52 protein-coding genes, 4 tRNA genes and 1 pseudogene (1 of these 57 only partly in view) are annotated in these 56196 nt (G+C 59.5%); 31 read left to right on the forward strand and 26 right to left on the reverse strand.

Annotated elements, in window-relative coordinates; translation table 11 throughout:
• Positions 1-108, forward strand: a pseudogene (locus UB23_RS30285) (IS110 family transposase); the annotation flags it as partial.
• Between the two features lie 79 nt (positions 109-187).
• Here the strand turns inward: UB23_RS30285 and sstT are convergent.
• Positions 188-1420: a serine/threonine transporter SstT gene (sstT, locus tag UB23_RS15320; protein WP_045060154.1), complete on the reverse strand. Its 1233-nt coding sequence runs from the start codon at positions 1418-1420 to the stop codon at positions 188-190.
• A 259-nt stretch (positions 1421-1679) separates the two neighbouring features.
• Here sstT and UB23_RS15325 point away from each other — a divergent pair, with 259 nt between their 5' ends.
• The gene (locus UB23_RS15325) at positions 1680-2834 is read left to right on the forward strand and encodes an MFS transporter (RefSeq protein WP_045060155.1); all 1155 of its coding nucleotides are present in this window, start codon (positions 1680-1682) and stop codon (positions 2832-2834) included.
• A 4-nt stretch (positions 2835-2838) separates the two neighbouring features.
• Here UB23_RS15325 and nhaR read toward each other — a convergent pair whose 3' ends face one another.
• Complete coding sequence (gene nhaR / locus UB23_RS15330; protein WP_045060156.1) at positions 2839-3738, reverse strand: transcriptional activator NhaR; 900 nt, start codon at positions 3736-3738, stop codon at positions 2839-2841.
• Positions 3739-3872: 134 nt separating this feature from the next.
• On the opposite strand from nhaR, the gene UB23_RS15335 reads away from it, so the two are divergent.
• Together UB23_RS15335 and UB23_RS15340 are read left to right on the forward strand one after the other, a co-directional pair.
• Entirely contained in the window at positions 3873-4115 is a 243-nt protein-coding gene (locus tag UB23_RS15335) for a hypothetical protein (protein ID WP_045060157.1), read from the forward strand.
• Between the two features lie 27 nt (positions 4116-4142).
• Positions 4143-4892 carry a TerC family protein gene (locus UB23_RS15340; RefSeq protein WP_045060158.1) on the forward strand — a complete coding sequence of 250 codons (750 nt, stop codon included), beginning with the start codon at positions 4143-4145 and terminating at the stop codon, positions 4890-4892.
• Positions 4893-4960: 68 nt separating this feature from the next.
• Here UB23_RS15340 and UB23_RS29925 read toward each other — a convergent pair whose 3' ends face one another.
• Positions 4961-5104 carry a hypothetical protein gene (locus UB23_RS29925; protein ID WP_177328564.1) on the reverse strand — a complete coding sequence of 48 codons (144 nt, stop codon included), beginning with the start codon at positions 5102-5104 and terminating at the stop codon, positions 4961-4963.
• A 235-nt stretch (positions 5105-5339) separates the two neighbouring features.
• Here UB23_RS29925 and UB23_RS15345 point away from each other — a divergent pair, with 235 nt between their 5' ends.
• From UB23_RS15345 to UB23_RS15355, 3 genes are all read left to right on the forward strand, one after another.
• Positions 5340-6011 (forward strand): peptidase C39 family protein, encoded by a 672-nt coding sequence (locus UB23_RS15345; protein ID WP_045060159.1) that lies wholly within the window; start codon positions 5340-5342, stop codon positions 6009-6011.
• An 89-nt stretch (positions 6012-6100) separates the two neighbouring features.
• The gene (locus UB23_RS15350; RefSeq protein ID WP_045060160.1) at positions 6101-6307 is read left to right on the forward strand and encodes a DUF6021 family protein; all 207 of its coding nucleotides are present in this window, start codon (positions 6101-6103) and stop codon (positions 6305-6307) included.
• A gap of 17 nt (positions 6308-6324) precedes the next feature.
• Entirely contained in the window at positions 6325-6531 is a 207-nt protein-coding gene (locus UB23_RS15355) for a hypothetical protein (RefSeq protein ID WP_045060161.1), read from the forward strand.
• A 51-nt stretch (positions 6532-6582) separates the two neighbouring features.
• Here UB23_RS15355 and pbpG read toward each other — a convergent pair whose 3' ends face one another.
• Both pbpG and folD read right to left on the reverse strand, forming a co-directional pair.
• The gene (gene pbpG, locus UB23_RS15360) at positions 6583-7521 is read right to left on the reverse strand and encodes a D-alanyl-D-alanine endopeptidase (protein WP_045060162.1); all 939 of its coding nucleotides are present in this window, start codon (positions 7519-7521) and stop codon (positions 6583-6585) included.
• Positions 7522-7759: 238 nt separating this feature from the next.
• Entirely contained in the window at positions 7760-8614 is an 855-nt protein-coding gene (folD, locus tag UB23_RS15365) for a bifunctional methylenetetrahydrofolate dehydrogenase/methenyltetrahydrofolate cyclohydrolase FolD (protein ID WP_045060163.1), read from the reverse strand.
• 275 nt (positions 8615-8889) lie between these two features.
• Here folD and UB23_RS15370 point away from each other — a divergent pair.
• The 11 genes from UB23_RS15370 (at position 8890) to UB23_RS15420 (ending at position 19362) form a co-directional block, all read left to right on the forward strand.
• Positions 8890-8966 (forward strand) — tRNA-Arg (locus UB23_RS15370).
• Positions 8967-8998: 32 nt separating this feature from the next.
• Positions 8999-9074 (forward strand) — tRNA-His (locus UB23_RS15375).
• Positions 9075-9131: 57 nt separating this feature from the next.
• Positions 9132-9216, forward strand: a tRNA-Leu gene (locus UB23_RS15380).
• A 75-nt stretch (positions 9217-9291) separates the two neighbouring features.
• A tRNA-His gene (locus UB23_RS15385) sits at positions 9292-9367 on the forward strand.
• Between the two features lie 393 nt (positions 9368-9760).
• Positions 9761-11071, forward strand: coding sequence for a trigger factor (tig, locus tag UB23_RS15390; protein WP_045060164.1), 1311 nt, complete (start codon positions 9761-9763; stop codon positions 11069-11071).
• A 93-nt stretch (positions 11072-11164) separates the two neighbouring features.
• Complete coding sequence (gene clpP, locus UB23_RS15395) at positions 11165-11800, forward strand: ATP-dependent Clp endopeptidase proteolytic subunit ClpP (RefSeq protein ID WP_045060165.1); 636 nt, start codon at positions 11165-11167, stop codon at positions 11798-11800.
• 112 nt (positions 11801-11912) lie between these two features.
• The gene (clpX, locus tag UB23_RS15400; RefSeq protein ID WP_007946893.1) at positions 11913-13196 is read left to right on the forward strand and encodes an ATP-dependent Clp protease ATP-binding subunit ClpX; all 1284 of its coding nucleotides are present in this window, start codon (positions 11913-11915) and stop codon (positions 13194-13196) included.
• A 161-nt stretch (positions 13197-13357) separates the two neighbouring features.
• A complete protein-coding gene (gene lon / locus UB23_RS15405; protein WP_045060166.1) occupies positions 13358-15754 on the forward strand; it encodes an endopeptidase La in 2397 nt (798 codons plus the stop codon).
• A 149-nt stretch (positions 15755-15903) separates the two neighbouring features.
• The gene (locus tag UB23_RS15410) at positions 15904-16176 is read left to right on the forward strand and encodes an HU family DNA-binding protein (RefSeq protein WP_002552737.1); all 273 of its coding nucleotides are present in this window, start codon (positions 15904-15906) and stop codon (positions 16174-16176) included.
• A gap of 234 nt (positions 16177-16410) precedes the next feature.
• On the forward strand, positions 16411-18282 hold the full coding sequence (locus UB23_RS15415; protein WP_045060167.1) for a SurA N-terminal domain-containing protein: 1872 nt from the start codon (positions 16411-16413) through the stop codon (positions 18280-18282).
• A 219-nt stretch (positions 18283-18501) separates the two neighbouring features.
• Positions 18502-19362 (forward strand): DUF2242 domain-containing protein, encoded by an 861-nt coding sequence (locus UB23_RS15420; RefSeq protein WP_045060168.1) that lies wholly within the window; start codon positions 18502-18504, stop codon positions 19360-19362.
• Between the two features lie 301 nt (positions 19363-19663).
• Here the strand turns inward: UB23_RS15420 and UB23_RS15425 are convergent, their stop codons facing one another.
• Together UB23_RS15425 and UB23_RS15430 are read right to left on the reverse strand one after the other, a co-directional pair.
• Positions 19664-20704: an AraC family transcriptional regulator gene (locus UB23_RS15425; protein WP_045060169.1), complete on the reverse strand. Its 1041-nt coding sequence runs from the start codon at positions 20702-20704 to the stop codon at positions 19664-19666.
• A 3-nt stretch (positions 20705-20707) separates the two neighbouring features.
• A complete protein-coding gene (locus UB23_RS15430; protein ID WP_045060235.1) occupies positions 20708-21838 on the reverse strand; it encodes a carbon-nitrogen hydrolase family protein in 1131 nt (376 codons plus the stop codon).
• Between the two features lie 208 nt (positions 21839-22046).
• On the opposite strand from UB23_RS15430, the gene UB23_RS15435 reads away from it, so the two are divergent.
• Both UB23_RS15435 and UB23_RS15440 read left to right on the forward strand, forming a co-directional pair.
• On the forward strand, positions 22047-24086 hold the full coding sequence (locus UB23_RS15435) for an NADPH-dependent 2,4-dienoyl-CoA reductase (RefSeq protein WP_045060170.1): 2040 nt from the start codon (positions 22047-22049) through the stop codon (positions 24084-24086).
• Between the two features lie 134 nt (positions 24087-24220).
• Complete coding sequence (locus UB23_RS15440; RefSeq protein WP_045060236.1) at positions 24221-25153, forward strand: 1-aminocyclopropane-1-carboxylate deaminase/D-cysteine desulfhydrase; 933 nt, start codon at positions 24221-24223, stop codon at positions 25151-25153.
• Between the two features lie 14 nt (positions 25154-25167).
• On the opposite strand, the gene UB23_RS15445 is transcribed toward UB23_RS15440, so the two are convergent.
• The 3 genes from UB23_RS15445 to UB23_RS15455 form a co-directional block, all read right to left on the reverse strand.
• Complete coding sequence (locus tag UB23_RS15445; protein ID WP_045060171.1) at positions 25168-25716, reverse strand: cytochrome b; 549 nt, start codon at positions 25714-25716, stop codon at positions 25168-25170.
• 186 nt (positions 25717-25902) lie between these two features.
• Entirely contained in the window at positions 25903-26730 is an 828-nt protein-coding gene (phnX, locus tag UB23_RS15450) for a phosphonoacetaldehyde hydrolase (RefSeq protein ID WP_045060172.1), read from the reverse strand.
• Positions 26731-26857: 127 nt separating this feature from the next.
• On the reverse strand, positions 26858-27967 hold the full coding sequence (locus tag UB23_RS15455) for a 2-aminoethylphosphonate--pyruvate transaminase (protein WP_045060173.1): 1110 nt from the start codon (positions 27965-27967) through the stop codon (positions 26858-26860).
• 109 nt (positions 27968-28076) lie between these two features.
• Between UB23_RS15455 and UB23_RS15460 the strand changes: the two genes are divergently transcribed.
• Positions 28077-28937: a LysR substrate-binding domain-containing protein gene (locus tag UB23_RS15460; protein WP_045060174.1), complete on the forward strand. Its 861-nt coding sequence runs from the start codon at positions 28077-28079 to the stop codon at positions 28935-28937.
• A gap of 205 nt (positions 28938-29142) precedes the next feature.
• Positions 29143-29850, forward strand: a complete 708-nt coding sequence (locus UB23_RS15465; protein WP_045060175.1) for a YebC/PmpR family DNA-binding transcriptional regulator — start codon at positions 29143-29145, stop codon at positions 29848-29850.
• A gap of 87 nt (positions 29851-29937) precedes the next feature.
• On the opposite strand, the gene UB23_RS15470 is transcribed toward UB23_RS15465, so the two are convergent.
• The 4 genes from UB23_RS15470 to UB23_RS15485 all read right to left on the reverse strand — a co-directional run bounded on the left by UB23_RS15470 (position 29938) and on the right by UB23_RS15485 (position 33874).
• Positions 29938-31251 carry a leucine-rich repeat-containing protein kinase family protein gene (locus UB23_RS15470; RefSeq protein ID WP_045060176.1) on the reverse strand — a complete coding sequence of 438 codons (1314 nt, stop codon included), beginning with the start codon at positions 31249-31251 and terminating at the stop codon, positions 29938-29940.
• A 154-nt stretch (positions 31252-31405) separates the two neighbouring features.
• Positions 31406-32527 carry a cell division protein ZapE gene (gene zapE, locus UB23_RS15475; protein WP_045060177.1) on the reverse strand — a complete coding sequence of 374 codons (1122 nt, stop codon included), beginning with the start codon at positions 32525-32527 and terminating at the stop codon, positions 31406-31408.
• 91 nt (positions 32528-32618) lie between these two features.
• On the reverse strand, positions 32619-33371 hold the full coding sequence (locus UB23_RS15480) for an anti-sigma factor family protein (protein ID WP_045060178.1): 753 nt from the start codon (positions 33369-33371) through the stop codon (positions 32619-32621).
• Positions 33368-33874: a sigma-70 family RNA polymerase sigma factor gene (locus tag UB23_RS15485; RefSeq protein ID WP_045060179.1), complete on the reverse strand. Its 507-nt coding sequence runs from the start codon at positions 33872-33874 to the stop codon at positions 33368-33370. The genes UB23_RS15480 and UB23_RS15485 overlap by 4 nt, the downstream gene beginning before the upstream one ends.
• A gap of 158 nt (positions 33875-34032) precedes the next feature.
• Here UB23_RS15485 and UB23_RS15490 point away from each other — a divergent pair, with 158 nt between their 5' ends.
• Both UB23_RS15490 and UB23_RS15495 read left to right on the forward strand, forming a co-directional pair.
• Complete coding sequence (locus UB23_RS15490) at positions 34033-35118, forward strand: catalase family peroxidase (protein ID WP_045060180.1); 1086 nt, start codon at positions 34033-34035, stop codon at positions 35116-35118.
• On the forward strand, positions 35115-35660 hold the full coding sequence (locus tag UB23_RS15495; protein ID WP_045060181.1) for a cytochrome b: 546 nt from the start codon (positions 35115-35117) through the stop codon (positions 35658-35660). Before UB23_RS15490 ends, UB23_RS15495 begins: the two co-directional genes overlap by 4 nt.
• A 37-nt stretch (positions 35661-35697) precedes the next feature.
• Here the strand turns inward: UB23_RS15495 and UB23_RS15500 are convergent, their stop codons facing one another.
• Positions 35698-36849, reverse strand: a complete 1152-nt coding sequence (locus UB23_RS15500) for a M14 family metallopeptidase (protein WP_045060182.1) — start codon at positions 36847-36849, stop codon at positions 35698-35700.
• Between the two features lie 94 nt (positions 36850-36943).
• Here UB23_RS15500 and UB23_RS28595 point away from each other — a divergent pair, with 94 nt between their 5' ends.
• Complete coding sequence (locus tag UB23_RS28595; RefSeq protein ID WP_082069190.1) at positions 36944-37162, forward strand: hypothetical protein; 219 nt, start codon at positions 36944-36946, stop codon at positions 37160-37162.
• Between the two features lie 155 nt (positions 37163-37317).
• Here UB23_RS28595 and UB23_RS15505 read toward each other — a convergent pair whose 3' ends face one another.
• Positions 37318-37659, reverse strand: a complete 342-nt coding sequence (locus tag UB23_RS15505; protein WP_045060183.1) for a DUF6124 family protein — start codon at positions 37657-37659, stop codon at positions 37318-37320.
• A gap of 130 nt (positions 37660-37789) precedes the next feature.
• Here UB23_RS15505 and UB23_RS15510 point away from each other — a divergent pair, with 130 nt between their 5' ends.
• A complete protein-coding gene (locus UB23_RS15510) occupies positions 37790-38437 on the forward strand; it encodes a LexA family transcriptional regulator (RefSeq protein WP_045060184.1) in 648 nt (215 codons plus the stop codon).
• A 39-nt stretch (positions 38438-38476) separates the two neighbouring features.
• Here the strand turns inward: UB23_RS15510 and UB23_RS15515 are convergent, their stop codons facing one another.
• The 7 genes from UB23_RS15515 to UB23_RS15545 all read right to left on the reverse strand — a co-directional run bounded on the left by UB23_RS15515 (position 38477) and on the right by UB23_RS15545 (position 47434).
• Positions 38477-40432 (reverse strand): acetyl/propionyl/methylcrotonyl-CoA carboxylase subunit alpha, encoded by a 1956-nt coding sequence (locus tag UB23_RS15515; RefSeq protein WP_045060185.1) that lies wholly within the window; start codon positions 40430-40432, stop codon positions 38477-38479.
• Positions 40432-41247 carry a gamma-carboxygeranoyl-CoA hydratase gene (locus UB23_RS15520; RefSeq protein WP_045060186.1) on the reverse strand — a complete coding sequence of 272 codons (816 nt, stop codon included), beginning with the start codon at positions 41245-41247 and terminating at the stop codon, positions 40432-40434. Before UB23_RS15520 ends, UB23_RS15515 begins: the two co-directional genes overlap by 1 nt.
• A gap of 112 nt (positions 41248-41359) precedes the next feature.
• Complete coding sequence (locus tag UB23_RS15525; RefSeq protein ID WP_045060187.1) at positions 41360-42967, reverse strand: carboxyl transferase domain-containing protein; 1608 nt, start codon at positions 42965-42967, stop codon at positions 41360-41362.
• 12 nt (positions 42968-42979) lie between these two features.
• Complete coding sequence (locus UB23_RS15530; protein WP_045060188.1) at positions 42980-44143, reverse strand: isovaleryl-CoA dehydrogenase; 1164 nt, start codon at positions 44141-44143, stop codon at positions 42980-42982.
• Between the two features lie 848 nt (positions 44144-44991).
• Positions 44992-45891 carry a hydroxymethylglutaryl-CoA lyase gene (locus UB23_RS15535; RefSeq protein WP_045060189.1) on the reverse strand — a complete coding sequence of 300 codons (900 nt, stop codon included), beginning with the start codon at positions 45889-45891 and terminating at the stop codon, positions 44992-44994.
• Between the two features lie 141 nt (positions 45892-46032).
• Complete coding sequence (locus UB23_RS15540) at positions 46033-46434, reverse strand: MerR family transcriptional regulator (protein ID WP_045060190.1); 402 nt, start codon at positions 46432-46434, stop codon at positions 46033-46035.
• A gap of 70 nt (positions 46435-46504) precedes the next feature.
• Positions 46505-47434: a LysR family transcriptional regulator gene (locus UB23_RS15545; protein WP_045060191.1), complete on the reverse strand. Its 930-nt coding sequence runs from the start codon at positions 47432-47434 to the stop codon at positions 46505-46507.
• A 175-nt stretch (positions 47435-47609) separates the two neighbouring features.
• Between UB23_RS15545 and UB23_RS15550 the strand changes: the two genes are divergently transcribed.
• Complete coding sequence (locus UB23_RS15550) at positions 47610-48839, forward strand: acyl-CoA dehydrogenase (RefSeq protein WP_045060192.1); 1230 nt, start codon at positions 47610-47612, stop codon at positions 48837-48839.
• Between the two features lie 142 nt (positions 48840-48981).
• Here the strand turns inward: UB23_RS15550 and UB23_RS15555 are convergent, their stop codons facing one another.
• Complete coding sequence (locus UB23_RS15555; RefSeq protein ID WP_045060193.1) at positions 48982-49794, reverse strand: TatD family hydrolase; 813 nt, start codon at positions 49792-49794, stop codon at positions 48982-48984.
• Between the two features lie 223 nt (positions 49795-50017).
• Between UB23_RS15555 and UB23_RS15560 the strand changes: the two genes are divergently transcribed.
• The 3 genes from UB23_RS15560 to UB23_RS15570 all read left to right on the forward strand — a co-directional run bounded on the left by UB23_RS15560 (position 50018) and on the right by UB23_RS15570 (position 52536).
• Complete coding sequence (locus UB23_RS15560) at positions 50018-51439, forward strand: transglycosylase SLT domain-containing protein (RefSeq protein ID WP_045060194.1); 1422 nt, start codon at positions 50018-50020, stop codon at positions 51437-51439.
• A 104-nt stretch (positions 51440-51543) separates the two neighbouring features.
• Positions 51544-51978: a DoxX family protein gene (locus UB23_RS15565; protein WP_045060195.1), complete on the forward strand. Its 435-nt coding sequence runs from the start codon at positions 51544-51546 to the stop codon at positions 51976-51978.
• A 249-nt stretch (positions 51979-52227) separates the two neighbouring features.
• On the forward strand, positions 52228-52536 hold the full coding sequence (locus UB23_RS15570; RefSeq protein WP_045060196.1) for a hypothetical protein: 309 nt from the start codon (positions 52228-52230) through the stop codon (positions 52534-52536).
• 70 nt (positions 52537-52606) lie between these two features.
• Here UB23_RS15570 and UB23_RS15575 read toward each other — a convergent pair whose 3' ends face one another.
• A complete protein-coding gene (locus UB23_RS15575; protein ID WP_152644278.1) occupies positions 52607-53170 on the reverse strand; it encodes a GNAT family N-acetyltransferase in 564 nt (187 codons plus the stop codon).
• Positions 53171-53552: 382 nt separating this feature from the next.
• Between UB23_RS15575 and greB the strand changes: the two genes are divergently transcribed.
• On the forward strand, positions 53553-54047 hold the full coding sequence (gene greB / locus UB23_RS15580; protein ID WP_045060197.1) for a transcription elongation factor GreB: 495 nt from the start codon (positions 53553-53555) through the stop codon (positions 54045-54047).
• 20 nt (positions 54048-54067) lie between these two features.
• Here greB and UB23_RS15585 read toward each other — a convergent pair whose 3' ends face one another.
• A protein-coding gene (locus UB23_RS15585; RefSeq protein ID WP_045060198.1) for an ABC transporter permease crosses the window boundary here: on the reverse strand, positions 54068-56196 show its 3' portion. 376 nt of this gene lie beyond the right edge of the window; 2129 of the gene's 2505 nt are visible here — the last part of the coding sequence; its start codon lies beyond the right edge, outside the window; it ends in the stop codon at positions 54068-54070.

The raw sequence follows: 56196 nt of genomic DNA on the forward strand, positions 1-56196 counted from the left end.
GCCCCCAAGCAGATCATCTGTGCCGCGATGCGCAAGCTGCTGCATTTCGTTTACGGCGTGCTCAAGTCGGGCCAACCATATGACCCGAAACTTGCGCTTGCTCAGTGAGGTTCAAGACGGTATCTACAGTGGATTGGTGTTCACCCGGTAGGCGCTGCCGCAGGCTGCGATGTTTTGCTGTTCAGCTTTACGCCAGTCTCTGAGCCTTCTCTTCTTCACCCAGACAAGCGGCCGCAGTAAACAAGACATCCGTCGACGAATTCAACGCAGTTTCCGCCGAATCCTGAATCACCCCGATGATAAAACCGACCGCCACCACCTGCATGGCGATCTCGCTCGGGATGCCGAACAGGCTGCAGGCCAGCGGAATCAGCAGCAGCGAACCACCGGCCACACCCGAGGCGCCGCAGGCGCAGATGGCCGCGACCACGCTGAGCAGAATGGCGGTGGGTATGTCCACGGCAATGCCCAGCGTATGCACGGCAGCCAGGCTCAGGACGGTAATGGTGATCGCCGCACCCGCCATATTGATCGTCGCGCCCAGCGGGATCGAGACCGAGTAGGTGTCTTCGTGCAGGCCCAGGCGCTTGCTCAACTCCAGGTTCACCGGAATATTAGCCGCCGAACTGCGGGTGAAGAATGCGGTGATGCCGCTTTCCCGCAGGCACATCAGCACCAGCGGGTAAGGGTTGCGACGCAGTTTCCAGTAGACGATGGCCGGGTTCATCACCAGCGCCACGAACAGCATGCAACCGAGCAGGACCGCCAGCAGGTGCAGGTAGCCGACCAGGGCACCAAAGCCCGAGGTGGCCAGGGTCGAGGCCACCAGGCCGAAAATCCCCAGCGGGGCAAAGCGGATCACCATGCGCACGATCAGGGTCACCCCGTTGGACAGGTCGCCCAGTACCTCGCGTGTGGTGTCGCCCGCATGGCGGATGGCCACGCCCATGCCGATCGCCCAGGCCAGGATGCCGATGAAGTTGGCGTTCATCAGCGCGTTCACCGGGTTGTCCACCACACTCAACAGCAGGCTCTGCAATACCTCACCGATTCCGCCAGGTGCCGTTACGGCCACGTCCTGGGTGGAGAGCACCAGGCTCGACGGGAACATCATGCTGGCAACGACCGCGACCACCGCCGCAGCGAATGTGCCCAGCAGGTACAGGAACAGGATCGGCCGGATGTGAGTCTCCTGGCCGTGCTTGTGATTGGCGATCGACGCCATGACCAGCACGAACACCAGGATCGGCGCGACTGCTTTCAGCGCCGAGACGAAGACCTTGCCGATGAATGCAGTGGACTTCGCCACGTCCGGCGCGAGCAGCGCCAGGGCAATGCCGGCGATCAGGCCGATGATGATTTGGGTAACCAGGCCGGTGCTTTTCAGGCGGTGCAGCAGGGAAGGGGATGAAGGGGTCATAAAGCGGGCATCTCTGATTTTTTTAGGTGCGGGCTAGCCGACGAACAGGGTGTGCATATCGCGGGGCGCGGACTTTATCACAGCGTAGGCTCGATCCTTCAGACCTGTGACGATTGGCCGCCCGGTTGTTCAACCGGTTTTGCAGGTTCGTGCATCCCGGTGCGCAAACACTTCTGGTAGGATGGCCCATCCTCATTTTCAAGTTCTGCCAGTGGGCCTTCGGGCTAGCGCTGGTGTCGTCGTTTTCCTGGAGTTCTGCATGCTGTTGCCCATCCTTCTGTTGTCGGCCGCCGGTTTCACCGTGCTGACCACGGAGTTCATCATCGTCGGCCTGTTGCCGGCAATCGCTCGAGACCTGGCTGTCACCATCCCGCAAGCGGGCCTTCTGGTGACCCTGTTCGCCTTCACGGTCGCTGCATTCGGCCCGTTCCTGACCGCGTACTTCGCCCGGTTCGAACGGCGAAAATTGTTTATTTCGGTATTGATCATGTTTGGCCTGGCCAACACGCTCGCCGCGTTTGCCCCCAACATCTGGGTGATGGCCGCTGCGCGCCTGATTCCGGCGCTGGGGCTGCCGGTGTTTTGGGCACTGGCCAGTGAAACGGCAGTGGACATCGTGGGCCCTGACTTCGCCGGGCGGGCAATCGCCAAGATCGGCTTTGGCATCGTCTGCGCCACGGTATTTGGCATCCCGGTGGGCACGCTGATTTCCGATGCGTTCGGCTGGCGCAGTGCCTTCGGCATTCTGGCGGTGATCGCGTTTGCCAAGGCATTGCTGCTGTTTATCTACCTGCCCAGGACCAGCCTGCATCAGCACCAGGTCAGTTTCCGTTCGCAATTCAAGATCCTGCGCAGCCCGTTGATGATCGGCCATGTGCTGTTGTCGATCCTGGTGTTCAGCGGCATGTTTACCGCCTACACCTATCTGGCGGATATCCTCGAGCGGCTTGCCGGTTTCAACGGCACCCTGGTCGGCTGGTGCCTGATGGGCTTCGGTGCGGTCGGTCTGATCGGTAACTCCCTGGGCGGCCGTGCCGTGGATCGCCATCCGCTGATTGCTTCGGTGATGTTTTGCGCATTCATGATTGCCGGCATGGTGACGCTGGTGCCGAACATTCATTCGACCCTGGGCCTGGCGGCGGCGATGGGGATCTGGGGCGTGACCCAGGCTGCGTTGTTCCTCGTCAGCCACGTTCGGCTCATGAAGGCCGCCCCCGAAGCGCCAGCGTTTGCCGCGTCGCTGAACATTGCCGGGGCCAACCTTGGCATCGGCCTGGGCGCCATGGTGGGTGGTCGCGTGATCGACAGCGTTGGCCTGCAAGGCCTGGGGTTCGCCGGGGCGGCGTTTATCCTTGCCTCGATCCTGCTGGCCATCGCCCTGATGACCTTCAAACCCAGGGAAGTTTGCGCCTGAAAGCTTAAACCCCGGGAAACAGCTCTCGTCGGGCGCCTTCGGTAATCGCAACGATACCGGGGTGCTTGACCTTGCGCTCCACCGAGATGGCGTAGAACGATTCGGTGACCGCATCCGTCTGGCCGATCAACTCCACGCCATATTGGCGTCTGACTTCATCGGCGATCACGCTGGGGCCGATGAAGATCCCGCTGCCGGATTGCCCGAAGGCCTGCATCAGCGCGCTGTCATCGAACTCGCCGACAATTCTTGGCTGTATCTGCTGCTCGGCGAACCAGCGCTGCAAGCGACTGCGCACCACGGTTTCCGGCCCGGGAATCAGTAGCGGGGCACCGTGAAGGCTGCGGGGAAAATCCTGGCCGTATTGCGCCGCCAATTGCGCAGTGGCGAAGAAGCTGATGCCGCACTCCCCGAGTTTCTGGCTGTAGCCCTTGATGTCGAGGTGCGAGGGCATGGGGCTGTCGGAGATCACCAGGTCCAGGCGCTGGATCGCCAGGTCGGCGAGCAGGCGTTCGAGTTTGTCCTCGCGACAGGTGATGCGCATCGGCTCGCTCAACTCCATGGTCGGCGCGATCAGGCGGTAGACGATGGATTTGGGTACAACGTCCGCCACCCCTACCCGAAACAGAATCTGTTGTTCGTTGGGCTGGGCGCGCAGCATCAGCTCCAGTTCGCCACCCAGCTGGAACATTTGCTCGACGAAGGGCAGGGTCTGGCGCCCGGCTTCGGTCAGCTCCAGCTGCCGGCCGACGCGCTGGAACAGTTCGATCCCATAGGTTTGTTCCAGCAGCGAGATCTGCCCGCTGATGGTCTGCGGCGTCAGGTTGAGCTGTTCGCAGGCGCGCACAATGCTGCCGGTTTTGGCCACGACCCAGAAATAGTGAAGCTGGCGATAATTGAGCATGTCGATCAACAGTTCGTTAAAACCGAAGTATAACAGCCAAAAATACGAATTTTACTGAACTGTTTCGGTCTCTAGAATGCAGCGCTATCAACGGGCCACTGTATTGGCTGCGTTTGTTCTAACGAGGAAATTTCATGAAGTTTAAAACCACGGCGTTGTTGGTCGCGTCTTTACTGTTACTGGCGGGCTGCGACCAGGCTGAAAAAAGCGCTCAGCAGTTGATGGGCAAGGCCGCTGAGACTGCCAAGCAGGCTATCGACGATACACATAAAGCTGCAGAGCAAGCGATTAGCGACGCCACCGGCGGTTTGATCAGCAAGAAAGAATCATCGGCCGAAGAAAAAGACGACACTGAATCTTCGTCCCAGGAAATCTAAACCGTCTCAACGAGTCAGGACTGACCCATGGAATATCTTTTAGAACTTGCTGTAAGCCCTACCGCCTGGGTTGCCCTGGCTACGCTGGTGGTGATGGAGATCGTGCTCGGCATCGATAACCTGATCTTCATTTCCATTTTGACGAACAAACTCCCCGAGCAGCATCGGCAAAAAGCACGACGCATCGGTATCGGCATGGCGCTGATCCTGCGCCTGGCACTGTTGAGCACCATTGCGTTCATCGTCCAGTTGACGGCACCCGTGATCGAAATCCTCGGCCACGCGTTCTCCTGGAAAGACATGATCCTGATCGCCGGTGGCCTGTTCCTGTTGTGGAAGGCGACCACTGAGATCCATCACAGCATGGACCCGGCGCCGGAAGATCCAAAGTCGGCGACTTCCACCGTGACGCTTGGCTTCGCGGCGGCCATCGGGCAGATCCTGATGCTGGACCTGGTGTTCTCCATCGACAGCATCATTACCGCTGTCGGCATGACCGAGCATTTGCCGATCATGATCATCGCGGTGGTGGTGTCGGTGCTGGTGATGTTGCTGGCGGCTGATCCCCTGGCCAAGTTCATCAACGACAACCCGACCGTGGTGATGCTGGCGCTGGGCTTCCTGATCATGATCGGCATGACGTTGATCGCCGAAGGCTTCGGCGCCCATGTTCCAAAAGGCTATGTGTATGCGGCCATGGCGTTCTCGGCCACGATCGAATGCCTGAACATGATGTCGCGACGGGCCAAGCAGAAGCGTGCGACTGCTGAAGCTTGACGCTCACTGAAAACGCAACGGCCGCCTGGTAATCAGGCGGCCGTTTTTGTTTGTTGAACCCTGGCCAGTCAGTGCGCAGAGACGGTTTTGCGGGGCTGCGCCAGGGGTGCAGGTTGCACCGGGTGGTGATGGCGGCGGGCAATACGCAGCACGCCCCACAGCATGGCGGCCGCGACCGCCAGCCATCCGGTTACCAGCATCAGTATGATCATTGCCAGGCTCATCAGTGCCTCCTCTTTGCCCTGCTGCGGGCAACCACTCTTGCTAAATGACAGTCTAGCCGTTGCCACGTTGCAGGCTATTGACCAAAGGTCGCCTGTCACCAACCAGTTCGCTCTATCGAAGTGCCGCTACTGGCACTTGAGGCTATACCCTGGCTGCCTGTCGCCCTATGATCGACGACCTGGCCGGTCGATCGATTGCCGGCATTTGCACAAGAGAGAGATGATGGTACGGGTATTTCCTCGAATTATGGCTGCAGCACTGTTCGCCTGGAGCCTTGCGAGCCTGACTGGCTGCGCCGGCAGCGTCTCGCCGCAAATCAAACGGCTGCCGGAACGGGTCGAGCTCAGTGGCACCTTCTATCGCGGGCAGACCCATCAAAGCGGTCCGCAGGTGCTGGCCAGCCTGCTGTCGCAACAGGGCATCGCGATCACGCCCGGTCTGCTCGACAAGCCGCTGCGTCTGCCGGGTGCCGAGGCTCAGCTGCAGCAGAACATGGTCAACCTTGCCCGGGAATATGGCCTGGTGGTCTACCCCCTGGACGACGATCTGCCAGCATTGCTCACCCAGGTGGCCGCCGGTTATCCGGTGATGGTGCGGTTCAACGAAGGCTCGGCGTTCTGGGCTGGGCCGCGCTACGCCATTCTGTCGGGTTACAACACCCAGAAGCAGACCGTTCTATTGCGCGCCGGGATGGATCGCCGGACGCTGATGAGCTTCAGTTCATTCGAGTCGGCGTTCAAGGACGGCGGCGGCTGGGCGGTACTGCTTCAGAAGCCGGAGCAGATCCCTGCCGATGTCGATCAGCAACGCTGGCTGAAGGCAGCTAACGATCTGGCCCAGGCCGGTCAGGAGCAAGCTGCCGCGCGGGCGAAGAGGGCGCTGGGCTCTCAGTAGTCCGTTCGTCATCTGCCGGGCACCGTCGCGCGTCGCACGCCTCTGAAGTACAAGGCCCGGGTTTTCCGGGCCAGACCAAGGAGGCGCCCATGGCACATTCAAATACTCCCGCCGGCCCGCATTCATCGGAGCATTCGTCCGGTGATGACCTGGGTTTTGATCCTGATTCGCCTGACGCTGCAGACCCGCAAGTCGATCCCGTCGGGCCCGCCATCGCGCCGCTGGACAAGGATCCGAACAAGGACGAGAAGGCACCGGCCAAGCCTTACGACCCGCTGAGTGACCTCAAACCCTGATTTTCTGTGAGGTGCGTATGTCTACCGATTCGAGTTTCAATGACAAGCGTCCGGACAGTGTCCCGACTACCCCTGAGGACGATATCGACCCCGTCTTGGATCCGGACAGTCCACAGCGCGATCCAATGGCGCGTCCGCTGGTGACGCCGGCCGAACACCACAGGGATCCAAGTGCGGGAGATGGCATTCCGGATGATGACCAGATGCCGCTGCCAAACGACTGATGGCAGGTAATAAAAAGCCCCGAACGATCGGGGCTTTTTTTGCGGCTGCGTTTATTTGGACGCCTCGACCACACCGCTCTGGCGGCTCTTCAGGTTCTTCTCCGACTTGTATTGCAGCGCCACCGACGGCACGTTCGCGCCCTTGCCGGTTTCTACCCAGCTGCGAATCCGGCTGGCATCGGCGAAATGAGTGTACTTGCCGAACGCATCGAGTATCACCAGGGCGACCTGGCGATTGCCCATGGTCGTCACCAGCACCAGGCAATGTCCGGCCTGATTGGTGAAACCGGTCTTGGTCAGGCGGATGTCCCAGTTCGGCTTGTTCACCAGGTGGTCGGTGTTGCGAAAGCCCAGGGTGTAGTTGGGTTTGCGGAACGACACGGTTTTTTCCTTGGTGGTGCTTAGCGTCGTCAGCAGCGGGTACTTGTGGGCGGCCACCAGCAGTTTGCTCAGGTCCCGCGCTGTCGAGACGTTGCGAGGGGAAAGGCCGGTGGGCTCGACAAAGTGAGTGCTGGACATGCCCAGGGCCTTGGCCTTGGCGTTCATGGCGGCGATGAACGCGACGTAACCGCCCGGGTAGTGATGGGCGAGGCTGGCCGCGGCGCGGTTTTCCGAAGACATCAGGGCAATGAGCAGCATTTCCCTGCGCGGCATTTCGCTGTTGAGCTTGACCCGGGAGAACACGCCTTTCATTTCCGGCGTGTCGCTGATGTTGATGGAAATGTATTCGTCCATGTTCTGGCGCGCTTCAACCACCACCAGCCCCGTCATCAGCTTACTGACAGAGGCGATGGGCACGACCACGTCCGGATTGCTCGCATAGATGACTTTGTTGGTCTGCATGTCCATCAGCAACGCGCTGCCGGAGGCGATCTTCAGGTGTGTGGCATCCCGAGGCGCCGAGGTGGTTTCGGCGGCGTTGACCGATGGCGTGATGAATGTCCCTGTAACTGCAAAAACCAGGGTCAGGATGGAAAGACGGATTTTCACGCTGGCAGACTCATAAGAGGTGGATAAGCCGTTTTGTAACGGGCTATTTCTTAAAACCGACGCATTTTAGGAGTATGGCTGAAGAACTGTCGATGGTTGATCAAATAACCGGTGAAAGTCCTTGAAAAGACGTACAAAACAGCGGGTTTCCGGCGAATGGTAGGTTGGGTTCGGCGAATACAAAAAACCCCGCCATTGGCGGGGGTTGTTGGCTCAGCTTGCACGGCACAAAACGCCATCAGCCATGCAGGGTTTCTGCTGCGTACAGGGTGTTTTCCAGCAGGCACGCACGCGTCATCGGACCTACGCCGCCAGGCACCGGGGTGATCCAGCCGGCGCGGGGCAGGGCGGTTTCGTAGATCACGTCACCGACCAGCTTGCCGTCGTCCTGACGGTTGATGCCGACGTCGATAACGATTGCGCCTTCCTTGATCCACTCGCCCCGGACCAGCCCCGGCTTGCCGGCGGCGACCACCACCAGGTCAGCGCGGCCGACGTGGCCGGCCAGGTCCTTGGTGAAGCGGTGGGTGACCGTCACGGTGCAGCCGGCCAGCAGAAGTTCCATGGCCATCGGGCGACCGACGATGTTCGATGCGCCTACGACCACCGCGTCCATGCCGTACAGGTCGACGCCGGTGCTTTCCAGCAAGGTCATGATGCCTTTGGGTGTGCACGGGCGCAGCAGCGGGATGCGCTGGGCGAGGCGGCCGACGTTGTAAGGGTGGAAACCGTCAACGTCCTTGTCCGGGCGAATGCGTTCCAGGAGCTTGGAAGCGTCCAGGTGTTCCGGCAGGGGCAGTTGAAGCAGGACGCCGTCGATTGCCGGGTCGTCGTTGAGGCGATCGATCAGCTGGGTGAGTGCTTCCTGGGTGGTTTCTGAAGGCAGGTCATAAGCTTGGGACAGGAAGCCGACCTCTTCACAGTCTTTACGCTTGTGCGAGACATAAACCTGAGAGGCAGGATCGCTGCCGACCAGGATCACCGCGAGACCGGGCGTGCGCAGGCCTTGCTGGCGACGCTCGGTGACGCGTTTGGCGATCTGCTGGCGCAGGCTGGCGGCGATCGATTTGCCGTCGATTAGTTGTGCAGTCATTGCGCGTGATTAACCATCGAGAGGGGAAAAAAAGAGAACGCATTCTCGCATGTCATGCGGTGAGGGCAAAGGCGCTTGGTCTGCAAATTCCTCTAACCCCTTTAATTAAATGAATTTTTTTTAAAAAGGATTTGACGCCCTTTGGGGCGGTCTATACTATTCGTCGCACTTGTCGGGCACAGCCTAGCACTGGTTAAGAAGGTTGAGCGGAGTTCCGATTCTGCGAGACTGGAAAGCACTTAGTTTGTAGTCGTCCAAGAGTACAGATTAACAAGGCGCCCGTAGCTCAGCTGGATAGAGCATCCGCCTTCTAAGCGGATGGTCGCAGGTTCGAGTCCTGCCGGGTGCGCCATTAGGCAGCTTTGGCACAAGTAGCGCGATATGGTGGGCGTAGCTCAGTTGGTAGAGCACGGGATTGTGACTCCCGTTGTCGAGGGTTCGATCCCCTTCGTCCACCCCATATTTCAAAAGGCGCCAGATTAACAGTCTGGCGCCTTTGCTTTAACAGCTTCAACCCGCGGATGTGGTGGAATTGGTAGACACACTGGATTTAGGTTCCAGCGCCGCAAGGTGTAAGAGTTCGAGTCTCTTCATCCGCACCAAATAAAGCTTCAGTCATGCCGCTTGGCTTGAGTGGGGTTCGACGAGAAACTCCGGTTCACTTGTCATGCTACATGGTGGGCGTAGCTCAGTTGGTAGAGCACGGGATTGTGACTCCCGTTGTCGAGGGTTCGATCCCCTTCGTCCACCCCATATTTCGAAAGGCGCCAGATTTAACAGTCTGGCGCCTTTTTTGTTTCAGTGGTTCACGGCCGCAGTTACTGGGTCGTAGTGGCGGGGCGTTTCGTCGTATTTATGTTTTTCGATGATGCCGCGCCCCCCGCCGGCCTTGTTCGCAAGGTCGGTTGTCCGGGGTCTGCTCGGCAACCCCTTCTATATATAGGAGGGTTGGTGCAGAGCCCTGGCGTGATTGACCGTATTTGCCATTGGGGCGGGCTGCATTGGTGTATCCGCCCCTATAAATTGCCTGCCACGTTTTTACCCGTTTTCAGTAGGGTGACTTCTTGAGTTTGACCTACTAGAATGTATGCCCTTGATTCTGGGGTCGGAAACGGCCGGCCAACGTCTGTGCAACGAGGAATATCCATGCAAGTTTCTGTTGAAAATACTTCTGCTCTTGAGCGCCGCATGAGCATCACCGTGCCGGCTGAGCGCATCGAGATTCAGGTCAACAAGCGTCTGCAGCAGACTGCCCAAAAGGCCAAGATTGCTGGATTCCGTCCAGGCAAAGTGCCAATGAGCGAAATCAAGCGCCGTTTTGGTGCTGATGCCCGCCAGGAAGCTGTTGGTGACGTGATCCAGTCTTCGTTCTACGAAGCCGTAGTTGAGCAAAAGCTGAACCCGGCTGGGGCTCCTTCGATCGAGCCAAAATCTCTGGAAGCTGGCAAAGATCTGGAATATGTAGCCATCTTCGAAGTGTTCCCTGAGTTCACCGTTGCCGGTTTCGAAGGTATCGCTGTCGAGCGCCTGAGCGCTGACGTAACTGATGCTGATCTGGACAAGATGCTGGACGTACTGCGCAAGCAGAACACCCGCTTCGAAGAAACTGATCGCGCTGCTCAGAACGATGACCAGCTGAACATCGATTTCGTTGGCAAGGTCGACGGCGAAGTGTTCGCTGGCGGTTCCGCCAAAGGTACTCAGCTGGTGCTGGGTTCCGGCCGCATGATCCCTGGTTTCGAAGACGGCCTGGTTGGCGCTAAAGCCGGCGAAGAGCGCGTTCTGAACCTGACCTTCCCTGAGGACTATCAGAACCTCGACCTGGCCGGCAAGACCGCTGAGTTCACCGTCACCGTGAACAGCGTTTCCGAGCCGAAACTGCCAGAACTGAACGAAGAATTCTTCGCTCAATTCGGCATCAAGGAAACCGGTTTGGAAGGCTTCCGCGCCGAAGTTCGCAAGAACATGGAGCGCGAGCTGCGCCAGGCCATCAAGTCCAAGGTCAAGAATCAGGTAATGGACGGTCTGCTGGCCACCAACCCGATCGAAGTGCCAAAAGCCTTGCTGTCCAACGAAGTTGACCGTCTGCGTGTGCAGGCTGTTCAGCAATTCGGCGGCAACATCAAGCCTGATCAACTGCCTGCCGAGCTGTTCGAAGAACAAGCCAAGCGTCGCGTTGTACTGGGTCTGATCGTGGCTGAAGTGGTCAAGCAGTTCGACCTCAAGCCTGACGAAGCCCGCGTTCGCGAAATGATTCAGGAAATGGCTTCGGCCTACCAGGAACCTGAGCAGGTCGTGTCCTGGTACTACAAGAATGACCAGCAACTGAACGAAGTTCGTTCGGTTGTGCTGGAAGAACAAGTTGTGGATACTGTTCTGCAGAAGGCTAACGTGACCGACAAATCGGTCTCTTACGAAGAAGCAGTCAAGCCGGTAGAAGCTGCACCAGCCGCCTGATCGTTTTTGCGCTAAGAAGTACACACCATAAGCCAGCCTTCGCGCTGGCTTATGCGTATTCAAGACATAACTATTTGGGAGCGACTGCAGAGCATGTTCCGTAATTCTTATATTCAGCAGAACTCTGATATCCAGGCCGCAGGCGGCCTGGTCCCGATGGTTGTCGAGCAATCCGCTCGTGGCGAGCGCGCCTATGACATCTACTCGCGTCTTCTCAAGGAGCGCGTGATTTTCCTGGTTGGCCCGGTAGAGGACTACATGGCCAACCTGATCTGTGCGCAGCTGCTATTCCTTGAAGCGGAAAATCCGGACAAGGACATCCATCTCTACATCAACTCCCCGGGCGGTTCGGTGACTGCAGGCATGTCGATCTACGACACCATGCAATTCATCAAGCCGAACGTGTCGACCACCTGCATTGGACAAGCCTGCAGCATGGGCGCATTCCTGCTGACGGCCGGTGCCCCGGGCAAGCGTTTCTGCCTGCCGAACTCGCGCGTGATGATTCACCAGCCACTGGGCGGTTTCCAGGGCCAGGCTTCGGACATCGAAATCCATGCCAAGGAAATCCTGTTCATTCGCGAGCGTCTCAATACGCTGATGGCCAAGCACAGCGGGCACACACTTGAAGAAATCGAGCGCGATACCAACCGCGATAATTTCATGAGTGCGGAAGCCGCGCGTGCGTACGGGCTGATCGATGAAGTGATCTCCCAGCGCCCAGCTTAAAATAAGCAGCTCAAAATAGGGCTGGTCGGCTTGTCTGATCACCTGCGGACTTGAAAAAGCCCGCAATAGCCTTCATCTTGTGTTGCAAGCCTATCGGATTTGGATCGATCGAATGACTGACACCCGCAACGGCGAGGACAACGGCAAACTGCTTTATTGCTCCTTCTGTGGCAAAAGCCAGCATGAAGTGCGCAAATTGATTGCCGGTCCCTCGGTCTTTATTTGCGACGAGTGCGTCGACCTGTGCAACGACATCATCCGTGAGGAGGTGCAGGAAGCCCAGGCCGAAAGCAGCGCGCATAAATTGCCATCGCCTAAAGAAATCAGCGGCATCCTTGATCAGTATGTGATTGGTCAAGAGCGTGCGAAGAAGGTTCTGGCCGTAGCGGTGTACAACCACTACAAACGTCTGAACCAGCGCGACAAAAAGAATGACGACGTCGAACTCGGCAAGAGCAACATCTTGCTGATCGGCCCGACAGGCTCGGGTAAAACCCTGCTTGCCGAAACACTTGCCCGCTTGCTGAACGTTCCGTTCACCATCGCCGACGCTACCACCCTCACGGAGGCGGGTTACGTAGGTGAAGATGTCGAGAACATCATTCAGAAGTTGTTGCAGAAGTGCGATTACGACGTGGAAAAGGCCCAGATGGGCATTGTCTACATCGATGAGATCGACAAGATCTCGCGCAAGTCCGACAACCCGTCGATCACCCGGGACGTTTCCGGTGAAGGCGTGCAGCAGGCGCTGCTCAAGTTGATCGAAGGCACGGTCGCTTCCGTTCCGCCTCAAGGTGGTCGCAAGCATCCGCAACAGGAATTCCTTCAGGTCGACACCCGTAACATCCTGTTCATCTGCGGCGGTGCGTTCTCCGGTCTGGAGAAAGTCATCCAGAACCGTTCCACCAAGGGTGGCATCGGTTTCAACGCCGAAGTGCGCAGCAAGGAAGAAGGCAAGAAAGTCGGTGAGTCCCTGCGTGAAGTCGAGCCTGACGATTTGGTCAAGTTCGGTCTGATCCCGGAATTTGTCGGTCGTCTGCCGGTACTTGCCACGCTGGACGAGCTTGATGAGGCTGCGCTGATGCAGATTCTCACCGAGCCGAAAAATGCTCTGACCAAACAGTATGCCAAGCTGTTCGAGATGGAAGGTGTTGACCTGGAATTCCGGGCTGACGCGCTGAAATCGGTTGCCAAACGTGCCCTGGAACGCAAGACCGGTGCCCGTGGACTGCGCTCGATTCTCGAAGGTGTACTGCTCGACACCATGTACGAAATCCCCTCGCAATCCGAGGTGAGCAAGGTGGTGATCGATGAAAGCGTGATAGAAGGCAAGTCCAAGCCACTGTATATCTACGAAAACAGTGAGCCGGCTGCCAAGGCCGCGCCAGACGCTTAAGCGTCACGCAGCTGGAATAAAGAAGGGGCCTTCGGGCCCCTTTGCTTTTTGCAGGTTTTAACACAGTCATTGCGCTTGTTTTTTTTCAAGGCAGCCCCCATCTTGGTTTCAAGCTTACTTCCATCTGTTTACGGCCTTATGGCCGCCGTAGAGGCGAAATCATGAAGACAACCATCGAATTGCCTCTCCTGCCATTGCGTGATGTTGTGGTTTATCCGCACATGGTTATCCCGCTGTTCGTGGGGCGCGAGAAATCTATCGAAGCCCTCGAGGCCGCGATGACGGGTGACAAGCAGATCCTTCTGCTGGCCCAGAGAAACCCTGCTGACGACGACCCCGGTGAAGATGCCCTTTACCGTGTAGGTACCATTGCGACTGTCCTGCAGCTGCTCAAACTGCCTGACGGCACGGTCAAGGTTCTGGTCGAAGGTGAGCAGCGGGGCGCCGTGGAGCGCTTCAGCGAAGTGGACGGCCATTGCCGTGCAGAAGTCTCCCTGATCGACGAAGTCGACGCACCGGAGCGCGAGTCGGAAGTTTTCGTTCGCAGCCTGCTGGCCCAGTTCGAACAATATGTGCAGTTGGGCAAGAAGGTCCCTGCTGAAGTCCTGTCGTCGCTCAACAGCATCGACGAGCCAGGCCGCCTGGTCGACACCATGGCCGCGCACATGGCCCTGAAGATCGAGCAGAAGCAGGAAATCCTCGAAATCATTGATCTGTCGGCCCGGGTCGAGCACGTGCTCGCGCTGCTGGATGCCGAAATCGACCTGCTGCAGGTCGAAAAACGCATTCGCGGTCGGGTCAAGAAACAAATGGAGCGCAGCCAGCGCGAGTACTACCTGAATGAGCAGATGAAGGCCATTCAGAAGGAGCTCGGCGACAGTGACGAAGGCCACAACGAAATCGAAGAGCTGAAAAAGCGCATCGATGCCGCTGGCTTGCCGAAGGATGCCCTGGCCAAGGCCCAAGGCGAATTGAACAAGCTCAAGCAGATGTCGCCGATGTCGGCGGAAGCGACCGTGGTGCGTTCCTACATCGACTGGCTGGTGCAGGTGCCGTGGAAGGCCCAGAGCAAGGTTCGCCTGGATCTGGCCCGCGCCGAAGACATCCTCGACGCCGACCACTATGGCCTGGAAGAAGTCAAAGAGCGGATCCTCGAATACCTCGCCGTGCAAAAACGCGTGAAGAAAATTCGCGGCCCGGTGTTGTGCCTGGTCGGTCCTCCAGGGGTCGGTAAAACGTCCCTGGCGGAGTCGATTGCCCACGCCACCAACCGTAAATTCGTGCGCATGGCCCTCGGTGGCGTGCGTGATGAAGCTGAAATCCGTGGTCATCGCCGTACTTACATCGGTTCGATGCCAGGAAGATTGATTCAAAAGATGACAAAGGTGGGTGTGCGTAACCCGCTGTTCCTGCTCGATGAAATCGACAAGATGGGCAGCGACATGCGCGGCGATCCGGCGTCGGCGTTGTTGGAAGTGCTCGACCCCGAGCAGAACCACAACTTCAACGATCACTATCTGGAAGTCGACTACGACCTGTCCGATGTGATGTTCCTGTGCACCTCCAACTCCATGAATATCCCGCCTGCGCTGCTCGACCGGATGGAAGTGATTCGTCTGCCGGGCTACACCGAAGACGAGAAGATCAACATCGCCGTCAAGTACCTCTCGCCCAAGCAGATCACTGCCAACGGCTTGAAGAAAGGTGAGCTGGAATTCGACGCCGAAGCCATCCGCGACATCATCCGCTACTACACCCGCGAAGCCGGTGTACGGGGGCTGGAGCGACAGATAGCCAAGGTTTGCCGCAAGGCGGTCAAAGAGCACGCAATGGAAAAACGCTTCTCGGTGAAGGTCACTGCCGACATGCTGGAGCACTTCCTGGGCGTGCGTAAATTCCGCTACGGCCTGGCTGAATCCCAGGACCAGATCGGTCAGGTAACCGGGCTGGCGTGGACCCAGGTGGGCGGCGAACTGCTGACTATCGAAGCCGCAGTCGTGCCAGGCAAGGGCCAGTTGATCAAGACCGGTTCCCTGGGTGATGTGATGGTCGAGTCGATCACCGCTGCTTTGACGGTGGTGCGCAGCCGGGCCAAAAGCCTGGGGATTCCCCTGGATTTCCACGAGAAGCGCGACACGCACATCCACATGCCGGAAGGGGCGACCCCGAAGGACGGCCCTAGCGCTGGTGTAGGCATGTGCACGGCCCTGGTATCGGCCCTGACTGGGATCCCGGTGCGCGCGGATGTCGCCATGACCGGTGAAATTACCTTGCGTGGCCAGGTGCTGGCGATTGGTGGTCTGAAGGAAAAACTGCTCGCGGCACACCGCGGTGGAATCAAGACCGTGATCATTCCTGAAGAGAACGTACGCGATCTGAAGGAAATTCCTGACAATATTAAGCAGGATCTGCAGATCAAACCGGTTAAATGGATTGACGAGGTCCTGCAAATTGCGCTGCAATACGCGCCGGAGCCCTTGCCTGATGTGGCTCCCGAGATAGTCGCAAAGGATGAAAAACGCGAGTCTGACTCTAAGGAAAGAATTAGCACGCATTAATACGCATTTGCCTGGGGGGCTTCCTTGACAGCTTTTTAGAGCCCTTGTTATAAAGCGGCTCTTATAGTGTCTGTAGGCCATTCAGCACTCGTTTTTGCTTTCACCAAAAAACTTAGAATCATACTCAAATAGATATAAGGGGACTTAGAGTGAACAAGTCGGAACTGATTGATGCTATCGCTGCATCCGCTGATATCCCGAAAGCTGCTGCTGGCCGTGCGCTGGACGCTGTAATCGAATCCGTCACTGGCGCTCTCAAGGCTGGCGACTCTGTTGTTCTGGTTGGCTTCGGTACTTTCTCCGTGACTGATCGTCCAGCTCGCATTGGTCGTAACCCACAGACCGGTAAGACGCTGGAAATCGCAGCCGCCAAGAAACCAGGTTTCAAAGCCGGTAAAGCACTGAAAGAAGCTGTCAACTAAGTTCGATTCAGGTTTTTGCCTATCCGGGTCGGGGTCATACCTGACCTGGCAGCGGAGCGGTAGTCCAGTCGGCGAGTCGCCGGTCCGAGACGCCGAGGGTCGCACGTTCGATCCCCTCGGTCCGCTCCGCCAGTTACGAGAAGGCGCATCCTCGGATGCGCCTTTCTTCTATCCGGATTCTACCCACGCTCCACGGTTGCCTAATTTTGAAGTTCAACCGTTTCTGGGGGACGCATGCTGCAAAATATCAGGGACAATTCACAAGGCTGGATTGCCAAAACCATTATCGGGATCATCGTTGTACTGATGGCTTTCACCGGTGTCGAAGCCATATTCCAGGCGACTAGCAACAGCCAGGACGCGGCCAAGGTCAATGGTGAAGAAATCAGTCAGAGCGAGCTCAGCCAGGCGGTTGATATGCAACGCCGTCAGCTGATGCAACAGCTGGGCAAGGATTTCGATGCCTCGCTGCTCGACGAGAAAATGCTGCGCGAATCTGCCCTCAAGGGCTTGATCGACCGCAAGCTGCTGCTGCAAGGTGCGCAGGACTCCAAGTTCGCATTTTCCGAGGCTGCTCTGGATCAAGTGATCCTGCAGACGCCTGAGTTCCAGGTAGACGGCAAGTTCAGCGCCGAGCGCTTTGATCAGGTTATTCGTCAACTGGGCTACAGCCGGATGCAATTCCGTCAGATGCTGGCTCAGGAAATGCTGATCGGCCAGTTGCGTGCAGGCCTTGCGGGCAGCGGTTTTGTCACCGACGCCCAAGTGCTTGCGTTTGCTCGCCTGGAAAAACAGACCCGTGATTTCGCCACCTTGAATGTCAAGGCCGATCCGGCGGCTGTGAAGCTGACTGACGATGAGGTCAAGGCTTACTACGACGAGCACGCCAAGGAGTTCATGACGCCGGACCAGGTGGTCATCGATTACATCGAAATGAAGAAGTCCTCCTTCTTCGATCAGGTCAGCGTCAAGGACGAGGACCTGCAGGCGGCTTATCAGAAAGAGATCGCGAACCTGTCCGAGCAGCGTCGGGCGGCGCACATCCTGATCGAAGTGAATGACAAGGTCACCGAGGCGCAAGCCAAGGCGAAGATCGAAGACATTCAGGCGCGCTTGGCCAAGGGCGAGAAGTTCGAGGCGCTGGCCAAGGAATTTTCCCAGGATCCGGGTTCGGCGAACAACGGTGGCGACCTCGGCTACGCAGGTCCGGGTGTGTATGACCCGGCCTTCGAAACGGCCTTGTACACCCTGGCCAAGGATCAGGTTTCCGCACCGGTTCGCACCGACTACGGTTTCCACCTGATCAAGCTGTTGGGCGTGGAAGCACCTGAGGTGCCGACGCTGGCCACCCTGAAAGACAAGCTGACCCGCGAACTGAAAGCCCAGCAGGTTGAACAGCGTTTCGTCGAGGCTACCAAGCAGCTCGAAGACTCCTCGTTCGAAGCTTCCGACCTGGCCCAGCCGGCCCAGGACTTGAACCTGACCGTGCACACCTCCAAGCCGTTCGGCCGCGAGGGTGGCGAAGGTGTTACGGCCAATCGTGCCGTGGTCACTGCAGCGTTCAGCCCGGAAGTACTGGATGAAGGTGCCAACAGCACCGCCATCGAGCTGGATCCTGAAACTGTGATCGTGTTGCGTGCAAAGGAACACCTCAAGCCTGCCCAACTGCCGCTGGAAAGCGTGAATGCCAGCATTCGTTCGCAGTTGGCCAAGGAGCACGCCAGTGCTGCCGCCAAGACCAAGGCCGACGAGTTGATCGCCAGCCTGCGCGAGGGCAAGGCCCCAGCGGACAAGGCGATTGACGGTCAAGGCTGGAAAGTCATCGAAGCCGCCACTCGTGCTCAGGAAGGGGTTGACCCGGCTGTGCTGCAGGCGTTGTTCCGCATGCCGAAGCCGGCTGCCAAGGACCAACCGACCTACAGCAGCGTGACCCTGGCAGATGGCAGCCTGGTAATCGTGCGACTGAATTCGGTCAACGAAGCCGCTGCACCGACCGACGAAGAGAAGGCTCAATACCGTCGCTTCCTCGCCTCGCGCATTGGCCAGCAGGACTTTGCCGCGTACCGTAAACAGCTGGAAAGTGCTGCAGACATCAAGCGTTTCTGATGCCTTGCCACGCTACACGCTAGACGAAAACCCCAGCCAGCCGGCTGGGGTTTTTTTTTGAGCTCGCATTCGGTTAAGTAACATTGCTGATTAGCCAGATGGAATGGGAGGCTGAAATGATGGTCAACCACCTGTAATTGTTACAAGACGCAATCGATGCGACGCTAAGCATCGATCTGTTGCACAATACGCCCCGGACCGTTTTCTTCAGGATGTTCAATGTTTAAATCATTTCCCATGCGTGTTGTCGGGCTGGCATTGGTGCTGGGCGCTGCTGCCGGCTGTTCGTCGAAGAAAGCCGCCATCTACGAGCATGAGAACTTCGATGACTCCGGTACGTTTTCACGCAATTACCCGGTGACCGACGCACAAACCTGTGAAGCCGCTCGTCGGGCTCTGTTGAGCCAGGGCTATATCATCACCAGCAGCGATCCAAAACTGGTGAGTGGCCACAAGAGCTTTCAGCAGACTGGCGAAACCCACATGGAAATCAGTTTCAGTGTGGTGTGCGCCGATGACGGCAGCGAAGGGCACCACGCGACCATGTTCGCCAACGCCTTGCAAGACCGCTATGCATTGAAAAAGACCAACAATTCCGCAAGCCTGGGTGTCGGTGTGTTGGGCTCGGTATCGATGCCGATCGGTTCGTCGGATGATTCGATGGTGAAGGTGGCCAGCGAAACGGTATCGTCCGCCAAATTCTACGAACGCTTTTTTGCCCTGGTCGAGCTGTTCCTGCCCCCGGAAGCAAAAAAAGCTGCACACATTCCGGAAAAGCCGAAAACCGATCTGGGCATGCCTGAAACCAAGGCGGCACCGGCTGCGCTGGTACCCGCACCAGCACCAGTACCGGCTGCTGAGCCGGCGCCAGCAGCACCGATAACGGAACCTGCCCCGGCGCCGATCGAAACGGCTCCTGCGGCTTCCGAGCCGGTTACGCCACCGGCTGAAGCGGCACCGATCACGCCAGCCGAAGTCAGCGAGCCTGCGTCATCGACTGAAACAGTCACGCCACCGCCCGAATCGAGCCTGCCGCCGCCCAGCGAACCGATCCCGGCCATGCCCGCTTCAGGTCAGTAATATTCGGTCATTGATCCATGTCACCCAGGCCGTAGCTCTACGGCCTGTCTAGAAAAACCCCCGCGATAAATTCCCTGACGCCTGCTACGTTTTAATCGGTAGCCGCCGAGCGGCGCACCTGCGTCATTTTTCTTTCATGCGGGCACTTTATGCTCAAGGCGCTGGTCATTTATTCAGGCGTTTTTTTTAACGAGCAGTGAGGGATGTAACAATGGACGATTATCAAGAAGAACTGCTCGAGTACCAGGCATTCGAACTCGATCCGCTGGAACCTGCCGAAGACGCTACCGAGCTCTAGGCCTCAGGCTGATTGGCGATGGCTTCGGCGAAATTCGCCGGGGGTTTGGCCGCTCCAGCGCTTGAAGGCCCTTTGAAAGGCTTCGGCTGAAGCGAAGCCCAGCAAATAGGCGATTTCTCCGAATGCCAGTTCGGTGTCACGGATGTAGGTCATGGCCAGGTCGCGACGGGTATCGTTGAGGATTGCACGAAACTGCGTGCCTTCTTCAGCAAGCTTGCGCCGCAAGGTCCAGGTGGGCAGCTTCAGGCGTGCCGCCACTTCTTCCAGGTCGGGTTCCCGGCCGCCATTCAATAACGGCCCCAGCAGCTGAGTGATGCGTTCACGCAGGCTGCGCGTGCGGGTCAATTGTTCCAGTTCCCGCTCACACAGCTGCAACAGGTGGCGCCAAGTGCTGGGGCAGTGCTCCGGGTTACGCTGGCCGAGGCTGGCAAGGCTCAAGCGCAGCTGGTTGTGCTCGCTGCCAAACTGAATCGGGCAGTCGCCCAGGCCTTCGTAAGCTTGCGCGTAGTCTGGGGTCTGGAACTCGACTTCGATGCGTTCGGCGCGCAACGGGGCAGGGCACAGGCTCGACAGTTGATGCAACCAGCCCGAGATGATCGAATCCACCACAAAGCGGTTGTAGCTGTTGTACGGGCTGATGGAATAGAACCGCAACCAGGCACCCTGGGCGTCTTCGTGAAAGCTCGATTGGCCGCGGTAATTGGACCCGTACAAGGCTTCAAAGCGAATCAGGCAGCGGGCTCCTTCGCGTACTGTCGGAGCCTGGGCGGCGGTGATGCCCGCCAGGCCGGCCTGACTCAGGCGACTGAGCTGGCCCATGCGCAGACCCAGTGCGGCATTACCGGTCAGTTGGATTGCGCTGTGGCCCAGGCGCATGTAGCGAGGGATCGATAACCGCGCACCGGCTTCGCTCAAGCGCGCGGCGTCGAGCCCGTATTGCTCGAGCAAGGGCTGCGGGTCCAGGTCGTGGCTGCGCACCGCATCGGCCAGGCTGTGGACGAAGCCCACCGACAGGTCTCCGAGGCGCATCGGCAGCGGTTTCATGGCCTACAACCAAAGGTTCAGCAGGCGTGCGCCACGGGCATCGCCGTCGGCAAAATGCTGGCCGTTGCTGCTGAGAAAACTATGCCCGGCGCTACCCTTGTCCCAGAACTGGCCACGCAGGAACACACTCATGCCGCCGATGGCCTGGCTGCTCGGTGGTTGCGCAGTCAGGGTCAGGCGTTGCCAGGCCTGGCCTTCACTGAGCTCACCGGCCTTGAGGCTGACCGAGCTCGGAGTGGCCAGCCCTTTGTAGCCGCGCCATGGTTGATCCCAGGCGCCGCGTCCCATGACATAGGCCGGTACTGCTACCAGTTGCGCACCCTGTTCGTTGAGTTTGCGGTAGTTGTCCGGGTACCAGCTGTCACTGCCGATCAGTACGCCCAGGCGTCCGGCCGGCGTGTCGACGACATTCATGGCGTGCTCGCCATTGGCAGCGATCACATCACTTTGATCGAACACCGGATGGATCTGCCGTTGAGGCTGGCCGATTGGCAATCCGTCACGACCAAACACCACGCTGCTGTTGAACAGCGCACCACGGCCGATCCTCAGCCTGCCATCGATGATGCTCGGTTCGGGTAGCACGATGGACCCTGCGACCAGGGTCACGTTGAATTCTTTCGCCAGGCCACCGAAGAGTGCCTGGTAGTCCTTGGCCATGCCCTTGGCCTTCATTCGCAAATGCGCGTCATCCAGGCGATTGTCGCCTTCGGCTCCGATCCAGGCCCGGGCGAACTTCAAGGGGTTGCTCGCGGCCAGCCAGTTCATGGCTTCCTTCAGCGTGGTGGCCTGGTACAACTCGTCTTTTTCGCCGCTCACCATCAGCCAGGTGCCGACGTGTTCCGGCAGCACGACGATGGTTTTTTCGTTGAGCAGGCCCTGTTGTTCGGCCTTTTGCAGGTAAGCCGCCAGTTTGCGATGCAGGCGCGCCGGGCTTTGATAATCGGTGGGGAACAACTCGGGTTGGATACCCAACAGGTTGCCATGAGTGCCCGGAACACCCTGGTCGACCGCGAGATCAATGCGCAGGTCGGAGAGGTAATGTCCCACGGGACGGTCTGCGGCCCACATCGCGTAGGTCGTCAGGGCGGCAATCAATGCCATGGATAAGGTCAGGTACAGAAGTTTGCGCATGGGAAAACAGTCAACGGCCGTGTGCAGGGTTCGCGAGTAGGGTAGGGCCCATGCCGGCGCTTGCCAAGGGGCGCTGCGCATTTGGATCAATAAGTTGTCAGTTTCGGTCATTGAGCGATGGCGGCGCGGCTCTTAGTCTGTCCAGCATGAATGACGGGGCCGTAGAGCTCCTGCACTTTTTCCGTGATCGCTCGTTGTGGAGTTACCGATGGCCGCCGCTTATTACCCGCACCTGTTGGCCCCGCTGGACCTGGGTTTTACCACGCTGCGCAACCGTACCCTGATGGGCTCGATGCACACCGGCCTTGAAGAGAAGCCGGGTGGATTCGAGCGCATGGCGGCGTATTTTGCCGAACGCGCTCGTGGCGGTGTCGGCCTGATGGTCACCGGGGGCATCGGCCCGAACGACGAGGGCGGGGTTTACTCCGGCGCGGCCAAGCTGACCACCGAGGAAGAGGCACTCAAACACCAGATCGTCACCCGCGCCGTGCACGAGGCCGGTGGCAAGATCTGCATGCAGATCCTGCACGCTGGCCGCTATGCCTATAGCCCCAAGCAGGTGGCGCCGAGTGCCATCCAGGCGCCGATCAACCCGTTCAAGCCTAAAGAGCTGGACGAGGAAGGCATCGAGAAGCAGATCAGCGATTTTGTCACCTGCTCGACCCTGGCACAGAAAGCCGAGTACGACGGCGTGGAAATCATGGGGTCCGAAGGTTACTTCATTAACCAGTTCCTCGCGGCTCACACCAACCATCGCACCGACCGCTGGGGTGGCAGCTACGAAAACCGCATGCGCCTGCCGGTGGAAATCGTCCGGCGAGTGCGCGAAGCGGTAGGCCCGAATTTCATCATCATCTTCCGCCTGTCGATGCTCGACCTGGTGGAAGGCGGCAGCTCATGGGAAGAAATCGTCACCCTGGCCAAGGCCATCGAACAGGCTGGCGCGACCATCATCAACACCGGTATCGGCTGGCACGAAGCGCGCATCCCGACCATCGCCACCAAGGTACCGCGAGCCGCGTTCAGCAAAGTCACGGCCAAGCTGCGCGGCTCGGTGAGCATTCCCCTGATCACCACCAACCGCATCAATACACCGGAAATCGCCGAACAGATTCTGGCCGAAGGCGACGCCGACATGGTGTCGATGGCGCGACCATTCCTCGCCGACGCCGACTTCGTCAATAAGGCCGCCGCTGGCCGCGCCGATGAAATCAATACCTGCATCGGCTGTAACCAGGCGTGCCTGGACCACACCTTTGGCGGCAAACTCACCAGCTGCCTGGTGAATCCGCGGGCCTGTCATGAAACCGAGCTCAACTACCTGCCGGTGCAGCAGATCAAGAAAATTGCCGTCGTCGGCGCCGGTCCTGCCGGTTTGTCGGCGGCCACCGTGGCCGCAGAGCGCGGTCATCAGGTGACGCTGTTCGATTCGGCGAGTGAGATCGGCGGCCAGTTCAACATCGCCAAGCGCGTGCCGGGCAAGGAAGAGTTCTTCGAAACCTTGCGCTATTTCGGGCGCAAGCTGCAGACCACCCACGTGGAACTGTGCCTGAACACCCGTGTAGACGTCGCGCAACTGGTGGAGGGCGGTTTCGACGAGATCATTCTCGCCACCGGTATCGCGCCGAGAACGCCAGCGATTCCGGGGGTGGAAAATGCCAAGGTGTTGAGTTACCTGGACGTGATCCTCGAGCGCAAACCGGTAGGCAAGCGCGTGGCGGTGATCGGTGCGGGGGGTATCGGTTTCGACGTCTCGGAATTCCTGGTGCACCAAGGCGTATCGACCAGCCTGGACCGGACAGCGTTCTGGAAAGAGTGGGGTATCGATACTGCTCTGCAGGCGCGCGGCGGCGTTTCCGGAATCAAGGCAGAGCCCCACGCTCCGGCCCGTGAAGTGTTCTTGCTGCAACGTAAGAAATCCAAGGTCGGTGACGGTCTGGGCAAGACCACCGGCTGGATCCACCGCACCGGCTTGAAAAACAAACAGGTGCAGATGCTCAACAGTGTCGAGTACCTGAAGATCGATGATGAGGGTTTGCATATCCGCATTGGCGAAACCGGCGAGCCGCAGGTGTTGGCGGTGGACAATATCGTGATCTGCGCCGGGCAGGACCCGTTGCGCGAGTTGCACGATGGCCTGGTCGCGGCGGGACAGAATGTGCACCTGATCGGCGGCGCGGATGTGGCGGCCGAACTGGACGCCAAGCGCGCCATCAACCAGGGTTCGCGACTGGCTGCGCAGTTGTAACAGCAGGTCCAGCGTGCCAATGGCTGTCGCGAGCAGGCGTGCTCCCACAGATTCAGTGTGGGAGCGAGCCTGCTCGCGATAGCGTCCTTCAAGCGACTAGAATGCTGGCTCTTTCCAAGTACAATCAGACGCGAATGCTTTTTCCTCCTTCCAGTTGGCTCCCCCACGCCCCCCTCGAACCCCTTCAGCTCGATTGGCTCTCACGATCCAGTATCGAAGTCGCCGTCCTGCGCCTCGACCAGATCGACCCACTGATCAGCGGCAACAAATGGTTCAAGCTCATTGAGCATCTCAAGGCCGCAGACCTCGTCGGTGCCAAGGGCATCATCAGCCTCGGCGGCGCGCACTCCAATCATCTCCACGCATTAGCGGCGGCAGGCAAGCGCTTCGGCTTCGGCACCGTCGGGCTGTTGCGCGGTCATCCCCAGGACACGCCCACCGTTCTAGACCTGCAGGCGTACGGCATGCAATTGCACTGGCTGGGTTATGGCGGTTATCGCGCGCGGCATGAGGCAGGGTTCTGGGAGCCTTGGCGCGCCCTGTATCCAGACTTGCTGGCGGTGCCGGAAGGGGGCGGCGGTTTGCTCGGGGCCAAAGGCTGCATGCAACTCAAGTCGATGGTCGCCCAGCAATTGCATGGCCTGGGCTGGAGTGGTTACGACGGCTGGTGGCTGGCCTGTGGCACCGGTACCACCCTGGCCGGCCTGGTGCTCGCGGAGGCGGGTGCGCATCCGGTCCACGGCGCGCTGGCGGTACCGGATGACCATGGCGTGGAGCAGCAGGGCGAAGCAATCATGCAGCAGGCCGGGTCGCCCCACAGCGCTTATCAATTGCTCGACGCCAGTCGCGGCGGGTTCGCAAAGGTCGATGCGCCGTTGCTTGAATTCATCGAGCAGACCGAGCAGGCCAGCGGTATTGCACTGGAACCGCTCTACACCGGCAAGGCATTGCTCGCGCTAAAGCAGCACATCGACGCCGGCAAACTCAAGCCAGGGTCGCGCCTGATCTTCATCCATACGGGCGGCTTGCAAGGCCGGCGAGGATTTCAGGCGGCGCCAAGTCCCTGAGCCCCGCGTTCGCCTCAGCCCCGTTTAGGCATCACCCGCAACAAGGTGTTATCACGCACCACGTAATGGTGATAAACCCCCGCCAGTGCATGCAGCCCAATCAGCCAGTAGCCGATCGTGCCACCCAGCTCATGCCAGCCCTCGATCTGTTTCCCCAGCGCCTTGTCTTCCGGGATCAGTAACGGCAGGTCAAAGCCGTAGAACATCACTTGGTGGCCCTTGGCGCTGGTGGTCAGCCAACCCAGTATCGGCATGGCAATCATGAACAGATATAACGCCCAATGCATCGCCTTGGCGAGTGCGTTTTGCCAGCGCGGTGAGGCCGGGAATATTCTGGGGGCGGGGCCGACACTGCGCGCCAACAGGCGCAGCCAGACCAGGACGAAGACCGTCAGGCCGAGCATGAAATGCGATTCGGTGATCAACGTCCGCCCGCCACTGCCTTTGGGGAACGCTCCACGAAACTCGATACAGGCATACACCAGCGCCAGCAGGACCAACATCAACCAATGCAAGGTGATGGATACGGTACTGTAACGTGATTCAGAACTCTTCCACGGCATACAGGTATTCCTCACGGGCGGTTTGCAGGTTCACCGCTCTTTCGACGGTGTGCCTTAACTGTAAGCCCGTTTCGTCCCGTGCGCCTGTCGCGATGCTTCTTTCAATGCCCTGGGTCAATCTTCAGCCAACAAAAAAGGCGCCAGGCCCGACGGGGGCTGGCGCCTTGGAGGATCACGACAGCGTGATCAACGCGTCTGAGGCATTTCGCCGTTGGCCAGGCGTTGGTTGATGTCGGCGATGACTTCGGGCAGGTCCGAAATCGTGTCGATCATATAGTGCGGGCGCGAGCCTTCGAACATGGCGTGAATGCGCTGGCGCTCGCTGTCCAGCTGGTCACTGCCGAGGGCGCGATAGCCCTCGTAGTCCAGGCCCAGTGCGTTACCCGAACAGATCAGGGCAACCGTCCACATTCCCGCGCGACGTCCTTCGAGAATGCCCGGCAGGGTGTCGTCGATCTTCACGCACGCGGCAACGTCGTCGATGCCCAGGGCTATCACGTTGGCCAGCGCCTGGGCCGGCCATGGGCGACCGTTCGGAACCTCATCGGTGGCGACCACGTGGTCGGCGACGTAACCGTTGGTGGCCGCCAACTCGACCACTTTGTCCATGACCTGCTTCGGGTAACCGGAGCAGGAACCGATTTTGATGCCTTGTTGGCGCAGGTTGGCGATGGTATCCAGTGCGCCGGGGATCAGCGCCGAATGCTCGGCGATTTTCTCGATCTGCAGGGGCATGAAGCGTTTGTAGATGGCGGTGACGTCATCGTCGTTGGGCGTGCGTCCGAACACCGCGCGATAACGCTCGGCAACCTGTGGCTGATCGCACAAGGTGCGGATGTGATCCCACTTGCCCATGCCCATCGGCCCGCGAGCTTCTTCGATGGACACCTGGACGTCGAACTCGGCGAAGGCTTCGACAAAGATCTGGGTCGGCGCGAAAGAGCCGAAGTCGACGACGGTACCGGCCCAGTCGAGGATGGCGGCCTGGAGTTTGGTTGGGCTGTTGTAGTTCATGGTGACGAATTCCTGTGTGGGCACAATGTTCAAATGATTGGCTTTATGTTGGGGTGAGCCTGCTCGGCAAAGCAGTCTTTCATTCCACGGTGTGTTGACTGATCGGGCGTCATCGCGAGCAGGAGCACTAGATTTCGAGCACTTCCATCTCCCGCAGCACTTCAGCCACCGCCGCCACAGCCGCGTGCATCTCGGCCTGGTTGACGTGGCCGATGCAGCCGACGCGGAAGGTTTCGACCTGGGTCAGTTTGCCGGGGTAGAGAATGAAACCCTTGGCCTTGACCCGTTCGTAGAACTCCTTGAACTGATAGCGCGGGTCCTTTGGCGCATGGAAAGTGACGATGATCGGCGCCTGGATCGCAGCGGGCAAAAAGCTGCGCACGCCCAGTTTGGCCATGTCGTCGAGCAATACCTGGCAGTTGTTGGCGTAGCGCTGGTGCCGGGCCGGCAAGCCGCCTTCTTCGTTGTATTGCAGCAGGGCTTCATGCAGCGCCGCGACCACGTGGGTCGGCGGGGTGAAGCGCCATTGGCCGGTCTTGGCCATGTAGGTGTGCTGGTCGAACAGGTCCATGGCCAGGGAATGGGAGTTGCCGGCGGCATTGGCCAGGGCTTCCTTGCGGGCGAAAACAAAACCCATGCCCGGTACGCCTTCGAGGCATTTGCCCGAGGCGGCGATCAGCGCATCGAACGGCACCTGCTGAGCGTCGATCGGCAAGGCCCCGAAGGAACTCATGGCGTCGATGATCAGGCGTTTACCCTGTTGCGCGATGACCTGGGCGATTTCCGGCAGCGGGTTGAGGATGCCGGTGCTGGTTTCGCAGTGAATCAACGCGACGTGGGTAATGCTGGCGTCCGCCCGTAACAGACGGTCGACATCGGCCGCCGTGGTGGGCTCGTCTTCGGCGGTCTCGAAAGTGCTGAAAGAGCGACCGAGGACTTCGCAGATTTTCGCCAGACGTTTGCCATAGGCGCCGTTGATCAGCACCAGCACCTTGCCGTTACGGGGTACCAAAGTGCCGATGGCCGCTTCTACCGCAAAGGTGCCGCTGCCTTGCAGTGGCACGCAGTGGTGGCTTTCGCCGCCGTTGATGATTGCCAGCAATTGCTCGCAGAGGCTGGCGGTAAGGTGGTTGAAGCGGTCATCCCATGAACCCCAGTCGACCATCATCGCCTGACGGGTGCGCGCCGAAGTGGTCAACGGGCCAGGGGTGAGCAGGATGGGCTCAGCAGTACTCATTCTCGTGTCCTCGCAATCGATGGCATGAAGCTACGGGACTTAAATTGCAATTTGCCGTGCTATCAATCAAATTGTTTGTTGTTATGCCAGTCATCAGTGAAGGTTATTCATGAACCTGTTCCAGCTACGCGCCTTCGATGCGGTGGCGCGCGAAGGCAGCTTCACAAGGGCCGCTGCGCGGCTGTTCATCAGCCAGCCGGCAGTCACCGGGCACATCAAGGCTTTGGAAGAGCATTACCAGATCACCTTGTTGCGCCGTACTGCGCGACGGGTGGAACTGACGGAGGAAGGCACCAAACTGGCGGCGATCACCCGGGCGATGTTTGGCCTGGCCGAGGAAGCGCAGGTGATGCTGGAGGCTAACCGGCAGTTGCTTACCGGGCGCCTGGAGGTGGCGGCGGACGGGCCGCACCTGGTCATGCCGATGCTTGCCAGTTTGCGCGCCCGGTACCCCGGAATCACGGTGAACCTGCGCCTGGGTAACGCCCAGGAGACCTTGGCTGCGTTGTTGTCCGAGCATGCGGACATTGCCGTACTCACTGAGGTCGAGCCACGCAAAGGCCTGCATTTGCAAGCGTTGAGCGAATCCCGGCTGTGCGCGTTGGTGCCGCACAATCATCCCTGGGCGCAACGTTTGAAGGTGTCTCTCAAGGAGCTGCACGAGGTGATCATGGTGTTGCGCGAGCCGGGTTCGATTACCCGTCGAACCTTTGATGATGCCTGCCTCCAGGCCAGTGTCAGTCCGCGGGTATTACTGGAGCTGGACAGCCGCGAGGCAGTGACCGAAGCCGTGGCGGCTGAGTTGGGCGTTGGCGTGGTGTCTTCGGTGGAAGTCAGCCATGACCCGCGGGTGACGGCGGTGCCGATCATGGGCGAGGGGTTGGTGAATCGGCACATGATGGGGTGCATGGCGCGGCGGCGGGATTTGCGCTTGATCCAGGCATTCTTTGAATTGGCGCCGGGCGGATAGACCGCAGTGCGGCCATCGCGGGCGAGCCTTGCTCCCACAGCCGGTTAGCGCATTTCCTTGTGGGAGCCACCATCATTGAAGAAGCCTGTCCATCATGGCGATCAGACCGGTGGAATTTTTGGTCGATTGCCGACTTTAGGCCGTATAAACTTGCACAAAGCGTCGGCCAATAGATGTTTCGGCGCCACAGACAAGAGAGTGAGTAATGGGCGCACAGTGGAAGGTTAAACACAAAGAAGCGGCATCCAATGCCAAGGGCAAGATTTTCGGCAAATTGGTGAAGGAAATCACGATTGCCGCGCGCAATGGTGCCGATGTCGCGACTAACGCGCATTTGCGCCTGGTGGTGGAGCAGGCGAAGAAGGCGTCCATGCCTCGCGAAACCCTGGAACGTGCGATCAAGAAAGGTTCGGGACAGCTCGGCGAAACCGTGCAATACCATCGTGTGACGTACGAAGGCTTTGCCCCGCATCAGGTGCCGCTGATCGTTGAGTGCGTGACCGACAACATCAACCGTACTGTTGCCGAGATTCGTGTTGCCTTTCGCAAGGGCCAGTTGGGCGCTTCGGGTTCGGTTTCCTGGGATTTCAACCATGTCGGCATGATCGAGGCGTCCCCGGACAGCCCGGATGCTGATCCGGAAATGGCCGCAATCGAAGCCGGTGCACAGGATTTTGAGCCGGGCGAAGAAGAGGGCACGACCCTGTTCCTGACCGAGCCTGCGGACCTCGATGCGGTTCAGAAAGCCTTGCCTGAGCAAGGTTTTACCGTACTGTCGGCGAAGCTGGGCTACCAGCCGAAGAACCCGGTGAGTGGCTTGAGCGACGAACAGATGGCTGAAGTCGAGGCTTTCCTCGAAGGCCTGGACAACCATGATGATGTGCAGGACATGTTTGTCGGCTTGGCGGGTTAATCGGTTTCTTTCGTAATACCGCTATCGCGGACTGGCTTGCTCCCACGGGTCGTGGGAGCGAGTTTGGTGCGACAGGGTCTGTGCCGGTCACAGATCCTGTAGAACCCGGACCACCTCGCCAAACCCGGGCCGCTCCATCACCTGCGCTTGACAGCAACGCTGTTGCAATTGGTCCAGTTGTTCACGGCCATGCGCGGTCAAGCCCGAATCGATCCGCTCCAGCAATTCCCCCAGCAGTACCCCAAAGGCGCGCACTTCAAGTCGCTGCAGGGCGCGGCTTTCGGCACTGTCTGATTTCGCGTGGAAAGACGCCGCGCCAAAGTCTCCCAGCAGGCAATCACCCCGCTCGTTAAAGAGAATATTGTGGCCGTAGAGGTCGCCGTGGGTGATCCCCTGGCGGTGCAGATGTTCGGCCACCGAAGCGATGGCGCGAGCGATGCGCAGGGCCACACTGGCGCTGAAGCGGGTGTGATCGGCGTAGACGTCGCGGCTGCAGGAATCCAGGCTCGGCAGACCCGCCAGGTTGCGGAAGCTCGGCTCTATCAGCTCCATGACCAGTCCGGTCTGAGCCTGTGGATGGTCGACGATTCGTCCCTCGACCCGGATGAGGTTGGGGTGCTCGCCTGCAGTGATGCACGCGTTCATTTCATGCAAGGGCGAACCGTCGCTGGTCATTTCACCTTTGTAGAGTTTGACCGCCACTGGCAGCTCCCCAGCGCCTGGTCGGGTCCAGGTCGCTCGATGGATCACCCCGGAAGCACCTTCGCCCAGTTGCTGCTCAAGGCGCAATGCCGGCCAGGGGATGACGGCAGTCGATTCAAGCAGCGCAGCATCGGCCTCGGTTTCCAGCGGGTTACCGGCGTACGCCAGCCAGGTCAGGCTTGGCAGGGTGAGCAGCCATTCGGGGAGTTCGGTTAGCTGGTTGGCGGCGACCCGGATCAGTTCCAGTCGATGACAGTGTTGCAGGCTGTCAGGCAAGCGCTGGAGCTGATTACCGGCGAGCATGAGTTTTTGCAGGTGCGGGCGCGCGCCCAGTTCGCTCGGCAGTTCGCTGATGCAGTTGTCAGTCAGGATCAGCCAGCGCAGCAATGGCGGGAGTGCGCTGCCCGGAACCTGCGTAATGCGGTTGGCCTTGAAACCGACCATGGTCAATGAACTGCACTGGCCCAGGCATGCGGGCAGTTCGGTGAACAGGTTGTCCGAGCAGAACAACACCCGCAGGCGGGTCAGTCGATGCAGGTCGTCTGGTAGTTGGCTGAGCGCGTTGCCACTGAGGTTGAGGATTTCAAGGGAGTCCGCCAGGTCGAATATTTCCCGGGGGAAGTCACTCAGGCCGCAGGCGAGATCAAGGCGGGTGCTGCCCGCCAGTTGGCCGGCGCGCAGTTGGTCAAGGGTGTCCATGAAATCGATTCGCTATTCATTTGGAGAGGGGCGCCCGCATGATAGCGAGACATGTGGTGACTGTACCAATCGCGAGCAGGCTCGCTCCCACAATGATTTCCGAGCACCTGTGGGAGCGAGCCTGCTCGCGATTGGCATTCAAGGCGAAGAATGATCAATTCAACTCATTGATTTCCATCAACTGCCCCAGCCGACTGCGAGTTCGCGCCAGGTCGATTGCATCACCACCCAGGCTCGCACTCAGCGAATGCTGGCTGACCAACGTCAGGTGTTTGTCCTGATCGTAAAGCACGTCGACCAGGTTGATAAACCGCTGCTGCGCGGCGATGGTGGTGTCGGCGAGCAGGGGCAGGTCGACGATGATCCAGTGGTCGAACTGTCGGCACAGTTCCAGGTAGTCCATGACGGCCGTGGGGTGTTCACACAGGTCGGTGAAAGTGAATCCGATCGTGCGCCGATCGCTGAAGCGGGCCTGCACTTGACGGGTGCCGACAGACAGTTGCAGGGGCGGAGCATCAGCCTCTGGGAAATTCAACCGGCGTCTGATCTGCAGTGTGTCCGGCCAGAGGTAATGTCCATGGGTGAAGACTTGCTGGGCGTGGTGCCGCGCCTGACTGCGGTAGTCGTGGGGCCCGCCGACTTCCATGACCTGCATTTTCGAGTTGATCAGGTCGATGACCGGTTTGAAACGTGCGTGGTACAGCGGGTTTGGCAGCAAGCCTTCCGGCGGATAGTTTGAGGTGACCAGCAGCAGGATGCTTCGGCGAAACAGCGCCTGGAATAAGCGGGTGATGAGCATCGCGTCGCCGATATCGTGGACGTGAAACTCGTCAAAACACAACACCCGACAACCGTCCAGCAGGTGTTCAAGGCTGTGTTCCATGGCATCGGTCTGCTCGCGATGAGTGAACATTTCCTGATGCAGTTGGGCAAAAAACTGATGGAAGTGCAGCCGCTGTTTTTCGGCGATCGGGACGGCCTGGAAAAAACCGTCCAGCAACCAGCTCTTGCCCCGCCCCACGGCGCCGTGCAGATACAGCCCGGGAAGTTTTCGCTGCGCTGAGCCTGGCAGCAAGGGGGCGTAGTGCGCCATGCAATCGATCACGCGCTGCTGACTGTGGCTGAGGGTATAGCCTTGGGCATGCGCCTTGTGGCGAAAGTAGTCGTGGATCACCCTTGCGCTGGCCACCGGTGTAGTCGATGCCTTGGCAAACAGGCGGCGCAGTGCCGGCCAACGTGGTGTGAGTCGCAAACGCTTGGGTGGTCGAACAGCCACTGGAATGTCACCCCGTGATTTTCTCGCCGGCGCCCCGCGCGGCGGCGGCACAGTTTAACCAAATGGGTAGTTTTGCTTCCAGCGCTGTGGGTCAAAACGTTTTCGTTTGCCTGAGCAACTGCGCCGCTGGCGTATCGCTGGGGCTGACCATTGCATAGTTATACCCGGCACCTGACCAGTACTCGGCCTGCAGCTCACCATCGCTGCGACTGCCTCGGGGTAGCAGGAAGTTCTTCGGCCCTGGCGGGCGCACGTAGAAGCTGATCTTCTGTCCGTTCCGGTTCTCGTAGACCACCATCGCCGCCGGCCCTTGCTCGGTGCTGAGCAGGCGCCCGCTGACCGGTTTGAAGCCGGCGTGAGCGAGGTCGGGAAGTCGGTTGGCCTGGGTGAAATAACGGTCTAGCCAGGCCTGCATGTCGCCCTGTTCGCCGACTTTGAAGTCCGCCGGCAACAGGCCTTGCTGTGCGATCAGACGATACGCCTGCATGGCATCGGCCATCGGTGCCGCAGCGCTGAGCAGGGTCATTTCCCGGGCCTGCCAGCCGCTGAAACCGCCAACGCCGACGGCCAGCAGCAGTACGGCGGCGCTGGCCAGGTGACGGCGGGATTGGCGCTTGAGCCCTTGGCGAATGAGCGCCGGCTGCAGCTGCGGATTGGCCGGTTGCTGCAGCGCGCCGCTCAGATCGGCTCGCAACTGTTGGGCATCCTGCTGCCAGGCGCGCACGGTGGCGGCCACGGGCGGATTGTTTGTCAGATAAGTTTCAACCAGAAGTCGGTCCGCCGCGCTGAGCTGGCAGTCGATGTAGGCGTGCAGATCACGCTCGTCAGGGGGCATGCTGATCATTTGAGTCTCCGCAGGGCAGGGCGGGTGATTTCACCTTCGCTGAGCTGGCGCAACGCCTGGCGGGCGCGGGACAGGCGGGACATCACGGTGCCAATGGGCACTTCGAGAATCTCGGCCACCGCTTTGTAGCTCAAGCCTTCGACTGATACCCACAGCAACAGTGCGCGTTGCTCGGTGGTGAGCTGGTCGAAGGCCTTGAGCGTCGATTGCGCGATCACCGTGCGCTCTGCAGACGGCTCGGCTTCTTCACGGCCGGTAAAAAATTCGAGCATTCGCGCATAACGCCGGGAGCGCCGGTGGGCGTCGAGGAACTGTCGATAGAGAATCGAGAACAACCAGGCGCGCAAGTCTCCCTCCGGGCGTTTGTCGCTCCAGCGTGAGAGTGCGCGCTCCAGGCAGGTCTGCACCAGATCATCGGCGCTGCTGGGATTACGCGTCAGGGACAGCGCAAATCGCCTCAACCTGGGAATGATTTCACTCAGTTGTTCGTCGATATCGTTCATGAAGTTCTGACTAGTCACTACGCTGTGGACCAGGAAGACGCTCGGCGTTCGAGGTTATTCCACGCGCGAATAAATAAACACCCGGTGATGGAATAAACCGTCCGGGGGTTCGTCTGCTTGATTCTTCTCACTTGCGGCCACAGGCCCTGGAGTCTTTCATGGTAGATCGCTCATCACCGCCCACCCGGCCACCGCTGAGCGCCACCAGCCTGGTGTTGCGCCTTGGCGGTATCGCTTTGGTGGTCGCCGCCGTTGCCGGGGCCTTTGCCTACGTCAACGGCACATTTGACCCACAGCGGCTGACGCCGAAAAAACTGATTAACGTGCTGGAAACCAACAACGGCGTGCACCCGGGGTACCGGCGCAACCACTCCAAAGGTGTTTGCGTGATCGGGCATTTCGAGAGCAGCGGAGAGGCGCGCAGCTACTCCAGCGCCCAGGTATTCAATGAAGCACGCACCCCGGTGGTCGGGCGGTTCGCGCTGCCGGCTGGCAATCCCTACGCACCGGACAGCAGCGTGCCGATCCGCAGCATGGCGCTGCGCTTTACCCAGGCCAATGGACAACAATGGCGCACCGGGATGAACAGCATGCCGGTGTTCCCGGTTGGCACCCCCGAAGCCTTCTATCAATTGCAGCAGGCCCAGTCACCCGTACCCGCCACCGGGAAACCCGACCCTGCGGCGGTACCAGCATTCTTCGGCGCGCATCCGGAAGCTGCGCCGTTTCTGGCGTGGATCAAAACCGCCAAGCCGTCGGCCAGCTACGTGACTGAAACCTACAACAGCGTGAACGCGTTTTACCTGGTCAACGCCGCCGGTCAGCGCCAGGCGGTGCGCTGGAGCATGGTGCCGGTTGCCCAGGATTCACCCGGTGCGACGGCGCCGCAAGGCACCGATTTTCTCGAGCAGGACCTGGCCCAGCGAATGGGCGCCGGGCCGTTGCGTTGGCAGCTGAACATCACCCTGGCCAACCCCGGTGATCCGATAGACGATGCCAGCAAGGCCTGGCCCGAAGGGCGCAAGGTGGTAAATGCCGGGACTCTGGTGCTCGAAAACGTCCAGCCGCAACTCAGTGGCGAGTGCCGGGACATCAACTATGACCCGCTGGTACTACCTGCCGGCATCGAGGGCTCGGGCGATCCACTGCTCGCCGCTCGTTCAGCCGGTTATGCCAGTTCCTACTTGCGTCGTACCAGTGAAGTCAGCCAGTTGCCCGCCGCCAAACAGGAGGCTCGCCAATGAGCACTCAACCGAACCACTTCGCGCCATTGGCGCGGTTGCTGCACTGGCTGATGGCACTGATGGTTATTGCCATGCTGTTTATTGGGGCAGGCATGGTTGCCTCGGTGTCCGAGCGTCATGAGTGGCTGATCCACCTGCACAAACCCTTGGGCATCGCCATTCTGGTGTTGGTGATCGTGCGCATCGTCGTGCGTTTTTCCACTCGACAGCCGCCACTGCCTGCCGATTTGCCGGGATGGCAAGTGCTCGCGGCCAAAGGCTCGCACCTGCTGCTGTACGCACTGATGCTGGTATTGCCGCTACTGGGGTGGGCAATGATTTCGGCGGCGGGCGATCCGGTAATGCTCAGCAGTTCGTTGCAGCTGCCTTCGATTGTACCGGCCAACGCGCAGGTATTTGCCATTTTGCGCAAGGCCCACGGGTACCTGGCCTACCTGCTGTTCCTGACCGTGTTGCTGCACCTGGCGGCGGCGCTGTTCCATGGCTGGGTGCGCCGTGACGAGGTGCTCGACAGCATGCTGCGGGGCAAGGACCGCGCCTGACTTCGATGGCCGCAGCTGCAGCTGCGGCCATAGCCAATCAGCGCAACACGTCAACCATATCGGCAACAGTCGTCAGCACGTCCTTGCCCAACTGTTTGGAGCGCTTGCCCGACCAGCCCGTCAGCGGGTTCGGCGCGTCGTCGTTGTCCTTGAAGGGCATTTCCAGGGTCAGCGACAGGCAGTCGAATTTCTCGCCGACGCTGTTGCACGCCAGGGTCATGTTGGCTTTGCCCGGCTCATCGCGGGTGTAGCCGTGCTTGGTCTGGAAGTCCTTGGTAAGGTGCTTCAAATGACTGCGAAATTGCTCTTCGAGTTTAGCGAGCCGCGGGGTGTAACCAGGGTTGCCCTCGCAGCCGGCGGTGAACACGTAGGGAATCTCTTCGTCGCCATGAATGTCGAGGAACAGGTCAACGCCGTAGCGTTCCATCTGTTGTTGCACGAACAGCACTTCAGGGCTGACTTCCTGGCTGGCGTTCTGCCAGGCGCGGTTCAGGTCCTGGCCCATGGCATTGGTGCGCAGGTGGCCATGGAAGGCGCCGTCCGGATTCATGTTCGGCACCAGGTACAGATCGGCACTGGCCAGTAGTTTGTTCAGGACCGGGTCGTCGTGTTTTTCCAGGCGCTCAATCACACCTTCCATAAACCATTCGGCCATATGTTCGCCCGGGTGCTGCTGGGCAATCATCCACACCTTGCGTCGACCCTCGGCTCCGGTGCCTTTGCGCAGAAGCTGGATGTCCCGGCCTTCGACGCTTTTACCGGTAGCCAGCAGCTCGGTGCCGGCCTTGGTCAGCGCCTGCTCGATCAGCCAGTCGTGCCGCCCGCGACTGTAGGGTTCGAAGTAGGCGAACCAGGCATGGGTAGCAGTGGCTTCCAGGCTGAAGCGCAGGCAGTCGCCTTCGAAGATGGTGGGTACCCGGAACCAATTGACGTGGTCATACGAGGCAACGGCCTGGTAACCGTCCCAGGCCTTGTTATAGGAGGACTTGCTGGCGTTACTCAGGCGAAACCAGTGCTCCTGGCCCACGTGCAGGCCGCTGGCCTTGAAGTGGAACCACTGGAAGTGCGGGCTGCGGGTATCGGGTCGAATGGCCAGCAACGCTTGCAGCGGATTGCTGATATCGATCACTTCAATATTGCCGCTGTCGAAATTTGCGCTGATGTCGAAAGAGGATTTAGCCACGGTCATAGTCGATTCCTGAATATGATTTTTATGGCTGTTACTTTACACGCAGGGAAGGGAAAAATCGGGGAAATTGCCAGGAATTTGGGGGGCGTCCTCCTTGACGCCGACGCAGCTTAGAGACTGTGCGATTGATTCTCAAGTGCTATTTATCAATAGTTTGGCCCAATGTTACCGGGCCTCTCTTGCCAAGGAACATTCTTTTGATATCATCCGCGCCATCGAATTAGCAGTGCCTGAAGACTTCATTAGCCTGAAGCCAAAAGCCAGAATAACTGGCAAAAAAAGACCCGGCAAAAAGCCGGGTCAAAAACCGTGATTAGCCTGATGAGGAGATAGTCCAGGAGACCGACCTAAGGTCTCTTGGTCCATCGACTGATCTCGCGACCAGATGATGCAATAATAATCATTCTCGTTTGCAAGTCAAACGCTTTTCGCTGTTCGCCAGGGAAATTCTTTCCTGGTGCCTTCGTTTCAGCCCTTCTTACCTTCGTCAAGCGACCGATCCACCATGGCCCTGGCCATATCGATCAGGTGCACCGTCGACAGCGTCAGGTCCCGGCTGGCGCCTTGAAGGTTACTGGCCGACTCATAGGCAATGGAGGCCGCGCACCGCATCAGGTCAGAGGCATGTACAAGTGCCTCCTCGCTGCTGACGTTCTTGTTTACAGCAAAAAAGCGCGGTTGTTCGGGCTCTGCTGACACGGCTGGTTTCAAGTAATGATCGAGCGCGCGCTGTGCGGCAGCGAAGCCCTGTGGCGAGTTGAGGGTGATATCCATTGGCTCGTCGGGCAGGTCGGTGCTGGTGATTGCCATGGTGACGTAAACTCCTTTTTTATGGTCAAATCCGGAAAACCAGATTAGTACAAAACGTATTTGTTTCGACCAATGAAATAATACAGATTGTGTTTTGAGCGCGGACAGGAGCCCGCGTATCGTGCCGGACATGGATAAATGGATTGAATTGGTCAAGGCCAAGATGAGTGAGCTCAATATCACTCAGGAGATACTCGCAGACCGTCTTGGGATGTCGCAGGGTGGTGTTGGACACTGGCTGAATAAACGACGTCAGCCCGCTGTCGACGACATGAACCGTGTGCTGCAAGCCTTGGGCCTGGATTTCCTCGAAGTGGCAATGGTGCTCCGGGAGGTCGAGGCTTACGAGGAAGATAATCCTCCCTTGGCGCAGCGCTATAACCCTTCATTTCGCTACCCGATCAGTGATTGGCAAGACGCACAGCAGCTGCGCGATGGGGAGTTGCCGGTGTACGGTGCGACGCAGTTCGAGCTGTCCGACTACCACGCTCGTGGCGGCGCGTTCTGGCTCAAGGTAGAGGGTGATGCGATGAACGCGCCCAGTGGGCCGAGCATTGCCCACGACATGCTGATCCTGGTCGATCCGGAGGTTGAGGTGCTGCCCGGCAAGCTGGTGATTGCCCAATGGCCCGGCAGCGCCGCAGCCACTTTCCGCAAATTGATCGAGGAGGGCGGCCAACGTTACCTGGTCCCGCTCAACCCTACTTATCCGAAGGCTTTGTACACTGCCGACTGCCGAATCATCGGCGTGGTCGTACAGGCCACCGCCAAGTTCTGATCAGATCGGCCCTGCCAGGGGGTAGGACCGTTCCTTGTTTCAAGCCTCTTGCAGCTCGACCAGCGCGGTGCCTTCACTGACCATTTCGCCTTCCTGGTAGTACAGCGCCTTGATCACTCCCGCGTGCGGCGCACGAATGCTGTGTTCCATTTTCATGGCTTCCAGCACTACCAGCTGCGCGCCGGCTTCAACCGATTGCCCGACCTCTACCAGGACCCGCACGATACTGCCGTTCATGGGTGCGGTCAGGCCGCCCTGATGACTATGACTGGCTTCCACGGCACTGATCGGGTCGTAGGATTCGATGCGGCGAAGCTCCCCATCCCATTGCAGATAGACCACGCCGTCGCGGCGAATGACCCGGTGCTGTCGGCGCAGGCCTTCTTGCTCGGTCAGCAGTTGCTCGCCCTTGAGCTGTGCTGTGCTTGCATCGACTGCGCCCAGCGTAAGAGCACGGTCCTGGCCTTCGCAGCTCAGGTGCAGGCTGATCTGCGTTGGCAGCCCGGTACGAAAACCGTTGCCGCTCGCCCAAGGCGACGCCAGGTCGTCAGTGCGCGGCGCGGTGGTTTGACTTTGGGCAAATGCCTGGCCAGCGGCTTGCCAGAAATCCTCACCCAGCTCTGCCGGTTTTGGCAGCAACTGCTCCTGGTATCGCGGGATGAACCCGGTATCCAGTTCTGCGGCGGCAAACGCTGGATGGCCGATGATCCGGCGCAGGAAGTTGATGTTGGTCCTGAGGCCACCAATCGCGAACTCGTCGAGCATGCCCAGCAGGCGTAGCCGCGCCTGTTCGCGGTCTTCGCCCCAGGCAATCAGCTTGCCCAGCATCGGGTCGTAGAACGGCGAGATCTCATCACCTTCTTCCACGCCGCTGTCGACTCGACGTCCGTCGCCGGGCGCCGACTCGCGATACAACTCCAGACGTCCGGTCGCTGGCAGGAAGTCATTACCAGGGTCTTCGGCGTACAACCTGACTTCAATGGCGTGTCCGATCAGAGGCACCTGCTCCTGGGGCATCGGCAGGGTTTCACCCCGGGCCACGCGGATTTGCCAGGCGACCAGGTCGAGCCCGGTAATGGCTTCGGTCACCGGGTGCTCGACCTGCAGACGAGTATTCATCTCCATGAAGAAGAACTCGCCTCGCGAGTCCAGCAGGAACTCCACCGTACCGGCTCCGACGTAGCCAATGGCCTGTGCCGAGCGTACGGCGGCTTCACCCATGGCGCGGCGCAATTGCGCGCTCAGGCCTGGAGCAGGGGCTTCTTCGACAACCTTCTGGTGGCGACGCTGGATCGAGCAGTCGCGCTCATTGAGGTACAGGCAATTGCCCTGCTGATCGGCAAAGACCTGGATCTCCACGTGCCGCGGTTTGAGCAGGTATTTTTCTACCAGCATGCGTGAGTCGCCAAATGACGATTGGGCTTCACGCTGCGCCGAGGCCAGGGCTTCGGCCAGTTGGCTGACATCCTCGACCACTTTCATGCCTTTACCGCCGCCGCCTGCCGTGGCCTTGAGCAGCACTGGATAACCGATGCGTTCGCAGGCTGTGCGGAAGGTTTCCAGGTCCTGGGCTTCGCCGTGATAACCAGGCACCAGTGGCACGCCGGCGGTTTCCATCAACGCCTTGGCGGCGGATTTGCTGCCCATTGCATCGATCGCCGAGGCGGGAGGGCCGAGGAAAATCAAGCCGGCATTCTCGATGGCCCGGGCAAATCCGGCGTTCTCGGACAGGAAACCATACCCCGGATGAATCGCCTGGGCACCACTGGCCAGTGCAGCAGCAATCAGTTTGTCGATCTGCAGGTAGCTGTCGGCGGCTTTGCTGCCACCCAGGTCCACCCGGATATCGGCCTCGCGGCTGTGCCTGGCCTCACGATCAGTGGCGCTGTGCACGGCCACGGTGGTCAGGCCCAGGGCCTTGGCGGTGCGCATCACCCGGCAGGCGATTTCGCCGCGGTTGGCCACCAGTAAAGTGTTAATGACGGGCGTGCTCATCAACGCGGCTCCTTCGTGTTTGGGGTAGCGAGCCAGTTCGCCGGGCGTTTTTGCAGGAAGGCACGCAAGCCTTCCTGGCCTTCAGGGCTGACGCGGATCCGCGCAATAGCATTCTCGGTGTAGCGCCGCAGCGCCGGTGTCAGCGCGCCGTTCCCCACTTCGCGCAGTAAATCCTTGCTGGCGCGCATGGCGGCGGGGCTGTTAAGCAGCAAGTTGTCGATCCACTGCTCGACCTTCGATTCCAGCTCTGCCAGCGGGTAGCTTTCTGACAATAAGCCGATCTCCCGTGCCCGCTGGCCGTTGAACCGCTCGGCCGTCAGGGCGTAGCGACGCGCTGCGCGTTCGCCGATCGCTTGCACCACGAACGGACTGATCACGGCAGGCGCCAGGCCGATGCGCACTTCCGACAGGCACAATTGCGCGTCATCGGCACCAATGGCCATATCACAGCAGCTGATCAAACCCAGTGCTCCCCCAAACGCCGCCCCTTGCACTACGGCCAGGGTGGGGATCTTCAGTTTGGCGAGGTTGTACATCAACTCGGCCAACTCGCGGGCATCGTCGAGATTGGTGTGGTAATCCAGTTCGGCGGACTGCTGCATCCAGGCCAGGTCGGCGCCGGCGCTGAAATGCTTGCCGCGGCCGCGCAACAGCAGGAATCTGAGGCTGGTATCGGCCGAAACCTTATCCAGGGCGATGATCAGCTCGCGGATCATCTGCGCGTTGAAGGCGTTGTTCTTGTCTTCGCGAGCGAGCCACAAGGTCGCGAAACCCCGGGGGTCGGTGTGCAATTGGAGGGTGTTGAAGTCGCTCATTTTGTCTGTCTCCACAACTCATGTGTGAGCGGGCTTGCTGGCGAAGAACGATAGCGCGGTACATGGAAGACCGCGGTGAATCCTTCGCCAGCAAGCCCGCTCACACAGAAAATCACATCCGGAATACGCCGAAACGGCTCTGTTCTACTGGCGCGTTCAGCGCGGCCGACAAGGCCAGGGCCAACACATCGCGGGTCTGCGCGGGGTCGATGACGCCGTCGTCCCACAGCCGGGCGCTGGAGTAGTAGGGATGTCCCTGCTGTTCGTACTGATCGAGGATAGGTTGCTTGATCTCGGCTTCCTGCTCGGCGCTGAAGCTCAGGCCACCGCGCTCGGCCTGCTCGCGCTTGACTTGCACCAGCACGCCGGCAGCCTGCTCGGCACCCATCACGCCAATCCGCGCATTTGGCCACATCCACAGGAAGCGTGGGTCGTAGGCGCGTCCGCACATGCCGTAGTTGCCGGCGCCGAAGCTGCCGCCAATGATCACGGTGAACTTTGGCACCTTGGCGCACGCCACGGCGGTCACCAGTTTGGCACCGTGCTTGGCGATGCCTCCGGCTTCGTATTTCTGGCCAACCATGAAGCCGGTGATGTTCTGCAGGAACAGCAATGGGATGCCGCGTTGACAGGCCAGTTCGATGAAGTGCGCGCCTTTCTGCGCGGCTTCGGCGAACAGAATGCCGTTGTTGGCGAGAATCGCGATCGGATAACCGTGCAGGTAGGCAAAACCGCAGATCAGCGTCGTGCCGAACAACGCCTTGAACTCGTCGAACACCGAGCCGTCCACCAGCCGTGCGATGACTTCACGCACATCAAAAGGTTGCTTGGCGTCAGCCGATACAACGCCGTAGAGCTCATCGCTGCCATACAGCGGGGCGATCGGGGTGCGTTGCTGCACTTCGCCGAGCTTGCGCCAGTTAAGGTTGGCAATGCTGCGCCGGGCAATGGCCAAGGCGTGCTCGTCGCTCTCGGCGTAATGATCGGCGACACCGGAAACCTTGCAGTGCACATCGGCGCCACCAAGGTCTTCGGCGCTGACCACTTCACCCGTCGCGGCTTTCACCAAAGGCGGGCCGGCAAGGAAGATGGTCGCCTGGTTGCGCACCATGATTGCCTCGTCTGCCATGGCCGGAACATAGGCGCCGCCAGCGGTGCAGGAGCCCATGACCACGGCGATCTGTGGAATGCCCATGGCACTCATGTTGGCCTGGTTGAAGAAGATTCGGCCAAAGTGCTCGCGGTCCGGGAACACTTCATCCTGGCGTGGCAAGTTCGCGCCACCGGAGTCCACCAGGTAAATGCAAGGCAGGCGATTTTGCTGGGCGATGGTCTGGGCGCGCAGGTGTTTTTTCACGGTCAGTGGGTAGTACGAGCCACCTTTTACCGTGGCATCGTTGGCGACGATCATGCATTCGACGCCTTCCACGCGGCCAATTCCGGCGATCACGCCAGCCGCCGGAACATCCTCACCGTATACCTCGTAGGCTGCCAGCTGGCTGATTTCCAGGAAGGGCGAACCGGGATCGAGCAGCCGGTTGATGCGCTCACGAGGCAGTAACTTGCCCCTTGATGTGTGTCGCTCTTGCGCTTTGGGGCCGCCACCTTGCTGCACCTGGGCGAGCAGGGTGTGCAGGGCGTCGACCTGTTTGCGCATCGCCGCGCTGTTGGCCGCGAACTCCGCCGAGCGGGGGTTGAGCAGGGTATGCAGGATAGCCATGGACAACTCCGGTTAGCGGGTTTCGTTAAACAGTTCACGACCGATAAGCATGCGACGAATTTCACTGGTACCCGCGCCGATTTCGTAGAGCTTGGCGTCACGCAACAGACGGCCCGCGGGGAATTCATTGATGTAACCGTTGCCACCAAGAATCTGAATCGCGTCGAGGGCCATTTGCGTGGCGCGTTCGGCGCTGTACAGGATGACGCCGGCGGCGTCCTTGCGCGTGGTCTCGCCGCGCTCGCAGGCCTGGGCCACTGCATACAGATAGGCTCGGCTGGCGTTGAGTTGGGTGTACATGTCGGCGACCTTGCCCTGGATCAGCTGGAACTCGCCGATGCTCTGGCCAAATTGCTTGCGGTCATGGATGTAGGGAACGATCAGGTCCATGCAGGCCTGCATGATGCCGGTCGGGCCGCCGGACAGCACAACGCGCTCGTAGTCGAGACCGCTCATCAATACTTTCACGCCGCCATTGAGTACGCCCAGGATGTTTTCTTCCGGCACCTCGACGTCATCAAAAAACAGCTCGCAGGTGTTCGAGCCACGCATGCCGAGCTTGTCAAACTTGTTGCTGCGGCTGAAGCCTTTCGAGTCGCGTTCGACGATGAAAGCAGTAATGCCGTGAGGGCCTTTTTCCAGGTCGGTCTTGGCGTAGATCACGTAGGTGTTGGCGTCGGGGCCGTTGGTAATCCAGGTCTTGCTGCCATTGAGCACGTAGCGATCACCACGCTTGTCGGCGCGCAGTTTCATCGATACCACGTCCGACCCGGCGTTCGGTTCGCTCATGGCGAGGGCGCCGATGTGCTCGCCGCTGATCAGCTTGGGCAGGTACCTGGTCTTCTGCTCATGATTGCCGTTGCGGTTGATCTGGTTGACGCAGAGGTTGGAGTGCGCGCCGTAGGAAAGCGCAACTGAAGCCGAGCCGCGGCTGATTTCTTCCATGGCCACCACGTGCGCCAGGTAACCCAGGCCAGCGCCACCGTATTCTTCGCTGACAGTGATGCCTAAAAGGCCCATGTCGCCGAACTTGCGCCACAGGTCTGCTGGAAACAGGTTGTCGATGTCGATCTGGGCGGCGCGCGGGGCGATCTCGCTGGCAACAAAGGACTGAACCGAATCACGCAGCATGTCGATGGTTTCACCGAGGGCAAAGTTCAGGGATGGGTAGCTCATGGGGCACCTTTTGGCTTTTTTGTTGGGTGGGGAGGGCGGTGCTGCAGCTCTCACCTTTACGTTAACGTAAGCCTGTGACGAAGCGCTGTCAATCACCCTTTACGTTAACGTCAACTTGGGCGACAGTAGGGCGGATGAGGATAGAAAGCGGACCCTTCTCGGGAGATGACGACTGTGGGAGCCGGGCTTGCCCGCGATGGCGTCTGCACATTCGATACTGATGTGGCAGGGGGAAGACTGTTACTCCCACAGGGTAAATTCATTGTTGGTGGTGGTGATGTCGAAAACCCGAATCCCAGACAGCACAAAGGGGAGCCGAAGCTCCCCTTTAATTTGTCGTTGCGCGTGCTCTTTTTTTATTATTGAGGGGCGGTCTGTTGTTGTTTTTGGTAACCGTGACCCTTTACCGCTGTTTTTGTCGATCCCCATCCGGGATCAAGAGCAAACGTATTTTTTTGAGCGCTGATCTGCTTTTTCGCCAAGCGATCCAACCAGTTCGGGAGCTACCTGAAGGTAGTTTTATTGTTCTCTGCCCGGTTGCGGGTTACTCCGAAAAGCACCCTGAAAAGCACACCTTCTCCAAAAAAATCTGTTAGCTGCGTCTCTGCCGTGTTGTTCTTGTTATGTCAGAGTCGTTACGTCTTATTTTTATTGGTTTGCTGCTTTTTATTCTTGTTATGCCATAGAGATAGCAGGAGCCGTGCCAACTTTTAAAAAAGCTTTAAAAACAGATACTTATGATTTAGCTGCTTTTTGGCAAAGGCGCTGACTCTCATAATCTGTTTCCGTGTTACTCGATTTTGCCCACATTTCACGGCTGGCGGTAACACCCCGACACAACCGCTCGCTCACTGTGCACTGCGTGCCTTGGCAACCCGCGATCCGGTAGGGCGGCCCAACACGGTACAGATCTGCTGGCCTGCCAGAATCAAGGCGTCCAGGTCAATACCGGTGTTTATGCCCAGGCCGTTAAGCAGGTAGACCACATCCTCGGTAGCCACGTTACCGCTCGCGCCTTTGGCATAGGGGCAGCCGCCGAGGCCGGCGATGGAGCTGTCGAAGGTCGAGATGCCTTCCAGCAGGCTGGCGTAGATATTGGCCATGGCCTGCCCATAGGTGTCATGGAAATGCCCGGCGAGTTTGTCTCGAGGGACATCGGTCGAAACCACTTCGAACATCCTGCGAGTGGCGCCTGCGGTGCCGGTACCAATGGTGTCGCCCAGGGAGACCTCGTAACAGCCCATCGCGTACAGCTCGCGAGCAACCCATGCGACTTGCTCGGGTGCTACATCTCCTTCGTAGGGGCAGCCCAGCACACAGGACACGTAACCGCGCACCGTTATCCCGTGTTGTCGGGCTGCGTCCATGATGGGAACGAAGCGCTCCAGGCTTTCGCTGATCGAGCAATTGATGTTGCGCCGGGAGAAGGCTTCGGAGGCGGCGGCGAACACCGCAACTTCCTTGACCCCGGCAGCAATGGCGTCTTCGAACCCACGCAGGTTGGGGGCGAGTGCGCCGTAGGTGACGCCTGGTTTGCGCTGGATCTGCGCAAAGACTTCTGCCGAACCTGCCATCTGCGGCACCCATTTGGGCGAAACGAAACTGCCGACTTCGATGTAATCAAGGCCAGCGGCGCTCAGCGCGTCGACCAGTTGCACCTTGTCGGCGACGCTGATGGGCTGGGCTTCATTTTGCAAACCGTCGCGGGGACCCACTTCGATCAGGCGCACGTGAGTTGGAAGGGACATGGGAATAGACCTGTGCTGATAGCCCTGCAGGAGCGAGCTTGCTCGAGATGGTCGTTAGCGATAACGCGGGCTTCCTGATTAAACGCGTTGACCTTGACTCCATCGCAAGCAAGCTTGCTCCTGCAGGGGAGATGTGTGGGATTATTGAAGTGCTTGCTGGCTCTTGATCGTCTGTTCCAGGGCCTGGGTGCAGCGCTCCTGCGCCGTGTCCAGTTCCAGCTTCATCTGCTCGATGTCGAGCATCTGCTGTTCCAGTTGATCACGACGCTCGGCGATCTTGTTCAACATGGTCTGCAACTGTTTCTGGTTGCCCCCGGCAGGGTCGTAGAGTTCGATCAGCTCGCGGCATTCGGCCAGTGAAAAACCGATGCGCTTGCCGCGCAAGATCAGCTTCAGGCTGACCTTGTCCCGGGGCGAATAGATGCGTTCCTGGCCGCGTCGCTCGGGGCTGAGCAGGCCTTGTTCTTCATAGAAGCGGATCGCCCGGGTGGTAATGTCCAGCTCGCGGGCGAGGTCGGAGATGCTGTAGGTCAGGCTGCTCATGGGCGCGCTCGAAAAAGGGTCATGGCGCTAAGCTAAAGGCAGGTTGACGTTTACGTCAAGGGCAAAAGCCCTACACCTTATCCAGTTTCTTCTCATGCGCCGTCACCTGCTGGCACAACTCGATCATCTGCTCGCGCATCCAGCGGTTGGCCGGGTCCTGGTCAGTGCTTTCGTGCCAGTAAAGGTGGGTCTCCACCGGGGGCACATCGTTGACCGGCAAACTGAAGGCATGCAGATCGTTGCGACGGGCAAAGCGCTCGGGCACGGTCATTACCATGTCCGTCTGCTGCAGCACTTGCGACGCCATCAGGTAATGCTGCGAGCGCAGGGCGATCTTGCGCTGGATGCCCATCTTGCCCAGCGCCAGGTCGACATGGCCCAGGCCACTGCGCCGGCTGGAAATATGAATGTGGGTCAGGGACAAGTAGTCATCGAGGCTGAATTTTTCCTTGTTCGCCAGCGGATGCCCCCTGCGCATGGCGCACACGTAGCGGTCCTCCATCAACTTGACATGGCGTACCTGAGGATCGGTATTGAGCGGGGCATCGACGGCGAAGTCGAGACGCCCGGCCGCCAGTTCCTTGGTGGTCTCGCGACGCTTGGACAGAAAGCTCTCGATGATCACGGTCGGCGCCAGGCGACGCAGGCGCTGGAACAGCGGGGGCAGGATCACCGCCTCGGTGAGGTCGGTCATGCTGATGCGATACGTCTTGACTGCCTGCAGCGGGTTGAATATGCGGCTTTCCTGAACGGATACACGCAGCAGCGAGAGCGCATTGCGCACCGGCCCGATGATGTTCTGCGCCATGGGCGTCGGGACCATGCCCTGGGCGGTGCGCACGAACAACGGGTCGTTGAATGTCTCGCGCAGGCGGGCGAGGGCGTTCGACACCGCCGGCTGGGTGATGCCAACGATCTGTCCTGCGCGAGTCAGGTTGGCTTCGGTGTAGATCGCGTCAAAGACGATGAAAAGGTTGAGGTCGACCTTGCTCAGATTCATGGCGCTGCACTCTTATTGTGTGGGCTCGGTGGCCTTGGCGATCAGTGGATCATATATCGGTGATGAATGTTAATACACGCCGAGAATAGGCTAGGTAAATTTTCGTCACTGTTCTAGCATCAAATCCATGACCTGAACAACTCATTAAAACCCCCGTTAAAAGGTAGAGCTGCCCATGGATTTCGCTTATTCGCCCAAGGTGCAAGAACTGCGTGAGCGCGTGACCGCGTTCATGGACACCTACGTTTATCCCGCTGAAGCCGTGTTCGAGCGTCAGGTCGCCGAAGGCGATCGCTGGCAGCCGACCGCGATCATGGAAGAACTCAAACTCAAGGCCAAGGCCGAGGGCTTGTGGAATCTGTTTCTGCCCGAGTCCGAGCTGGGTGCCGGCCTGACCAACCTGGAATACGCGCCGCTGGCGGAAATCATGGGTCGCTCCTTGCTCGGCCCTGAGCCCTTCAACTGCTCGGCTCCCGACACCGGCAACATGGAAGTGCTGGTGCGTTACGCCAACGATGAGCAGAAGCAGCGCTGGCTCGAGCCCCTGTTGCGTGGCGAAATTCGGTCAGCCTTCGCCATGACCGAGCCCGACGTGGCGTCCTCCGACGCTACCAATATGGCCGCCCGCGCCGTGCGTGACGGCGATGAGTGGGTCATCAATGGCAAAAAGTGGTGGACCTCCGGCGCCTGTGATCCGCGCTGCAAAATCCTGATCTTCATGGGCCTGAGCAATCCTGACGCACCGCGGCATGCCCAGCACTCGATGATCCTGGTGCCGGTGGATACCCCAGGCGTGAAGATCCTGCGTCCGCTGCCGGTTTTCGGTTACGACGATGCACCGCATGGTCACGCCGAAGTGCTGTTTGAAAATGTCCGGGTGCCGTTTGAAAACGTCCTGTTGGGCGAGGGCCGCGGGTTTGAAATCGCCCAGGGTCGCCTTGGCCCGGGGCGGATTCACCACTGCATGCGTTCTATCGGCATGGCCGAACGAGCGCTGGAATTGATGTGCAAACGTTCAGTGAGCCGTACCGCGTTCGGCAAGCCACTGGCGCGCCTGGGCGGTAACATCGACAAGATCGCCGACTCGCGTATGGAAATCGACATGGCGCGCCTGCTGACCTTGAAGGCCGCTTACATGATGGACACCGTCGGTAACAAGGTGGCCAGGAGCGAGATCGCGCAGATCAAGGTGGTTGCTCCCAACGTGGCCTTGCGCGTGATCGACCGCGCGATTCAGATTCACGGCGGCGCCGGGGTTTCCAACGATTTCCCGCTGGCCTACATGTACGCGATGCAACGCACCTTGCGCCTGGCCGATGGCCCGGACGAAGTGCACCGCGCCGCCATTGGCAAGTTCGAGATCGGCAAGTATGTGCCAAAGGAAATGCTGCGCAGCGGTCACTGAACAAACGTGTAGCACCGACCCACGAGATTCACTGTAGGAGCGAGCTTGCTCGCGATGATCGTCAACGATGACGCGTTAATGCTGGATTAACGCGGCGCCTCTGAGTTCATCGCGAGCAAGCTCGCTCCTACAGAGGGCGAGTTCAGTGAGTATCCACCTCGGGCAGCCCGTAGAACGTCCGGGCGCAGGCGGTGGTGTGTGCTGCCAGGTCTTCCTCGCTTTCCCCCCGATGCAATGCCACCTCACGCAACACCTCCGTCAGATACGCCGGTTCGTTACGGCCATTCTTCGGTTTGGGTCGCAAGCTACGGGGCAACAGGTACGGCGCATCGCTCTCCAGCATCAATCGACCGCGTTTGATCTCCTTTACCAGAGGGTGCAGGTGCGTGCCACGGCGTTCGTCGCAGATCCATCCGGTAATGCCGATGTGCAAGTCCAGGTCGAGGTAGCTGAACAAGGCCTTTTTTTCCCCGGTAAAACAATGCACCACGGCAGCCGGCAACTGATCCCGATAGTCGCGCAAGATGTCCAGCAGGCGCTGGCTGGCATCGCGCTCGTGCAGGAACACCGGCAATTGCAGTTCGACCGCCATGGCCAGGTGCTCCTCCAGCACCTTCTCCTGTTGCGGGCGCGGCGAGAAGTCGCGATTGAAGTCCAGCCCGCATTCGCCTACGGCGACCACGTTGGGTTCCTTGAGCAAACTGCGCAGGCGCCGGGCGCTATCGGCGTTCCAGTCGCTGGCGGAATGCGGGTGGATGCCGGCAGTGGCAAACAGTCGCTGATTGCTGTCGTCCAGCTGCTGGCACAGCTCCAAGGCCTGTTCGCTGCCTTCGACACTGGTGCCGGTAAGGACCAGTTGGCACACGCCGGCGGCGTACGCACGGTCGAGTACCGCCTGGTGCTTGTCGGCAAAACTGGGGTTGGTCAGGTTGACGCCGATATCGATGAGTTGCATGGTGCTACCTCGGACCAAAGGCCGGAAAGCATATCAGAGCTGCAGATTTATAAGAAAAGCCAAGAACTACAATCAGTTGTAGCTGTCTCTTGATGCCGCGAGGTAGGTCGTGCTGGTCAGTTGACCCGCATGAAGCCAGTTTCTCGCCCCTTGTCAGCGCTGTTTCTGAAGTTCGATTTCACTCACTCCTTGAAATCGGCCCAGTATTCTTTCCGGAGAGTGGATGACCCGTCCCTCGGTGTTGCTGTTGCTGTGTTTATCGTTGCTACTGCCGATGCCGGCGGTTGCGCGTCTGGCCGGCCCGCTGCAAGCCGTACCCGCCGCGAAGGTCCGTGACCTGGCGGAAATCCGCAGCAGCCGGGTGCTGCGCGTGCTGGTTAACCAAAGCCGCAACAGCTCCGGGGAAGTCGAAGGCCAGGCGATCGGCGTCGAATACCACCGCCTGCGCGCCTTTGAGCAATACCTCAACGGTCACGCCCGTGACGGTCAGGAAATCACCCTCAAGATAATCCCTAAAGGCAAAGACCAACTCATCGGCGCATTGCAGCGCGGGGAGGGTGACCTGGTGGCGCCAGGGGAATTGCTCGACCTGCAGCCCGGCCACGCCATCAGCACCAGTCAACCCATTGCCAGCAATATTCCGTTGGTGTTGGTCGGGATCAAGGGCGAGCGGAGTTACACCCGCCTGGAGCAGTTGTCCGGCAAGACCCTGGCCCTGCCGACGGGCAGCGCTGCCGGGGATGCGGTCAGCCAGATCAATCAGAAACTGGCGCTGCATAAATTGCCGCCGGTGAACGTCGAGTGGGTCGACCCTAGCCTCGCGGTCGAGGATGTACTGGAAATGGTCCAGGGCGGCATCTTCCACCTGACGATAGTCGAACAACCGATTGCCGAGCGCTGGGGCAAGATTCTGCCCAAGTTGCGCCTCGACCGGAAGGTGCTGATCAGCGAGCCGGGAGAAGAGTTCTGGTTCGTGCGGCGCGATGCTTCAATGCTGCGGGCCAGCATCGACCGCTTTCTACTCACCTACAAGAAACCTTCGGACCAGGATGTGGCCTTCCTGCGCATCTACCGTCGGCTGTATCAAGTGCACTATCCCTTGGCCAAGGCCAATCGTCAGCGTCTGGAAAAGCTGCGCCCGGTGCTGCAGAAGCACGCGGCGGCCCAAGGCATGGACTGGCTGAATCTGGCGGCGCTGGCATTCAAGGAATCCGGGCTGCAACCCAGTGCCCGCAGCGGCGGTGCCCCGACCGGGCTGATGCAGATCACCCCGGCGGCGGCGCAACGGGTAGGCGTCAATAACATTCAGGAACTTGATGCCAATGTTCAGGCCGGGGCCAAGTACCTGGCGATGATTCGCCGCAAATTCTTTGCCAGCCCCAAGCTCAATGAGCGTGAGCGCATGGCGTTTGTGCTGGCCGCTTACAACATTGGGCCGGAGCGGGTCCAGGGCATGCGCGCCGAGGCACGACGTCGAGGCTTGAACCCTAATCAATGGTTTTTCCAGGTGGAGCGCATTGCCATGGAGCAGGTTGGAATGGGGCCGGTCAGCTATGTTAATAGCGTGAACAAGTATTACCTGGCGTTCGATCGGGAGCGAGAATCGCTGGAGCCTCAGGGGCAAAAGGTTGTCACACGGAAATGATCTACTAAACTGATTGTTATGCTGAGATATTTACGCTTTTAACATAAAAATAACCGATTAATATAGCGGCCAACCACACTCAAACCAAGAATGGATGACACAGCATGAGCACACTGATCAACAAGGTCCTGTTTACCCGCGCCGGCTACGGCTTGACTGTCCTGCGGATCTTCGTCGGCATCATCTTTGCCGCCCACGGCGCGCAGAAGCTCTTTGGTGCGTTTGGCGGTTACGGTTTGGCCGGCACTGCGCAGTACATGGAAAGCCTGGGCCTGACGCCTGGCTATGTGATGGCGACGCTGGCTGGAGGCACCGAGTTCTTTGGCGGCCTGGCATTGATCATCGGCCTGTTGGTGCGCCCGGCGGCATTGGGCCTCACGTTTGTGTCGCTGGTTGCCATCTTCAGCGTGCACATCAGCAACGGCCTGTTCATGGCCAACAACGGTTACGAATTTGCCCTGGCCCTGCTCGGTGGCTCCATTGCGGTGTTGATCGAAGGCGCCGGCAAGCTGTCGGCAGACCGCGCCATCGCCGGCTAACCGCTCTGGATCAACCAAAAGGCCCGCATCACGCGGGCCTTTTTTGTTGCTCGCAATTCTTGACACTGCCGTGTCGGCTTCTCTAGGATGCTGCTCATGCGCCGATTTAAACAGCTACTTGCGGGGCGCCAGGTGACTCGATCAGTTACCGACAGAAGCTTGGAAACAGGCTTCGAAATTCCGCTAAAGCGCTGGTTCGGTGTTGCCTCTCACCTGCCATGCAGACCTTTGAGGCAGAGACACGACACGATGAATGCATTAAGCCCCGTTGTACGCCCCGCGCCGATCACGGCACACCTCACCCAGCGCAATCCCAAAATCCTGCTTGGCGGCAAACATCAGCCAACGCTCCTGCGTTATCTCGATGGCTGGCCTCGCCGCACGGGTGGTCCTGCGGCATTCCTTATCCAGTTCGTCGAAGACGGTGAGACCCTGGCGCGTTTCGCCAGCGACAGCTTCGACCTGGCGGTGATTCAGTCACCGACTGTTGAAGGGGCCAGCGAAATGATCAGCCAATTGATCCGCGTGGCCCGCCAGGGCCTGATTACACGACGCTGAATGTTACCGTTTTGTCGATTGACGGCGCGTGCCAGCGGCTGGCGCTGGCGTCGGTATTCGCGCGAATCAATCAGACGAGCGTCTTAAGGGCCAACTCAAAAGCTTCACAGCCTTTGCTGGCAAAGCTCTGGTAGTTACCGAACAGACGGATCAGGTAGATCGAGCCGACGTTCAGATAGCCCAGGCGGTAAATGGACTTCAACGAATCGAAGTTGCTCGACTCCACATAAGAGACCAGGCCTTTGTAACCCTTCTCCAGGTAATGCTTGAGAGCAAGGTTCATGCCTATGGCGTGCAGGCGCTGACCGCGATACTCGTGATGGGTGAAGCCTTTGTACATGTAGACGTAAGAGGGGCTGAAGTGCAGGAACAGCTCTGGCGGATCGATGTGCGTCGGTTTGCGTGAATACCAGCCATAAGAGGCTAATACCGCGCCATCGAAGATGCCGAAGCATTGATCGCCCTTGGCCAGGGATTCTTCGATAAAGCTCTCGGGCATCTCATTGACTGGATCGCGCGCGTAGTGGCGCATCATCTGTTCACTCAGGAACATCGGCTTGAAGTGCGATGGGTAGTCGAGGAACGCCGGGTCGACTTTCGGCAGCGTGACCCCGCGCAGTATCTTGAACAGCATGAAGGCGTTGACCGTCTTCAAAAAAAGCTGATGACTCGCGCTGGATAACCCAATCTTTCGAATCTTCGTTTGGCTTTTCTCAAGCAGCTGCTGCACGATCATGCCGTCCTCCCAATGGATCTTGTGGATGAAAGGGAATTTGCGTGAATTCAAGGTGCCAATTTATTGGCCTATGTAACAAGATGTTAGCAAGGTATTTTGCTTTTGCCCGGGAAAGCGTCATAAAACTAGCGATACCCGACAGACGTTCCGTAGAGTCAGTTGAGTACTTGCAGCTAACTACCTGAGTTGTCAGACGTTCATTTCCCGCAAGCCTGGGTAGAAAAGGAAAATTTTTTTTCAGTGCCATCCATTCGTGACTCGCCCCAAGGAGGCCCTCGACTTGAGTACCAACATCATCACAAAAGAAGGGCATGACGCCCTGAAACAGGAGCTCGATTACCTTTGGCGGGAGAAGCGTCCGGACACGACTCGCAAGGTCACCTGGGCCGCCTCCCTGGGCGACCGCAGTGAGAATGCCGATTACCAGTACAACAAGAAGCTGCTGCGCGAAATTGATCGCAGGGTGCGCTACCTGCGCAAGCGGCTGGAGGATGTGCGGGTGGTCGAGTACTCGCCGGAGCAGGAGGGAAGGGTGTTTTTCGGCGCCTGGGTCGAGATTGAAAACGAGGCCGGGGACATCAAGAAATTTCGCGTGGTGGGGTATGACGAAATCTACGGGCGCAACGATTACATCTCGATCGATTCACCGATGGCGCGCGCGTTGCTGAAAAAGGAAGTGGGTGACGAGGCGGTGGTGCAGACCCCGGGGGGCGAAACGTTGTGGTGGATCAACGCCATCTCCTACGGGCAAACGCCAAACGATCGCCCAGGGTAGGGCGACCGCTCAGGCGTCGATCAACCCTCGCGCAGCACGGTCAGCGGGCTGGCATTCAGGGCCCGACGGGTACCGAATACGCCCGCGCCGCCAATAAGCACGGCACCGATCAATGGCAATACCAGCAGCCATGGATGCGGCTGCCACGGCAGGTCAAATGCATAGCGGTATAGCACCAGGCTGACCAGTTCCGAGCCCAGTGCCGCGAGCAGGCCACTCACTGCCCCCAGCAGACCGAACTCGATCCGCCGGGCCTTGACCAACAGCTTCCGTTCCGCGCCCAGCGCACGTAGCAGGGCGCCCTGGCGAATGCGTTCATCCAGTGTTGCCTGCAATCCGGAAAACAGCACCGCCATGCCAGCCGCCAGGACGAACAGCAGGACGTACTCCACCGCCAGGGTGACCTGGGCGAGGATGCTGCGCAGCTGTTCCAGCAGGGCTTCGACTTGCAGGATGGTCACTGCCGGAAAGCTTCGGGACAGGTCGACGATCTGCTGGTCATGCCCAGCGGCCAGGTAGAAGCTGGTCAGGTAGGTGGCCGGCAGGTCCTTAAGGGTGCCGGGCTGGAAGATCATGAAGAAGTTGGGCTGGAAGTTGTCCCAGTTGATGTCACGCAAGCTGGTGACTTTCGCTTCGCGATTGACGCCGCCAACGGTGAAAACCATGTGATCGCCCAGCTTGAGCTTCAGGCTTTCGGCAACCTTGCCCTCCACCGATACCCCGGGAATCTCGTCGGGCGTCTGTTCGGTCCACCAGTTGCCGGCGGTGAGCTTGTTACCCGCTGGCAGGTCGGCCGCCCAGGTCAGGCTCAGGTCGCGCTGGATGGCCCGATCTCCGGCTGAGTCCTTGCTGACGATTTGCTGCACCGGTTCGCCATTGATACTGATCAGCCTTCCGGGCACCACCGGATACAAGGGTGCTGCCTGTGCCGAGAGTTCGATCAGGCGGTCGGTGAATGCCTGCTTGTCTGCCGGCAAAATATTCAGTGCAAAATAGTTTGGAGCATTTTTCGGCAGCTGGTTCTGCCAGGTATCGAGTAATTCGCCGCGCAGCAGGGCGATCAACGCCATGGACAGCAGGATCAGACCGAACGCCAGGGACTGCCCCGCAGCTGCCAGGGGGTGGCGCAGCAACTGGCCCAGCCCCAGGCGCCAGGGCAGGGAAGCGCGTGCCAGCATGCGCCGCAGGCTTTTGAGCAGCAGCAACAGCAAGCCGCCCAGGACCAGCGCGGCAATGACGCCGCCGCCGAGCAGGGCGAAGGTCAGCACCAGGTCCAGGCTCAGGCGCCACATGATCAGCCCCAGTGCCCCCAAGGCCGCGCCATAGACCATCCAGGTGCTGGACGGTATGGGCAGCATGTCTCGACGCAACACGCGCAGCGGCGGCACCCGACCCAACGCCGCCAGGGGCGGCAGGGCAAAGCCGGCCAACGCCACCAGCCCGGTGCCGATCCCGGCCATGGCCGGGAACAGGCCGCCAGGCGGGACATCGGTAGGCAGCAGGTCATGCAGTAACGCAAACAACCCGAGCTGCGCCAGCCAACCGATCACCGCGCCGCTGATACTCGCCAGCAAGCCCAGCACAGCCAGCTGCACGCTGAACAACAGCAGGGTTTCCCGGCGTGACAGGCCCAGGCAGCGCAGCAGTGCGCTGGCATCGAAGCGGCGAGTGGCGAAGCGCGTGGCCGACAGGGCCACCGCTACTCCGGACAACAGCACCGCGACCAGGCTGGCCATGTTCAGGTAGCGCTCGGCCTTGCCCAGCGCACCACCGATTTGCCGATTGCCATCGCGGGCATCCTGCAGCCGCTGATTCGGCGCCAGGCCGGGCTTGATCGCTTGTCGATAGCTTTCCAGTGCCTCGGCCTTGCCGCGCCACAGTTCCCGGTAGCTGACCCTGCTGCCGGGCTGGACCACGCCAGTGGCCGCCAGGTCGCTGAGGTTGATCATGACCCGTGGCGTCAGGCTGTAGAAATTCCCCGCCCGATCGGGTTCATAGGTCAGTACCCTGGCGAGTTTGAGCGTTTTCATGCCGACGTCGATGCTGTCGCCCATCTTCAGGTCCAGGGCTGTCAGCAGTCGCGCTTCAACCCAGGCTTCGCCGGGTTTCGGACCACCCCCGGGCTCTTCCGGGGCGAAGGGCGCAGGCG

This window comes from Pseudomonas sp. ES3-33 (assembly GCF_000952175.1).
GTDB classification, from domain to species: Bacteria; Pseudomonadota; Gammaproteobacteria; order Pseudomonadales; family Pseudomonadaceae; genus Aquipseudomonas; species Aquipseudomonas gregormendelii.

What these genes read in the sequence shown, in the direction of transcription:
- sstT (WP_045060154.1), bottom strand. Translation starts at nt 1,420, where the DNA reads ATGACCCCTTCATCCCCTTCCCTGCTGCACCGCCTGAAAAGCACCGGC.
- UB23_RS15325 (WP_045060155.1), top strand. Translation starts at nt 1,680, where the DNA reads ATGCTGTTGCCCATCCTTCTGTTGTCGGCCGCCGGTTTCACCGTGCTG.
- nhaR (WP_045060156.1), bottom strand. Translation starts at nt 3,738, where the DNA reads ATGCTCAATTATCGCCAGCTTCACTATTTCTGGGTCGTGGCCAAAACC.
- UB23_RS15335 (WP_045060157.1), top strand. Translation starts at nt 3,873, where the DNA reads ATGAAGTTTAAAACCACGGCGTTGTTGGTCGCGTCTTTACTGTTACTG.
- UB23_RS15340 (WP_045060158.1), top strand. Translation starts at nt 4,143, where the DNA reads ATGGAATATCTTTTAGAACTTGCTGTAAGCCCTACCGCCTGGGTTGCC.
- UB23_RS29925 (WP_177328564.1), bottom strand. Translation starts at nt 5,104, where the DNA reads ATGATCATACTGATGCTGGTAACCGGATGGCTGGCGGTCGCGGCCGCC.
- UB23_RS15345 (WP_045060159.1), top strand. Translation starts at nt 5,340, where the DNA reads ATGGTACGGGTATTTCCTCGAATTATGGCTGCAGCACTGTTCGCCTGG.
- UB23_RS15350 (WP_045060160.1), top strand. Translation starts at nt 6,101, where the DNA reads ATGGCACATTCAAATACTCCCGCCGGCCCGCATTCATCGGAGCATTCG.
- UB23_RS15355 (WP_045060161.1), top strand. Translation starts at nt 6,325, where the DNA reads ATGTCTACCGATTCGAGTTTCAATGACAAGCGTCCGGACAGTGTCCCG.
- folD (WP_045060163.1), bottom strand. Translation starts at nt 8,614, where the DNA reads ATGACTGCACAACTAATCGACGGCAAATCGATCGCCGCCAGCCTGCGC.
- tig (WP_045060164.1), top strand. Translation starts at nt 9,761, where the DNA reads ATGCAAGTTTCTGTTGAAAATACTTCTGCTCTTGAGCGCCGCATGAGC.
- clpP (WP_045060165.1), top strand. Translation starts at nt 11,165, where the DNA reads ATGTTCCGTAATTCTTATATTCAGCAGAACTCTGATATCCAGGCCGCA.
- clpX (WP_007946893.1), top strand. Translation starts at nt 11,913, where the DNA reads ATGACTGACACCCGCAACGGCGAGGACAACGGCAAACTGCTTTATTGC.
- lon (WP_045060166.1), top strand. Translation starts at nt 13,358, where the DNA reads ATGAAGACAACCATCGAATTGCCTCTCCTGCCATTGCGTGATGTTGTG.
- UB23_RS15415 (WP_045060167.1), top strand. Translation starts at nt 16,411, where the DNA reads ATGCTGCAAAATATCAGGGACAATTCACAAGGCTGGATTGCCAAAACC.
- UB23_RS15420 (WP_045060168.1), top strand. Translation starts at nt 18,502, where the DNA reads ATGTTTAAATCATTTCCCATGCGTGTTGTCGGGCTGGCATTGGTGCTG.
- UB23_RS15425 (WP_045060169.1), bottom strand. Translation starts at nt 20,704, where the DNA reads ATGAAACCGCTGCCGATGCGCCTCGGAGACCTGTCGGTGGGCTTCGTC.
- UB23_RS15430 (WP_045060235.1), bottom strand. Translation starts at nt 21,838, where the DNA reads ATGCGCAAACTTCTGTACCTGACCTTATCCATGGCATTGATTGCCGCC.
- UB23_RS15435 (WP_045060170.1), top strand. Translation starts at nt 22,047, where the DNA reads ATGGCCGCCGCTTATTACCCGCACCTGTTGGCCCCGCTGGACCTGGGT.
- UB23_RS15440 (WP_045060236.1), top strand. Translation starts at nt 24,221, where the DNA reads ATGCTTTTTCCTCCTTCCAGTTGGCTCCCCCACGCCCCCCTCGAACCC.
- UB23_RS15445 (WP_045060171.1), bottom strand. Translation starts at nt 25,716, where the DNA reads ATGCCGTGGAAGAGTTCTGAATCACGTTACAGTACCGTATCCATCACC.
- phnX (WP_045060172.1), bottom strand. Translation starts at nt 26,730, where the DNA reads ATGAACTACAACAGCCCAACCAAACTCCAGGCCGCCATCCTCGACTGG.
- UB23_RS15455 (WP_045060173.1), bottom strand. Translation starts at nt 27,967, where the DNA reads ATGAGTACTGCTGAGCCCATCCTGCTCACCCCTGGCCCGTTGACCACT.
- UB23_RS15460 (WP_045060174.1), top strand. Translation starts at nt 28,077, where the DNA reads ATGAACCTGTTCCAGCTACGCGCCTTCGATGCGGTGGCGCGCGAAGGC.
- UB23_RS15465 (WP_045060175.1), top strand. Translation starts at nt 29,143, where the DNA reads ATGGGCGCACAGTGGAAGGTTAAACACAAAGAAGCGGCATCCAATGCC.
- UB23_RS15470 (WP_045060176.1), bottom strand. Translation starts at nt 31,251, where the DNA reads ATGGACACCCTTGACCAACTGCGCGCCGGCCAACTGGCGGGCAGCACC.
- UB23_RS15480 (WP_045060178.1), bottom strand. Translation starts at nt 33,371, where the DNA reads ATGATCAGCATGCCCCCTGACGAGCGTGATCTGCACGCCTACATCGAC.
- UB23_RS15485 (WP_045060179.1), bottom strand. Translation starts at nt 33,874, where the DNA reads ATGAACGATATCGACGAACAACTGAGTGAAATCATTCCCAGGTTGAGG.
- UB23_RS15490 (WP_045060180.1), top strand. Translation starts at nt 34,033, where the DNA reads ATGGTAGATCGCTCATCACCGCCCACCCGGCCACCGCTGAGCGCCACC.
- UB23_RS15495 (WP_045060181.1), top strand. Translation starts at nt 35,115, where the DNA reads ATGAGCACTCAACCGAACCACTTCGCGCCATTGGCGCGGTTGCTGCAC.
- UB23_RS15500 (WP_045060182.1), bottom strand. Translation starts at nt 36,849, where the DNA reads ATGACCGTGGCTAAATCCTCTTTCGACATCAGCGCAAATTTCGACAGC.
- UB23_RS15505 (WP_045060183.1), bottom strand. Translation starts at nt 37,659, where the DNA reads ATGGCAATCACCAGCACCGACCTGCCCGACGAGCCAATGGATATCACC.
- UB23_RS15510 (WP_045060184.1), top strand. Translation starts at nt 37,790, where the DNA reads ATGGATAAATGGATTGAATTGGTCAAGGCCAAGATGAGTGAGCTCAAT.
- UB23_RS15515 (WP_045060185.1), bottom strand. Translation starts at nt 40,432, where the DNA reads ATGAGCACGCCCGTCATTAACACTTTACTGGTGGCCAACCGCGGCGAA.
- UB23_RS15520 (WP_045060186.1), bottom strand. Translation starts at nt 41,247, where the DNA reads ATGAGCGACTTCAACACCCTCCAATTGCACACCGACCCCCGGGGTTTC.
- UB23_RS15525 (WP_045060187.1), bottom strand. Translation starts at nt 42,967, where the DNA reads ATGGCTATCCTGCATACCCTGCTCAACCCCCGCTCGGCGGAGTTCGCG.
- UB23_RS15530 (WP_045060188.1), bottom strand. Translation starts at nt 44,143, where the DNA reads ATGAGCTACCCATCCCTGAACTTTGCCCTCGGTGAAACCATCGACATG.
- UB23_RS15535 (WP_045060189.1), bottom strand. Translation starts at nt 45,891, where the DNA reads ATGTCCCTTCCAACTCACGTGCGCCTGATCGAAGTGGGTCCCCGCGAC.
- UB23_RS15540 (WP_045060190.1), bottom strand. Translation starts at nt 46,434, where the DNA reads ATGAGCAGCCTGACCTACAGCATCTCCGACCTCGCCCGCGAGCTGGAC.
- UB23_RS15545 (WP_045060191.1), bottom strand. Translation starts at nt 47,434, where the DNA reads ATGAATCTGAGCAAGGTCGACCTCAACCTTTTCATCGTCTTTGACGCG.
- UB23_RS15550 (WP_045060192.1), top strand. Translation starts at nt 47,610, where the DNA reads ATGGATTTCGCTTATTCGCCCAAGGTGCAAGAACTGCGTGAGCGCGTG.
- UB23_RS15555 (WP_045060193.1), bottom strand. Translation starts at nt 49,794, where the DNA reads ATGCAACTCATCGATATCGGCGTCAACCTGACCAACCCCAGTTTTGCC.
- UB23_RS15560 (WP_045060194.1), top strand. Translation starts at nt 50,018, where the DNA reads ATGACCCGTCCCTCGGTGTTGCTGTTGCTGTGTTTATCGTTGCTACTG.
- UB23_RS15565 (WP_045060195.1), top strand. Translation starts at nt 51,544, where the DNA reads ATGAGCACACTGATCAACAAGGTCCTGTTTACCCGCGCCGGCTACGGC.
- UB23_RS15570 (WP_045060196.1), top strand. Translation starts at nt 52,228, where the DNA reads ATGAATGCATTAAGCCCCGTTGTACGCCCCGCGCCGATCACGGCACAC.
- UB23_RS15575 (WP_152644278.1), bottom strand. Translation starts at nt 53,170, where the DNA reads ATGCTGTTCAAGATACTGCGCGGGGTCACGCTGCCGAAAGTCGACCCG.